Genomic DNA, 57,671 nt, shown 5'->3' on the forward strand with positions numbered 1-57,671 from the left:
AACTCGCCATTCGAGGACTTGAGTCTGCAGTTTCTGACACGACCGCGGTCGCTGGAATCGAAATATGCGGAGCAACTTTCTTCTCAGCAGCGACTCGAGCTTCGACGTAAGCGGAATTTACGAGCTTAATGAATTGAGGAGAAGCCTTGCGCGGCATTCCCTCGATGTTGTCATTTCGGATCGTTATAACGCCGAAGCTCTGTACGAGGCGCGAAGTGTTTGGATAGACGCCTACAATAAACTCGTCCTGCCCCTCGATCGCATTGAAGATTTCGCTGAGATCTTCTACTTCAATGCCCTTGCGTGGAATCTCATGCACGTATTGGTTGGAATTCATTTGAGGCAGATCTTGTCGACGCCGGCTGATGACGTCGCGGATGCGAAAAACGCTACCTGTTGAATCGTCGATAAAAAAGCTTCGCCACTTCGCTTCTAGTGCGGTAGCCGACGGAAGATCATCCTTTGCCGACGAAACCAGCCCATTGGCCGTTGGATGAAACACAACGCTCTTGGCGTCTGTCCGAATCTCTACCCAGCCGGCCCTCATTAGACGCGTCAACGCTTCGACCACCACTCGCCGAGGAAGGTGAGACTGTTTAGCAAGCTCACCTGCTGATCGTGGAGAATTGCAAACAGCCTGAAGGAGAAGATGCTCAACGACGCTCCACCGTCTTCCGCGCTCGATTTTAAATCGGCGCTTCCCTCGAAGTACGGGGAACACGATGTGAATAGTCAATGCGGTGGATGGCTCAGACTTTTGCAACTTCGATCACCTCGACTTCACCACGGGCCGATCCCTCAAAAATTGATTCGTAGAAGCTCTTGAAGAATCGCATCTCCTCCGACACCGTCGTCGAGCTGTCGATGACGTATCTATAGAATTGTAAGCTTCCAACGATTATGAGTTTCCACCGGGCTCGACTGAGCAGCACGTTCATGCGCTCACTTTTGGTGAGAAATCCGAGAGCCTTCAGGGGATTGGTATGCGTGTTGTTGCGGACCAGCGATATCACAACACAGTCCGCCTCACCCCCTTGGAATGAGTCAACAGTCCCGCAATACTCATCGTCCGCAATCGCCGGCTTGAAGCGCTTGATGCTTGCCAGATCGTCCGGAGCGCTCTCTCCCAGCATTTTTCGGAGCAGTTTCACTTGCTCTCTATATGGCGACAGCACCGCAAGTGACGGCCGCGCATCAGGGATCCCGGGCCGTAGGAGGCCCAACACACGCATCGCGGCCTTTGCCTCATCCAGGTTGCACCAGACCGGTCGAGTCTCAGCAAAATTCGTTCCAGCAGGAGCGGTGCGGGAGTAGGGCATATTGATGAAGGTGACAGGCTTACCTTGCATGACATTCCCCTCGAACCGAACCGCAGGGGTCCTCTCGAACTTTGCCGCTGCCGCGGGAAAAGTCGTCAGGCTGTCTTCATAGAAGCATTTCGAGACTATACGAGCGATCGCTGGATGCATGCGATGCTGTTCATTCAGTCGCCGGGCGATTGGTCTCAGCGTTGGGCGCTCAGCTATTCTCCTGAAGTCTCGTTCGACGAACGAGCCAAACAAGGTCAGAAACGCCAGCGCGTCCGCGCACGCCCGCCCGAGGCTATCAACCCCACCTTCAATTTCCTCTATGACGTCATCCAGAAGTGCGTCTCGCATATAACGCGAGATTAAATTAGAGGATGCGGCAACGGCCTTTTGAACATCAGAAGGCACCCTGAGGAGCTTTGAGATCCTGTCCGTATCGAAAGGCGGCAACTGCTTGTGATCGCCGATCATCAGCCGCCGATATGATAGCAAGAGCGGGGAAATCAGCTCGGTTCCGGTCGCCTTCCCGGCCTCTTCCACGATTGTCCAGTCGAAATAGCCGCGCTCTTCGATCAGTGTCTCGACGGCGCCGGAATTGGTGGTCGCGAATACAAGGTTTGCCGACCTGAGAATCATACTCTCAAGCGCACGACGGTCGGATGATGTCCTAGCTCTTCGGCGTTGACGGGTTTCTGAACTTAGCCGACCATTGGTCATTTCCCCGACGAGCGAGCGGACACGCTCCTGAACGGAGGAGGATCCCTCCGCAAGCAAAGTGCTTCCAGATAGATCGGAAATAAGCTTGTCGGCCTGCGCGTCTATTTCTACATCGCCCTTTGTCCTTGTTCCGTCCTGCGACCGAGCTCTAACGATCAACGGTCCGTCATCATCACCCTTGAACAACCCGTGAACCTCTTCCAGCAGGTGATCGATAGCGGAATTGCTTTGCGCAGAAAGAAGCAGCCGACTAGTAGGGTCTTCTCCAAATCGACGCCGAACTATTTCAGCGGTCAGAAAAGTTTTGCCAACGCCTGGCGGCCCTTGCAGCAAAAACATTGGAATCGTCGCCAGAATCTCTATCAACGCCTTCTGTTTCGAATCATCCAGCTCTTTGAACTCGACACTCGTCGTGTCCAGCGGATCTTGGCTGTTCTCGATCCTACCGCGAGGATCAGCCAACATCTCCAGAAGTTCCTTGTGTCGAAACAAGGCTGATAGCGCTTTGAGCCGACGCTTCAGTTGGACGATCGTCCCGGCAGTGGCAGATGGCGTGAGAAAAGCTCGCCCGGACACTTGCGGAGCCTGGAACCCTTCCAATGAGAACCACCCACCGGTTTCTTGGGAGGGCAGTTCGGCGATCCGCCAGTTCGTCGATCCTGTTCTTTCCCCAAGCTCGCCAGCCTCAAGCAATGCCCAGGCGCCTTCTTCCTTGAATTCATCCGATTCAAACATTCGCTTCAGTCGAATGGCCGGTGGCTCCAAGTTGAGTGCCTCGGAGAGCTGGAGCCGCTCTTCGTCCAGAATGTCCGACACAGAGATTCTATAAACCTCTCCGCCAGCCTCTGATGCTTTTGGCGGAAGTACCATCACAGGGAATATGTCGGCAGCAGCGTAGGCGAGCTCAAGCAGAAACAGCAGGCACATCGCCTGGTGGACCTGCTCCATCGGGGATTTGGAAGTCGCGATTTGTTGACCACGACGGATTAGGCTCTCCCAAGAGGAGACCTTGCCCCGCATGGTCGGGAAGAGTTTAGCGGCCTCTCGCCACTCCGAGAAATCAATCTGGGTTTGCGACAACTCGAGCGAAGTTTCAAGAAGCCACGAAAGAGGCGGCTCCGTTTCGGCGTCGTCGCAGGTTGCGAAGTCCCAAGTCTCGTCGTCAGAACCGGGCGTGCGATACGGGCGTAGCCGGTAGTTAAGATGCTGGCCGCAAAGGTAGTATGTTAGGACATCGCTAACTTCACTCTTACACGCTATGAAGCTGGTATTCTCGCTGATGTCATTGAAGACGAAGTCGATTTGTTCCGCGAATTCGGTCGTCTCAATCCGGAATTCACTCGCGGCACGGATTTTCCTTGTAAGCTTCGATGTTTCTCCGAGTCTGAGAGCAATATGAAATTTCGTATCTTTCCCTGCGGCCTCAGATCCATAATAGTTTATTATCTCTTCCACTTGTCCAAGAAGCTGTTCTCCATCCAACCTGTCGATGTGCAGTAATCCCAGCATTGTACGCAAGAGCCGGATTTCAGAGGCAGACGCATGGTCCACCACTGAGGACGGGACCATGTTCATGTCAGCGAGCCGTTCGGCTGGGATATCCAAGGTCTGCGCGATCACCAGCGCGAGGTCGTACCAGTCTCCGGCAAAAGACGACGCTGGCCGCCGACGAGGTGCTTCCCGCACGCCCTTCTTGCTGGTTGTCGTTGCGGCGATGCGCATTGACCATTCGAATCCGGTCAGTCGGAAGTCTGGCTCCGTAGTGAAATTCGAGATGATGGACCAGGGATCGACGTTCCTGTGGATCGCGCCCTGCGAATGCAGCAAGTCCAGTCCTCGGATAAGGCGACGAAAGTTTTGCCAAAGCGCCGCGCGCGCCTGCGGCATCCTGCTTGTCGCAAGTAGCTTCGGTAAGTTTTTCCGTTGGGTCGCCACTGCAAGAGGGATACCTTCGCCGGCATCCAGCACCAGATAGAAGCCGGAGCTATCCCTTCCATTTGCGATCATCCGCACGATCAAGTCGTTTGCCTCAGGCAGCGCACCCAGAGTGTGGAGTTGGCGGATTTCGCTTCTCCAAATTTCCTCGAGATCGCGCTCAATCCGGGTGGTTTGTGCCGGCCAGTATTTCACCAGGATGCTGCGCCCATCTTCATCAGTGCCGGGCCAAATTCCTGGTCGGCCTGTCAATGTATCTGGGGCGAGAAGGATATCCTCCGCCATGCGATAGCCGCTGAGGAAATTGGGTTTCTTGCTGCGCTTGGTGGCGTTCATAAGTCTCTTCTTCATCTCAAACATAGGTACAGTGCCACAAACAAAAGCTGACTAAATGCGCTCAGCCAGATTCTCCCCAACATAGTTGTGACGCAAGCTGGCAAGGTGGAGGAACGCTCGGGTCAAATGGCCCTGGCCAGCTTGACGAACGGGATGAAAGAAGACGGAGAAAGGTCCAAAGTAATTGCTGGCGCCAGCCTCGCCGAGGAGCTGAACCGGTCGAAACCGCCGCGTTACATCGACTCGGCAGTCCTGAACACAACGATATCGGTGCCCTTTTGGTCAACTAGGCTTCGGTGCTGCAATGCCCGCAAGTCAATATTGAGGACGGTTGGACGCCGTCCATCGACCACCATGCGGATTATCTGAGAGACCATCACTGCCGCCGCCGTCACACCGACGAATGGTGCACCGACCGCCACCTCAGCCAGGCGGGTCAAACCACATTCGTCGAGGTGTCCACGCTTCTGGAGATCCAAATAGGCGGGGGGTCTCTCGACGAGAGCCACTCCCTGAATGTTGCTGCCATCGGCCCACACCTCAGCCGCTGTAACAGGCGCTGGGAAGCTATGGGTTCGAATGAGGCGGAAGTCCTCGACCCCGCTGCCAAGGCCGGCCTCGAAGATTGTGGTGAAGCCTGCACCTTCCAGAAAGGAGCGGGCCTGCGGATTGTCGACACCACAGAGCGCCAACAGTGGCTCGTCATTTCCCACGCGCAGATCCCTGGCGAATCGACGCTCCACAAGTCTTGTCTGGAAGCCACGTCGTTCAGCCCAATTGGCGCAGATACGCGTCTTGAGCTGACCCTCGGCGCCGGGAAAGGTTAGCACTGAAGTACTTTCGGTCGAACCACCCGCCTCGTCCACATCCTGCAGGAAAAGTCGCACCTTAGACGCGTCCGCAAAGGGAAGCATGCCTATTGTCCAGAGGAATGCCTGCCCTTGATGCCCGAGGCCGATTAGCCAAAAATCGGATGGGAGCTTGGCCGGCGGCGGACCGCCGGCCCCCGCCGACCTCCAGTCCGCCGATGCGGACTGTTCCCACAACGACATCCCGACAGGACGATAGCCGGCTATTGCCTCGCCATCGAAGTGAGCAAACAGCTCGGCTACCGCCAAAGCCCCGGCAAGCACGCCTGACGGTGCGAACTCAACGGTTTCCGGCAGAGCGGCTGTGCCGAGCGGCACGACTGCCCCGCGCCAGCCGTCGAATGTGGTCCTGACTGCGAAGCCGCCACAATCGATCCCGGACGGTGTGCCGATGCTGACCAGCGGCACCCCGTCAGGGATATCGTCCACAATTGTGCCCATGAGGGCAACCACCGCGTCAGCAAGCGTGGCGCCAGCCGCTACCGGCAAAGTCAGGGACGCATGAAGCGCGCCCGATACTGTCACGCCGCCGAGGAAAGTTCGGCGTCCACAGTTGAGAGCCGTTAGCAGCGCGGCCTGATGAGTCGGGCTCGAGGCAGCCGCCTCCCCTATGAAGAGGTGCATGCGGAAGCTCTTCAACCGGTCCAGAGCCTCTTCAACGGTAGAAGCAGAGGCGCGATCAATATAAAGCTTGGCAGAGCGGTTCAATCCACCGATCACATTATCAGCCATGAGCCTTGCCTCCGATCATCAGCGTGGGGCGATAGAGTGAGGGACGAGGCCGCTCCCATCGAAAACCGCCAAGATAGCGGTAAAGGCCTATTTCCTTCAGGATAACCGGCTCGGCGGCGAAGTGCGGCAGGATCAACGCTACATGGCCAGGTTCGGCAATCATTGGATGGGTTCGGTCGGAATCACTCTGGCCAGCCCCGCCTGGGTGGGTGTGAACATCCGCGACGACGATCAAGTTGCGTTCGCGGCAGATACGCCAGAGTTCGGCCATACGGCCACCATCAATTTCGATGATGCCGGTGTCGAATGCTGCCGGATCGACCTCGTCATAGAAGACGATCGAGGTGACCCGGCGGGTCTTCCCTTTCGATCCCAGCAGGAAAGCCCCGCTTTCGCGGTGGCCGCGCCCGCGAACGCGCAGACCATGAAGCAAGTCGCGCCAGACTTCGGTCGGAATCGAAAGATCAGGCAGCCAACCTAACAGGCGGCTGATAAGCGAAAGAGGCGAGAAGCTCATGAAGAATCTCCACATAGTGAATGATGCCGCGGGCGGGTGGCCACTGAAGCTCGGGAAGCTGCGTCAGCCAGTGGTCGTGGCCCGGGAGTGCCAGACGGTCGCAGGGCAAGTAGAGCGCCCCGGAGTTCCAGCCGGGGTTGAAGACCGCGGCGAACCGTCCCGATCCTTTCGGCCACTTGTCGCCGGAAAGAGGAACGCCCGTCTCGATGTCGCAAGGCCGGCCGTTCGGAAGTTGGGCGGGGTATCCGTCCAGCAGGAATTTGAAGCCCCACTCCGTCCCATCTCGCGCCGAGATGGCGATGTCTGCGGTCGGCCAGTTGATGCGGAGAAGGCGCCACTTCCCTTTCGCCTGACCTATCTCGAAGTCCGAGCGTTCCACATGCGTGCGGAACGCTCGCTCGTCTGCGCCCATCAGCGCCTGCATCAGCCCTGCACCAGCTTCTTGCGCACCAGATCGAAGACCACCGCACAATTCTTGGAAGTCAGGCTGCCAAGATGTGTGCTGAGCGGCGGCTGGGTAGCTGTCCCGTGGAGCTGCAGCACGTGCTCCTCGGCCTCCTCACGACCGAGGCCAGCCCGCTCGATCGCCCAGCGAGTGATCTTGGCGATTGTGGACGACGGGGCGAAGTGGCGCTCGAACGTGTTCGGCCCGTAGTGGACCGACACGTGCACCTGACGGCAGCGATTGGCGTGGAAGATCGGGTTCTCATGGCCATGGAGTGGGTGATTGTGCTCCAGCGGCTCATCGCCGTCCTCTTTGAAGATCAGGAGTTCGGCCACATCAATGCCGCGTTCCTTCTCGAGGAAATGGAGGAGGTCGGCCACCACGGGGCTCTTGCCCAGTTCGATGCGGTCGACGGCTTCCGCCTCGACCGCCAGAAAGATAATGCTCTTCATTTTGATTTCAGGTCCCAATGGGGTCGGCGGGATGCCGCCCTCTAAGCATGGGATCGGGCGAACAACGCGAATGCGGAAAAGGTTCGGAGAAGTTTCTTCAGGCCCGCCATCGAGGCATGCGTGCGACCGGTGCTCTTATCTTCAACAGGGCGCCGCGCAGATGAAGAGAAAGGCGCAGCGCGGGCAGCGGAAATCGCTCGCGACAGGTTGATATGAGCCGCTGCGGATGCTGGTGATCGCGGTGGCGCAGTCGGCCATTCGAGCATTGAACTTGCGCTCGGTCTGATTGATGGCGAGCTCTTCGCCGGTCAAGAGGTAGTGGTTCTCGACCCTGGCTGCGGAGCCGAACGTCTCCTCCACGGCTTTCAGCAGCATCGTCGCCGAGAGCTTGTCAGAGTCGCCGCTTCTCTTGCGACCGGATCGAATGGTCCGGACGACGTCCTCGTCGCCTCTGCGCAGAATCCGGTCCGCACTCAAGCTGATCACCTCACCGCCTACCATTGTGGAAAGCTGCCCAGCCCGCATAGCAGCTCCGGCGGCAGAGCCGTGCAGCCGGTCGAGCATTGCGTGGGTAAGTCGCCGATAAGCCTGCCCGAACGGATGTTCCTCAAGTTCGGTCGCTGCCCAAGCCTCCTCGAACAGGGCGGCCGCCTGCGCGCGATCGTATTCGACGCCTGGATCAAGGCTCCGCACATAGGCGAGAACGCGTTGAACGCAGCCATGGGCGTCAAGATAGGCTCCGCCGCGGGCGAGACCTGAAAGCTCAAGCACGCGCTCATAAAAGAAGCGGCGCGGGCAGTCCGTATAACCCTCGATGTCGCGGGCCGTGAGTTCAGCAGGCGGGGGCGGCAACAAGATCGGCGGAAATGCTGCAGGTGGTCTCGTTCGCACTACCCCCGGAATCGAATGGCCTGCAGACGCAGGCACCCGGCTGAGGAAACCGGACGGGTTGGAGTTCTTGGCGCCGCGACTGCGCGGGCGATAGAGCCTGAGGTATGACTTCGCGCGAGACATAGCGACGAAGAAGATGCATTCCTCCTCGGCCTCATGGGCGTTTTCGTCCTCCTCTCCCAACATTCCCGCCGGGGGCGGACAAGCGGGCGAGCGGTTAGGTGCGGGAACCGCGCCGGCATAAAGGCCGGGCAAATGCACTGCGTCGAATTCGAGACCCTTGGACGCGTGGATGGTCATGAGCCGTACGCCGCCCAAGTCTTCAAGCTCCGGCGGCAGGTGCCTGAGATCGCGCTCATCGGCAAGAAGGATCAGATGTCTTACCCGATCGAGCGCACGCCTTATCGGAGTTCCTGAGCCATGCAGCGGCATTACTCGAAGCGCATCCAGGAGTTGGCGGACAGCAACCCTACGCAAATTGTCGGAGGGCGACGAACCGACAAGCATCGTACGGACATAGCCACTTGCATCGAAGAGATAGCGGCTCAACGCCAGCCAGGGCGTCGTGCCTCGGTCGGTGCCCTTCAAATCGCGTCCGAGAAGCAGCAGGCCGTCGCGCCCCTGCTGCGATAGCTCGGGAATCGACGCCACCTGGGACAGAAGGTCAACGACACGCGTTTCGGTGGTGCGCGCCTTGGCAAAGACCGCAAGGACGTCTTCAAGCGGCACGCGGTATTCGGGGAAGCCGGCGACGCGAACCAGGCCGGTGCCCGCTCTGTCCACGACGAGCGACAGCAGGGAGAGCAGGTCCTTCACCTCCGCCCGATCGAACAGCGGTCCAAGATAGAGCACTGGCACGCCGCGGGCCTCGAGCTCCTCGGCAAAGCGAGCGAGCGAGCCGTTGCTGCGGGCGAGGATAGTCTGGCAACGAAGCGGGACACCCGCAGCCTGCAGCTCTCTTATTGAGCCTGCCAGCACATCCATCTCGGCGGCAGGATCCGAGCAAGCGAACACCGCGGGAGGTTCGCCGCCGCTTCCTCTTGCAGCGCGTAGCCGCGCCGATCCGGCGAACCGGCTTACGCTCATTGTGCCGCCAAAGGTCGAATAGGCTTCGACGATCTCGTGGGTGGACCGATAGTTCTCCTCGAGCCCATCTTCCTCCCCGGTCGCATAGTCCCGCCTGAACCGTGCGACGTTCGCAGCAGATGCCCCCCGGAAGCGATAGATCGACTGGCGCGCATCGCCGACGACCCAGAGATTGCTGCCGTCGCCCGCGATTTCGCGCACAAGCATCGCGCTCGCGCGGTTCACGTCCTGGTACTCATCGACATGGACCTGGGTAAAGCGGCTGCGCATGAGATCGCGAAAATCGCGGTCCTCGCGCATCATCAGGGTGGGACGCATGATCAGGTCGCCGTAGTCGAGTGCGCCCTCCTTGCTGAGCTGATGCTGATAATGCTGGTAGACGACCGCGACTTCGCGCGCCTTTTCCGCTGCGTCGACGTCCTCATCGGTGACTGCGGCTCGTAGCATTTCCTCGGCGGCCCGCAGATATCTGTCTGGCCCCCACAGCTCATCTTTGGCACGCGAGATCGCGCGCAGGATGTCGCGAAGCGCAAGGGCCGGCTCATATAGGTTGAGATAGTGTCGGAGATCGAGCGCCGGAAGTGCTTCTTCCAGCATGGCCACGCTCTCGCTCGCATCGATAATCTTAGGATCGTCGCGGAGACCAAACAGCTTGTGGTGCTTTCGGAGCGTGTCCAACCCGAACGCATGGAAGGTGCCGGTCCAGATGTTGACCGCACTTGTACCCACTTCGTTCTGGACGCGCTCGGAAAGCTCGAGGGCCGCTTTGTTCGAGAAGGTGAGCGCCAGGATCTTCTCGGCCGGAACCCCGTCCTTCAGAAGGGACACGATACGCGCTGCCAGCGTTTTGGTCTTGCCGGTCCCTGGACCGGCTCGCACAAGAAACGCCGTCCCGCGATGGTCGACCGCCCGCTGCTGCGAGCCATTGCATGGCTGGGGAACCGCAGCCGCTCGGGCTGGCTCAGGCTGAAGCTCAGGCAGCAGGACCCCATCGGCAAGCTGCTGCAGTGTCGTCTCGTAGCGGACCTTGAGTTCGGTTGAAATGCGCGTAGCGTTGTGCCCCGCCTCGAAGAGACGGCGCGCTACTGACCGTGGCAGGACGAGTTCGCGGCCGAAGCTGTTCGCCTGCGCCTCGCGTCGTTCCTTGATGCCGTAGGTCTCGATGCGCTGGTTTGGGTCGCCGTTCGACTGAGACCGCAGATAGTAGCCGCGCTCCACGCCTTGATGCACTAGGTAATGGCCAATCTCATGGGCGATGACCTCGGCGAGCATGTCATCGGCAAGATCATCGCGAACGAGTATCTGTCGGAAGTCACGGTCCAGAAGGCCGTAGGCGCCTTCGAGTTCACGATAGTCAGGCGCATGCGGCCTCACCTCCAGGCCGAGATGCTTTACAGCGCCTCGCACGACCTCCATTGCCGAAAGAGACTCGGCGAGACCCGCGTCCTCCCTGAGCGCACGAGCTTGAGCACGAATAAGAGCGAACAGATCCACTCAGGCTCCTAAGTGCGCAAGCCAGAACTGCTTGTCCTCGGAGCTAAGACTCGAACCGCGGACCACGTCGGCAAAGCTCACCTTTGCTGGAGAACTCTTGCCCCTCGGAGCGAAGAAGTCTCCACTCCCCGCGGCCGCCAAGGCAGGTGAGGAGAGGTAGTTCCAAACTTGAGCCGGTCGCATATTCGTCGCGTCGGCGAGTGACGAGATGAGCTTACCTGGTATCGTTGATTCATCGACAAAGCCCCTCACCAGCTGACGCAGGATCGGCATGTCAATACGGCAGTCATTCGCTATGGTCTTCAAACTCTCGTGTGGGATGCTGGCGAACGGATTCACCGCATCGCCCTTCGCCACTTCCCAGAAACGCTCCAGCACCGCGGCATGGCCGGAAACCGTGCGTGTAACGGTAAGCATTTCGTCCGTCAGATCGCTGCCGTCTGACGCGAACCATTCGGCTGCGAATGCGAGTATTTCAGAATGGAAATCCGAATTTTCGTCCGCGATTTCGCGCACGCGATCTGCGCTCGCGCCGCGCTCGAGTTCCTCGTGCAAAATAGCGAGGATGTAGTCGAGCGCCAATGTTGCATTTTGATCCTTGTTCACGGCTTCACTCTTTCCCGTGCGCCCATTGTGCGCGCGTCCTTCGCTTCCCCGAGCGCCTTTCGGCGCGCGCTCGTGATCAGGTACCGAACATTCCGATCCGTGCAGTTCATCCGCTCTCCTGCCTCCTTCTCCGTGAGCCCGAGCTGGTGGACATAGTAGACGGCCAGACGCTCGTTCTCGGAAAGCCGGTCCCATATGTCAGCAAGCATCGATCTTGCTTCGGCCAGGGGCATCGCGCCACGCCCGATTCGACCGAAGGCATCTGCGGCTTCCTCCCCGGTTTGGTCCGAGCCGAATTCGACTAGATCCTCACGGGAGATCTCGGTTTTGGTGCGCATGCGCACCTGAGACATCGCGGTTAGATAAAGTCGCTCGGCACCCGTCTTGAAACTCATCTCGAAGATATCGAGACGATCCGCCGCGATGAGCTCCAAGACTTTATCCTTGACGATTTCATCGATGCGCTCGCGGTTCAGTTCTGACAAATTTCTCGTCATGCGCTCGCCCGATCGCTGAATCCGCGAGAAGAAGGCCACAACCAGCGAGTCGTACGCCGGAGTTGGCCGGTTCGGGCAAAAATTCCGCAGCAGATAAACGAGAGTCTGAGGCTTCAGATGGCCTTGGGCTGCGAGAGCGAACGCCTTCGGCAGCGGCCATTCGAGAACTGCCTTGAGCTCCTCCTCGACCTCTTTGGGCCGGACGTACGGCTCCCCCTTGATGTTTACTCCGGCGAGCGACTTCACCGCGCGCCCTCCTGCCATTCGTGTCATCGTGCCCCACTGATCGGTCGAACTGGATCAAAACGGAAAGGAAAATTGAGACCTACGACATAATCGAGTCGATCAAGGATTTTCCGCCATAATCATCGATGTTTTCGCCGCTTTGCTGCACGAACAGCCCCTTGAGCGAACGGCAGCTGCAAACAACCAATCGTGTTCGGACGGGAACACCCGTTCGCCTAGCTCTATTAAGTCCGAATCAGTTAAAGGTCCTGGCTAGACGCGAACCATACAATGCGCTGCCGCCGCGACATTTACGAAACGCTAGGACCGCTCCTCTGCCGTCCGATGGTCCAAGAGATACCCTCGCGCTGCACCGTTCCGGAGACCTCCTTACCGATATGTCGATCGAGCATTGGCCTCCACGGTACCAGCGTGAATTCGCGCGACTTCTGGATGACAGCATATTTGCCGCCGGCAAGCTCAACCGAACGACGCAACGTGCCCTGTAGTCGGTTTCCAGTCTGAGCTTCGGTATAGGGCAGATCGAGTTCGTCCGACAGTTGACCGGCAACGCGGGTCAGCTCACGGTGGCGCAGGATCGAAACCATGTTGGCGCGATACACAATCCGATCCTGTTCCTCATGGATGAGGCCTTGCGCGATCAGCCACTGCCGCCGCCGGGCCTGCGCCTCCAGAACCTCTCGCCCGAAGCCGGCGTTGCGCAAAATCTCCGGCGTATCGGAAACCAGCTCTTGGTCGATCCAGGTTGCGCCGTCGAAACCGACCTGCTTTTCCAGCGGCATCGATGAGAGTCTGTCGACGACAACAGGCTGAGCCCTTGCCCGATGACGCTCGTAATCCGACACACGGTCGAGATGATCGGGCGCGATGGCCCAGGTCCCGTCCGGCTCGCGCTCGACGCCACCTGTCGCGCGGCGGATTGCCTCGAGCCGCCGGACGTGCGTTTCAGCAAAGCGTTCGGTGGCGGACGGGTCATCCCGCAGATGGATGTCGATGTTGTAGCGTCCGCCATGCGCGGCGGCGATTTCGGCGACCGTACGGTCGCCTTGCCTGGGTTCAGTGTTCCTCGGCGTGACGCGCACGATGCAGCCATCGGGCATCGCTTCGGTAGTGGCTTCGGCTTTGCCGATGTCGATGTAATGGGTTCTGCCATCCACGGCATCGACGATAAGGTAATGCCGGTCGTTGATCTCGTCAGCCAGTCCGCGCGCAATAACACGGCCGACAACGGGTTGAGCTGGCGCGCCGGATCGATCGTCGACGACATAATCGGCGGCATTGCGCGCAAGCCCCTTGCCGGTCAGTTCGCGATGCATGGTCTTGATGATGTCCCCGCGCTCGCCGATGCGCCGAAGGGTCGCCTCGAGATCATTGTCGAGGTGCCAGTGGCCCGACCGGGCCTCTTCGACCAGACCCAGCCGCTCCAGCTTGCGCAGGCGGCCCTGGTGCAACGTCTGGCGAAACGCATCGCCGCTCGCCGGCGAGACCAGGCTGTCAGCATCGCGCATACGCAGCAGCTGCCGGTCGATGCTGGTGAAGCGTTCCTGCTCCATTTCCTGGCACAGGCGCTGTTCGATCTCGCGGTCGGTGCGGGGGCCGAGGTCGAGGCTGACCAGCTCGGCCGCCCGTTCGCGGAGTCCACTCGCAATGTACTCCCGCGCGATGACGAGATTGTCGCCGCAGTCGTCCTTGCCGCGCACGATGATGTGGGTGTGGGGATGGCCGGTGTTGAAATGGTCGACGGCAGCCCAGTCAAGCTTGGTGCCGAGGTCTTCTTCCATCTGCGCCATCAGGCGCCTCGCGAACGGCTTGAGGTCGTCGTACTCGATGCCGTCTTCGGGCGCGACGATGAAGCGGAACTGATGCCGGTCACCGTCGGCACGATCGATGAAGGCCTTGCCATCGACGTGGTCGCTGTCGGCACCATAGAGCCCGCCAGGCTCGCCTTCGCGGGTGACGCCGTCGCGCTGGAGATAGCGCAGGTGCGCACGCGCCCCGTCAACACCCTTGCCGGCCAGCTTCACAACCCGTGCCTTGACCATCACACGACGCTGACGGAAGGCAGCATATCGGTCGCGTGACTTGAGCAGCGCGGCGGCAGCCCCACCGCGCCCAACCCGGCTTCCCGTGAAACGGCCGCCGCGCTGGGGCCTGCCCCCGGCCCTGTTGATTGCTGCCCGGACCTGACCGGCGAAGCGTTTTCCTGCCTTCGAGCCCCGCGACCCGATTTTGCCAAGCTTCGGCCTGAACTCGTCGTCTGTCACGCCAGCCTCCCGGATAACCATAGAAAGATCAGTCGCGTATGCGCCCCACCCTCCTGGCGCCGCAGGCAGCCTCCTGGGAAAACGATGTGCAGACAAAGACTTCACCGCCTCTTGGAGCCGGTGCCTTTATCTTGCCTTACGCGCCCTGCCCTCCCCGACGCCCCCGCCTGCACATCACCTCTAATCCGGCTTCTTCCGCCCCGTGCCATTCGTCCCGAGCGGCACGAAGAGATCACCGTTGCTTTCACCGGGGCGCACGCCATCATGAAGGAAGAACAACGAGCTTCCGGAGGGAGCGTTTTGTCCTTTTGGAGCGGCCGATTCGTCTTTGAGTTCGTTCATGTCGGCGGCCGAAATCCCCGTTGCCTTCAGCTGTGTGAGGTAGGCAACGGTCTCCTTTGGCAGCGGCTTTCCACGCTTCAAATGGTCTTTGTAGCGCTCCGGTCCGGCGTTATAGGCGGCAAACAGGCCAGGGAATCCGAACCGGTCATACATGGCGCGCAGATAGCCGGTCCCGGCCAGAATATTGTCGCGCGGATCGTGCGGATCCGGTCCCAGACCGTATTCGACACGCATGTCCTGATAGGTGCCAGGCATCACCTGCATGAGGCCCATCGCGCCGGCGCGTGAAGTGATGGGGCGGCTGTCGAGCAGGGTCTTGCCGCTGCTTTCAGCATTCATGACGGCGTAAATCCAGGCTTTGGGAATGCGGAAGCGTCTGCTTGCTTCCGCTACGAACTCCTGCCATCGTTGAAGCTGCGGATCACGGGAGATGACGGCCGGCTCAGCGCCGGTCGAGGCGGAACAGGCGCATGGCGCAATGGCGATCATGCCGAGCATCAGGAGGGTCACTCGGTCCATAGCGGCACGAGCCTCCCGATGATATTTGCGGCCGGCACCGGCCCGAAATAGCGGCTGTCGAAGGATCGGTCCGCGTCGTCGCCGAGCAGGAAAAGCTCGTCGTCAGCGAGCTTGCGGCACCCGTTCCACCATGGCAGCGTACGGCCTTTGGCGTCGGTTGCGAGCCGGTGGGCGACGATCTCGCCGCCGATGATGATGGCGTCGTTGAAGGCGCAGACATGCTCGCTAGGCAGCGCGGCAAGGCGCTTCACCAGCGGCACGTTGCGAGGCAGATAGCCGCGTTCGGCGGCGAGACCGGCAACCGATTTTGGTGGCAAGACGAGCACGAGATCGCCTCGAGCCGGTGCTGCAAACCCGATGCGATAGAGGCCGACGGGCGCGCTCGCCGATGCGTTCCAGACCAGCCAGGGCGATGGCTTGACGACGTCGGCGAAGCCGATCAGACCCAGGCCAAACGCGGCAATGATGATCGTGTTGCGCGCCCGGATGCGCCGCAGGCGGCTGCCGATCAGACGAATGGAAGGGCGCCGGCTCATGAGCGGCCTCCCTCGCCGGCGGCGCTAGGACCGGCGTCGCCATCTTCGGGCGTAGCGTCCTGCGAGCGGCCTTTCGACCAGTCGTCAAGCTCGTCGATGTGGTAGCGGACATAGCGGCCGTGCTTGCGGAATTTCGGGCCGCCGCCCTTGAGCCGCATCTTTTCCAGCGTGCGCTGGGAGAGCCCGATATAGAAGGCGGCTTGGGCTGTGTTGAGAAACGGGCTGCCCTTCTTGGCGCGGGCCGCGCGTTCGTTTTCGTCGTCCATCATGGTCCTCGTTTCGCTTAAGGAGAAGCGAAGGCGAGGATGGGCGAGCGAGATCGTCTCGGGGACGGGCGAAGAGTCGGGGGAGAGTTTTCGCCGCCCCTTGGAGTGGCGAGCTTCGCAGGAGAAACCTGGAAAGTGCCCCGCGCCGATTGCGGCGCGAGGCACGAGTTCGGCCGTTCAGTCGGCCGGATTCCAGATGATGGCGTAGGTGTCGTCATCGTCCTGGCCGGCGGCGCGGCCGAGATTGGCGTAGAGCTTGCGCGGGCCGAACTCCGGGGCGGCGATCGACAGGCTCACATAGTCCTTGCCAGAGGTCTCGCCGGTACGGATCCAGCCGGCACCCACTTCGACCCCTTGCGTCAGCACCCGGAAGTCGGGATGGTTGTCGGCGCTCTTGGCCTGATTGGGCACGATGTCGATGTCGGCGCGGACGCTGAGCGTCTTGAGCTGGCCCTTGTAGCCGCCGTTTTCTTGGCTAGTGACGTAACCGATCGCGGTCATTTGAAGTCTCCTTTTGCTGTCGCCGGGGACCATTCCCCTGCGATGGCGGACCGTGATGGGCGCGTCGGGACCGCCCGAACCCGACAGGGCCACAGCGGCAGCGCAGGACCCGAGCGGGCAGCTTTTTTGAAGCGAAGCGGCGCGAGGAAGCCGCCGCAGGCGGCGGGGAAAAAAGCTGTTGGCGAGGGTTTCGGGCGGGCCGGATCCGCCCATAGGTCAACAAGCCAGCCGCAGGGGATGGTCTTTGAAGAGAGCACGGAGACGGTCGCGCGAACGGGTGACGCGACGAGCAGCAGGCAAGGCAGGGCGACGGCTTGCGCGCTCTGACGCATCCCGGATCGGCATAGTTGCCCATGCGCATGGCGCCTGAGCAAGCATGGCAGCGTGCTGCAGCGCTGCCGAATGGCGTCGAATTGGCGTCGGGTTTCCTCGCGCAATACGCGCTCGAAGACGTCAAATGTGCAGTCGGCACCGCCCGGAAAGGCCCCAAGCGGCGCCGTGCGGAACCGCCTTCAAGCTCGGGTGATGTGTGTCCAAGACCTGACAGCGAACACAAGACATGTCGGGTTCAATACAACCGGCCATCTCGAGCAAATGGCGGTTTTTCGAAGCCTAATCATGCGCTTATTGCGCGATGAGCGCGCTGGCACGGCCTTTGCAAATTGAGATGCGGCAACACTGAGTGAAGGCTGATTGCATGCAGACGCGCGAGACGAGCGATGTTCTCCTTTCCTTGAACCCGTGTGCCCCTCTCTTAGGGGGAAAACAAGCTCGCGCATAAGGTCGCGCAACCTTTGGCAATAGCTTTGGAGAGCAACATGGTATTGCAGATGGAGTCGCCGGCTCCTTCGATTAAAGTCGAGGACTGGCTGCGTGGCGAGCCCCTCGCAAACTTCCAGCCTGGCAAAGTGTACATCGTCGAATTTTGGGCAACTTGGTGCGGACCATGTGTGACGGCGATGCCCCATCTGGTGCAGCTGCAGGAGCAATACAGGGAGAGCGGAGTTGAGATCGTCGGAGTCGCGGCTTCTGAAGACGCTCCAACGGCCGATGAGGCCCGCACCAAGTTGGATGCGTGGTTGACCGAAAAGTGCTCGAATCTGAACTATCGGATCGCGTTCGACCACACTGGCGAAATGAACAAGCTTTGGAGGAAACCCAGCTTTTCTGTCGGGATTCCAGCCTCGTTCGTGGTCGACCGAGACGGCCACATCGCCTTTGTCGGTCATCCGATGCAACTCCATGAGGTTTTGCCGAAAGTGCTTAACGGCAGCTGGCGCGCCAGCGATGAAGCTAAAGCGGCCGATGCGGAGCGAATTGCCAGGCACCAACGCAAAGCGCGCGAACTGACGCTGACCAACCCGATATACGCCAAACTTCGGCCGGCGATGGAGGCCCAGGATTGGACGGCGGCGCTCTCGGCTGTCGAAGAGGGCGTCGCCTTGATGCCCGACAATATCGACTTGCGGGAGACTCAGGCGAATCTACTGCTTCACAAAATGCGCGACATGCAGACCGGCTTGCCGGTTATGCGCCAGTTGGTTCGCGACGCGATCCGCAAAAAGTTCGAGGCCGAGCATTGGACGGCTATGGCCCTGGACCAACTCTTCGATCCCGCGACGGACAACTCGCATCTCCCGCCTGCTGAGCGCTTTGAGATGGGCAAGGAGCTCTCCGAACAGATCCTGGCCCTGAATCCCCCGCAAGGCGACGGCCCCAAGTTCTGGTCTTACCCGGCGGTCGCTCGGTACTATCATGAGAGTGGCAACAAAGATCGCGCGATCGAGTTGGTCGAGCTGGCATTGAAGTCACTGGACGATCCTCAGATCTCGGACGGACTGAAACAGCGCCGTCTACCGGATTTGCTGCAGGCGCTGGCCAATTACAAGGGTGAGAAGGTTTGTTACGGCGCTCTCTGTGCGGCTCCGCAAAACAATTTCCCGAAGGTGCCAAAGCGCGCCCGGACGAGGACAAAACATAAAACCGAGGAGAAAACGTAAAGAGGAGTGATGGTCGGAATGATTACTGGCCAATCCATTTCTCCGGCGTGGCCGCTGCACGCAGGGTCCATGCAGCACCTGCCGTTTGCAGCAGGTTAGAGACTCCAACCTTGCGATGAAACGGCCGCATCGCGGCCAGCTGAAGTGCGGTGCGGAACTTCGTCCGCGTCGACGGCACGCAGAAGGTGGAGAAGGAGAATTTGACTTGAAGATGCACAAGAGGACTTCTTGAATGACCTTCCTTGACGTTTGCACCATAAGTTCGGCGCATCGCTGCCCCCTCTCCACCCTTCGCAAGCATCTCAAAACGACAGTTGTATTAACGGCGGCGCTGCTCGCCGCAGCGTCGGCGCGAAGTGAGGCGCGGCAGTATGTTGATGCTGACGGCAGCATGACCTCCGACCTGGAAGCCGCGCGCGCGAGCTGGCGCAATGACGTCGAATTCAACGGCAACGTCGGGCTCGGAGTCATCAACGCGGATGCCGCCTATGCCTTGGGCTTCACCGGCAAGGATGCGAATATCGGCTTCATCGACCAGCCGGTCTGGGCGGCGCATCCAGAGTTTGCCGGCCGGCTGACCTTTCTCCCCACCTCAGGCACGCGCGTCTATACAGACCCTTACATTCCGGTCGAAGCCGGCGATCCGTTTGTCGCCGACGGCCGGCAGTACATCGACGGCTCGGACACTGTTTCGGCGCACGGGACCCATGTGGCGGGCATCGCCGGCGCCAACAGGGACGGGACCGGCACGATGGGCGTGGCGTTCGACGCCAACCTTTTCGCCGCGAACAGCTACGACCCCGGACCCGAGGATGGTCGAGTGAAGGGCAATGACGGTGCCGTTTATGGCGCGGCCTGGCAGGTGATGATCGATGCCGGCGTCGATATCGTCACCGACAGCTGGGGCATCGGCCTATCGAGTTCGTCGTGGTCCTACGTGCAGGCCTATTCGCAGTTCCAGGAGATCGAGGCGATCCGCGGCACGCCCGATGGCGGCGCCTATGACGGCGCCATCAAGGCGGCACGCAGCGGCATCGTCGTCGAATTCTCGGCCGGCAACGACGGCGGGCGGCAGCCGGATGCGATGGCTGGGCTTGCCAGCTTCGTGCCCGACATCGAAAAACACTGGCTGACGACGATGAGCGTCGTCGCCGATGCGAAAAACCCGCAAGGCTATTCGAAGAGCAGCTCGTCCAGCATTTGCGGCTACGCGAAGTATTATTGCGTCGCCGCGCCAGGAACCCAGATCAACAGCAGCATTCCAGGGAGCGACATTGTCGGCCTTAAGCGGGGCGACATCGTCCACGAGTACCGTCTGCACGCGGCTTACCACAAGGTCGGCGGTACCTCGATGGCCGGTCCATTCGCCACCGGCGCTTTCGCCGTGATGAAAGAACGCTATCCCTACCTCGCCAATGGCGAGCTCAACGAGATTCTCAAGACGACGGCAACTGACTTCGGCGACGCCGGCGTCGACGACGTTTTCGGCTGGGGGCTCATCGATCTGGGGAAGGCGCTGAAAGGCCCCGGTCAGTTTCTGGGGCGCTTCGAGGCAAAGCTGCCCGGCTTTTATCGCGGCTCCGGCGAGGAGGTCTGGAGCAACGACATTTCGCAGGGCGGCCTGGATCAGCGCAAGGGCGAGGACCAGCAGACGATCGCCGATTGGGAAGCAAGGAAGATCGCCGAACGTTGGCAGAACGGGGTGAGAGAGGAGGCCATCCAGAAAATCAGGAACGACGTCGCGGCAGAAGTGACGCCCGACGCCTTCAGCGAGGCGATCAAGCTGGTGCGGGTTAGCTACGAAGCGGCCGACGCTGTGGCATGCGAAGGCGGCTCCGAAGAGGCCTTCAACGCGGCTGAGAAGGCCATGCATGCAAATCCGATCGCCGTCGCGCTATGGAACGCATTCGGTGCCATGGCACCCAACACGAGCATTCCGCAGACGGCGCAATTCGTCGACTTCACCGGTACTCCCGAAGGGAGCCTTGATACGATACGGGCAACGATCGCCGAGGAGCGGGTCGCTGGGGCAATTTCCGAGTTCAACGCCTATGAGGCACTCGTGCCCACACTCGCCGCCAAACGCACCGAGCCCAACAACTATTCGGGAGGCCTTACCAAATCCGGCATCGGTACACTGCGGCTAACCGGCCACAGCACTTATAGGGACGATACATTGATCAACGGCGGCCTACTTGCGGTGGACGGCTCGATCACCTCGAAAGTCGTCGCAAATATGGGCACGTTGGGAGGCATCGGCGCAGTGGGCGGCATTGAAGTAGCCGTCGGCGGCATCGTGTCGCCCGGTAACTCGATCGGCACGCTGACGTCGAACGGCAACGTGATCTTCGACAAGGGCAGTGCACTCCACATCGAGGTTGACGAAGACAACAGCGACCAGCTCGTCGTCGACGGCCCGGTCAGGCTGTCGGGGGGCGTGGTGACGGTCACCCCGCCAGCCGGCGCCGACCCAGAGGCGCTCATGGACCGGACCTATACCATTATCACCTCGACCGGCGGAGTCAGCGGCAAATTCGATGACGTGCAAGGAGATGCCTTCAGCGACACGACGCTGTTATACCTGCCGAACGAAGTTCGCCTCCATGTGACTCGCAATGCCACGGCTTGGTCGACTTCGCCCATACCGGAAACCAAAGGGTGACGGCCGCTATCGAAGCGGGGGCTCGGCAATACGATCCATCCAAGCGAACACGTTTCCGCTACGCACCAAACCCCCTCGGGAGAAATTCACGGCACGCTGAAAAGGGTATTGGCGCAAGACGGCAATTCCTCGGCCAGCGGCTATCGATCGGGTTGCATTCCGCCTTCGGCGGCGTTGCGGGACGCTATGCTCGGCGGTGTCGTCAACCGCCATACTGCCGCTGACGAGCTTGCGGCCATGTGCGCTTCTCGGCTGGCGCCCGGGCGCCCAAGGGGCGGCACTTGAGAGAACCGCCGCTCGGGCTTCACAGGCCTATTGCCAGGCGAACAACGCCTGAACTCTAGCCCACTGATCGGCGGTGCGGAAACCGTCGCGGGTCCTGTAGCTTTCGGCCGGGAATTTCATCCAGCGCGGCAGCCAGGCCTCGACTTGTCTGCGACCGTTTTCGCCCGCCAGGAAGTCGCGGATGATCTTCTTTTGCGTCTTTACCTTCTCGGCGACATTGCTGTCCGCGACATGCTTGCCGCCGACATCGGCGAGCATCGAATTGGCGATTTCCTTGTCGCGCAGCAGGTCGAAGAAGGCGTCATCGGGTTGCCAGTAAGCGCCCATGTCGACGCTCAGATGGTTGCCGAGCGCCTCGATGACGGCGCTGCCGGCCTCTAACGTCTCGGCCATGACGATGGCCAAAACGCGCATGACGTCATCGTCGGCGAGCGCCAAAAGCCGGGCGAAGACGCTGGCGGTAGCAAAGGCGTCGCCATTGCCGCCGGCGACCCTGCCATCCTCGTCCGGCACGGCGAGCAGGGCCAACACCTCACGCTGCTTTTCGGCGAATGCGGCTTCGGCCTTGCAGCCGGCAAGGCTGGCCGTCACCGACGCGCTGGCCGCGCGCTGCGGCTCGCGGCGCACCTGCCACAGGCCGGAACCGGTGATGGCATGCGCCACCATCAGGCGCAGCGCTACTGCCGGATGGTCGAGCATGGCCGTGCGCACGGCGGCGTGGCGGTGCAGATCGACATAGTTCTGCATCGGGCCGGTGAGTTCCGGACGCGACGGCTTGGCGAGCGTTTCAGCTTCGTCTGGCCCCTCGCCTTTATCGCGGGCGCGCCGGGCTTCCCTGCGCGAGAGCCAGCCCTCGTGACACTCAACCTCGCCGCGATGGGTCACCGCAATGAAGACCTTGCCGCCCTTTTTCTTCGGCGTCTTCTCGTAATCCCATGAGTGGAAATGCTGTCCCGGTTCCAGCACGACCACCTCGCACCAGCCGGCTTCCAGATAGGCGTCGCGTGTGGCGGCAATCGCTTCGTTCTGTTTTTGCCAGAACTGGTCGGCATCGGCGAAATAGCTGTCCTGGCCGAACAGATCGGAGACGGTCAGGCCGGGATAATCCTCGATGGCAAACAGCGCCACCTTGGTGGAGATCGACTGGCCACCGAACAGCCATTGCTTCAACTGAAGCCCAAGCGGCGCGTATTGTTCGGGATCGGCAAACAGCGCCAGCCAGTCTTTCTGCTGCGCCTTGGAGGCCATGGTGAGATAGCGCGCCGTCTCGGCGTCGATCTCGTCCCGCCGATAGGCCTCGCGGATCTTGGGCAAGAGGTCGCCAAGCGCCAGGATGCGTTTGATCATCAGCTCGGTGATGCCAAAGGTCGCGGCGATGTCGGGAACGGTGCGACCCTGGCTGATAAGCCGCGAAAACGTCTCCCATTGCGAGACTTCGTCGGGATCGAGGCGGGCGATGTTTTCGATCAGCGAGGCTTCGAGCGCATCGGCGTCGTCGCCGTCCTCCATGATGGCGCAGGGCAAGGGATCTTCCTCGCCGCGCTCGTCGGCGATCGATTTCGCGGCGAAATAGCGCCGCCTGCCGGCGACGATCTCGAAGCTTTCCGGCTCGCCATTGGGCCGCACCAGAAGTGGCACAAGAACGCCGCGCGCGCGGACGGAGGGCAGAATGTCGGAGATATCAGGCGCGCGTTTTCCGTGGCGCATGTTGGCAGCGGAAATCTTGAGCCTATCAAGCGGAATGTGGGCAAGCTGCATGGTTACTCTCCTTCGCTTTGGTTGGGGTTGTCCCCGCCGCGGAGGCCGCAGGTCGCGCGGCGGGACGGTTTTGCGCCTATCGACGCGCTAGTCCCGCCGTGTTTGGCGGAAGCTCGGAATGGGATTTTGAAAGGGCGTCTGCTGCCTGTCGCAGAAGCCGCTCGGCTTCGGTGATGTGGCCGGCGCAGCGCGCGGCCTCGGCATAGACGGAGAGCGCAAAGCTGGCGTGAAAATAGAGGTCGCGCTCGATGCCGAGGCCAAGCCGGCCCTTGACGCTTTCAAGCTCGGCAAGGCTGACGCTGCCGAGTTCGGGAAAGCCGAAGCCGAGGTCGCAAAGGCCGAAAAGCGTGTCGCCATCGGCATCGAGTTCGGCCAGAAGCCAGGTCGCCGGCCCGGTCGGATCGAACAGTTTCACGACCGGGACATGGTCGGTTTCGGTGTCGGCTGCGCCATTGGCGAGAAGCCGGGCGCGTAGGTGATCGGTGATCAGGATCATGGCAAGAGTTCCTCTTCAGAACGGGTCGAGTTGGTTGCGGGCGGCTTGGTGGAAGCGGCCGATATCGCGCGGCTTCTGCGCCGCGCGGGCGGATGCCGGGAATTTCGGTGTGTGGGGTTCGCGCGCGCTCATGCCGCGATCTCCTCTCGGTCCGCGCCTTCGGCCTCGCCGTTACAGCCAAGCAGGAAATCGGTGGCTTTGGAGGCTTGGCTGGCGGCGCGGAAGATGGCGCGGTTGTCCTCGCGCAGAACCTTCAGCCATGAGCCGATATAGTCGGCATGGCGCACGGTCGGTTCGATGCCGAGACTGCTGCAGACGAAGGCGGCAGTGATTTCGGCGACCAGTTCCTCGCGCGCGTAGCTCTTGGAGCCGAAAGAGCCGGAGAGGTCGCGAGCGAGCCGCGTCGGGTGGCCGGTCCAGTGGCCAAGCTCGTGAAAGCAGGTGCGGTAGTAGTCGATCTGCTGGAAGAAAGCGGGCTGCGGCGGCACCTGAATGGAGTCGCTGCTCGGCATGTAGAAAGCGCGATCGCCGCCGATCCTGAAATCCGCGCCGCTTCTGCGGATAAGAGCCTCGGCCTGCGGGACGATCTCGCGCTGAGGCAGCGGCTCGGCGGCGGCATGGAGATGTTCGGGCAGGTTATCGCACTGCGCGACATTGAAGACGGTAAAGCGCTTCAAAAAAGGAACGGCCTGCGGCTCGTCGCCATCGGCCTTGGCGCGTTCTTTTTCGTCTTTGGGAACAAAGCGGTCGGCATGCACGATGGTGGTGCCGCGCTCGCCCTTCCTGACATTGCCGCCAAGGCCGAGCGCCTGCCGGAAGGTCAGCCAGCTCTGGCTGGGGTAAGCGCGCTCGATCACCGCGCCCCACAGGATAAGGATATTGATCCCGGAATACCCGCGCCCGGTGGCGGCATTCCTCGGCAGGCCGAGGCCGGCCTTCGCGCTGCCCCATGGCTTGACCCATGGCACGGTGCCGCGCTCCAGCTCGGCAATGATGCGGTCGGTGATCTCCTGATAGAGGCTGGCGCCCGAGCGCCCGCCCTTGCCTGCGCCAGCCTCTCCGCTGGCGGAACGCTTGCTGTTTGCACGCATCGTTTTATCCTCCGCTCATCAATCGCGCGCCTTTCCCCGGAAGCGGGGTGGGCGGCGAAAAGCGACCGGAAAGGCCCGCCGTCGGAGGCGGACCGCATCCGAAGGACCGGAACGAAGAGGAGGACCCTGAGCGCCAAGCGAAGGGTTGCGGGATGCCGCGGCGGGCCTAGAAGGGAGTGCCGCCCACCCCGCGCCACCGGGAAAGGCCAAAAGACAGACCGCGCCGGCCGCCTGGCCGGCGACCGTCAGCAGCCGACAGGCTGCCCGCGCCAGGGGGCGAAGCCGAATGGCCGAGACCGCCTGAGCCTGGCCGAAGAAAAAGCGGGCTCGGTTCACGAGCACCAGGCGCGCGCCCCTCAGGCGCGCGGGCGCCCGCTGCGTCCGGAGGCTGGACAGAATCTCGCACGCATCAGCGTCAGGCGCCGCAGTTACGTCGAGAAACTCAATGACATCGAGACGCCGCTCTCGGATTATCCCATTTTGGGATATGCTGCGTTGGATCCAGCGCTCAACAGGCGAGGTTCGCAGCAGGCATGGATCGATCAACGGGAACAGATGAGTCTCGAAGCTCAACGCTGCGCGAGGAAGTCCCCTGGTCGGAGAACCTCACGAGCTACGACAGGGAGCATTTCACGATTTACCTGCGGATCCTGGACGCCTGCGCCGACAATGCCGGCGAAGAGGAGATGGCCGATCTCATTCTCGGCATCGACCCGGCGCTTGAACCGGTCCGCGCCCGCAAGGCTCTTCGCAGCCATATCGACCGGGCGAACTGGATGGTTACGACCGGCTAACTGTTCGCCGGCTGACGCGGAGCGCGGAGTGTCACGCTTTTCAAACAAGGAAGTCTCGATACCCTCATGAGCGCGCGGCCGCGAGAGATGGTGGCGGCGGGTGCCGGTCACGACTCCTTCGCGTGCTCTTTTGCTGCCAAATCGAGCGCCTGGCTCAGAGGCATCGCCTTAGAGAACAGAAAGCCCTGAGCGATTCTGCAGCCAAGCTTATGCAGGGTTTGGCGATCCGCCTCCGTCTCGACGCCCTCGGCCATGACCTCGATCCCGAGCGCCCTGCCAAGATCGATCACCGTTTTGACAAGCAGCCGGTCCTCTTGGGACCTGGCTAAGCCGCGAACGAAGCCCTGGTCTATTTTCACCTTGCGTATCCGGCTGTCCTTGAGCGACGCCAAGGTGGAAAAGCCGGTACCGAAGTCGTCGAGCGCGATGGAAATGCCGGCGTGTGAAAGCCGTGCGAGCTTTTCATCCACTCTGTCCGGGTCCACCGGGGATTCTTCGGTAATCTCGATTTCGAACATCGTTGCAGGCAGACCTTTTGCCGCCAGACCATCCAGAATCATGTCGTCGATATCGCCGGCTTCCAGTTCGCGCGGTGAAACATTCATCGCCACACGGACATCACGGCAGTCAGCCCTCACCAAACCGTCGATAAGAGCGCAACAGTCGGCGAAGACCGTTTGGGTCAGCAGCTGAAGCAGTCCGGTTTGGCGTGCGGCCGTGATGATTTCGGGTGGAGAGATGGAGCCATGAATCGGATGGGACCACCTTAGCAAGGCTTCAAAACCGACCACGGCCTCGGTGTCGAGTGTTACGATGGACTGGAACCAAGGCACCAGGCTTCTCGTCTTTATCGCCGAATGAAGGTCGCGTTCGATGGACTGGCGGCGTTGCAGTTCCCTGTCGAGTTCGGCATCGAACAGGCAAAATTCGTTCCTGCCACGACGCTTGGCCGTGTAAAGGGCGATATCGGCCCGCAACAACATTTCCGTCAGTCCCGGGCTTTCGGCCAAGTATATTCCGATAGATGCCCCGACCCGGACGGACGCGACCTCAGGATAGGGGCGGGTAACTTTGGCTATGATATTGGATGCGAGATTACTGGCAGAAAGCGAACTCCTGAGTGAGGGAAAAAACAGCACGAATTCATCGCCGCCGATGCGGGCGAGCGTTGAGCCTTCCGGTGCTTCCTGCTCTATGCGGCGGGCGATCCTGACAAGCAGTTCATCACCAGTCCTGTGGCCGTAGGTGTCGTTAACGGATTTGAACCCGTCCAGATCAATCAGCATGGCAACGAAGGGCCCGGCTGCAGTTTCGAACCGACCGATAGCGTGTTCGAGGCCACGCCTGTTAAGAAGGGCCGTCAGGTGGTCCTGCCTGGAATTGACCTCCATTTCGGCCGCAAGCCGCTCGGCCTCATGCCTGAGGCGGCTAGCATCGCGGAAGCGCGCTTGTCCGACAAACGCGGCTCGAACCAGGCCGCCCAGGAAGAGTAGAACGGTGAAAGCAAGAATATAGCCCTCAAGGTTGCCTTTCGCCAGCAAGCACCCCGCTGTGACGAGGAGCGGGGGTGTGATGAAGTTGGTCGCTGCCGCGGCGTATGAACTGCCATATGTAACCGCACCAGCTGCGATGCCGGCCAGAATAATCAGATGCAGCGGTGCGTGAGCTGTCGTGTATCCAACGGTCAGGACAGCAAGAAAGGACCAGGCAAACCCCGCCAGAAGAGCAAGGAGGCCAAACCAGCGAAGCCGCGGCGAAATCCGCGTTAGATCGCCCTGGCGTCTGGTGTCCTTCAGCTGATAACGGGCTAATGCGAGGCGGCCGACATTTATCGCATTGACGACCAGGAACCAGATCGCGGCGCCAGAGCCGTTGCCTGAAAGGGTCTGCACCGCCAGAATCAGGCCTGACAGAACAGTGCTTATGGGCATCGACACGAAGAGACCGGCCCTCAGGTCAGCAAGCTGATCCTGAAGGATTCCGGCCTCCAGCGTGTCTTCTTTCTTCAGGGCCATGGATGGGTTAGCTTGCTTCCGAGGATTTCGTCGCAGCGCAAGCCTATGCAGGCCCACTGAATGACGGGTTAACTATTCAGCGGGGTACAGCTTTTTGGAAACGTTCAGCCAAGAAATCACTGCCGAGGCCCGCTAGCCCGTCATAACAGCGTGTCAGGAGACGATTGGCGTAGGATTCGGTCGCTTAGGCCAGCCTTCTACCAACTCTCGCGAGCCAAACTCACCACGAGCGGCTCCATCTCCTCTGGCTATGGTCATCGCTGTAGCGGACCTCGGTGAGGCAGCATTGCGTTTGGCAATCCACCGGCGGTGCTCCTGCTGCTGGCGAGATTCATGTGGCCGAGAATGTGTACAAGACAACACGGCCCAGCTCACAAGTTGGCGGGATCGATGAGTTTTCGAGCGGCGTGCTTGGCGAAGTATCGTGCACCGCTCTGGGTCAGGTGAGCCGCATCATAGAAGATGGGGTGTTGCTTTTCATCTAGCACCACGCACTTATCTTGGTCGGGGCAAACTGATGAAAAGATGTCCAGATAGCGATTACCAAATTGCTGAGCCAGCATGTTGTTTATAAAGAGAGTGTCGGAAGCCTTGAACCGCGCAGCCAAGCTCCCGAGCCCGTCCAACTTCCCGTTCATGTTAACGAAATCGATGCTGCTCTTGAGGAGGTTCTTTCTACCTAGGACATATACGCGAGCTGGGCTGATTGACTCAATTTTGTCGGCGGCAGCACGCATGCGTTTCGCACCGTATCGTTCCCATAGGAACGCGACGATAACCACATCCGCCTTTTTGAGTGCGGGGCTGGAAAGGAGCGCGTTGCTTCTCTCTTTGCATTTCTCCTCAAGGGAAGGGTCTGACGTGGTGTAGATATTTTCTTGGTCCCAATACTGCTGATCATCGGCATATGGAATGTTGCAGCCATAGTTGAACGTATAGGTGACTATGTCGACGTTTCGCTCGTGGTTTCCTTCCAACAGGATGTTCGTAAAATCAGCGGACTGGCTGTCCCCCACGATGAGGATATGTTTTCTGCCAGGCTTAAAGGTGTTGCTGCTCAGGCGGATGTCATTCGCCCATACGTATTTCATGAGAACATCCATGTCGTAGCTGTTTACTCCGCGAAGCGCTTCTGGCAATCGCCAAGTCCAGCCTTTTGTAGCCCAGCTATGCAATGACGGTGCAACAATCAGGGCGGTGGCCGAAGTGCAGATCGTCACCAGCCGCCGGCCCTGCAAGGCATGGGAGTATCTTAGTGGACGCTCGATGAACCCATGAAGCAAATAGCCAAGCAGTATAGATAGAGCGATGGCGGCGACACCCTGGAACGTGTCGAGGTCGCGCCCGGTTGCATGGAGCCAGAAGACGACAATGGGCCAGTGCACGAGATAGATCGAATAGCTTGCCCGGCCAATCAATAGCGCCGGTGCGGTTTTAAGCGGCAAGGCAGCGACGGCGTTGCGCCCGCCGTAGATCATCATCGCGGTCCCTAGAGTGGGAAGTGCCGCATGCCATCCTGGAAACGACGTACCGGCATCGAACTGAAGAATGGCGTAAAGGATTGCCAAGCCACCGGTGGTGTAAGCAATGTCGGAAGACAGACGCCCTGGCGTCTTGGCCCACACAAGGGCGGCTCCGCAGGCAAACTCAAATATGCGAAACGGTGTAAGGAAGAACGCGGCCGTTAAATCAAAGCGCATAGCCAAAAGGCACGCCGTGAAACTGATGAGACCAAACGCGGCCACGGCCATAAGGGCCAGTCGGCCCATCCGCACCGAGGCAGAGATGATTACTGGCCAGATCAAATAGAATTGTTCTTCGACCCCAAGCGACCAAGTGTGCAAGAGTGGCTTGGTCGTTGCGGCTGCATCGAAATAGCCGCTTTGCATCCAGAAATAGACATTCGACAGCGACAGGATCGCCATCGCGGCAGAGCCGGAAAAGCTGCGAAAGTCCTCTGGGCCTTGGATGAATGCGGCACAAACGAATGTGACAAAGATCGTGGAAAATAGTGCTGGAAATAGCCGGCGTGCGCGCCGGGCGTAAAAGTCGGAAAAGCTGAATGTTCCGGCGCGCACCCGTTCAACAACTATCTTTGTAATCAAATAGCCACTGATCACGAAGAAGACGTCGACGCCGACATAGCCACCGGAAAGGGTTGAGAACCCTGCGTGGAATAGGACAACAGCAGAAACCGCAAAGGCACGAAGGCCGTCAATATCCGGCCGGTAGTCGAATCGATTCATTCGCTCCTCTAAGCACGGCCTCGGCTGTAACATCAAGGCATTCGCCATGGCCGACATCCTGCGCGCCCGTATCTTTGCGATCGCCTGCGGCTACGAGGATGCCAACGATCTCGACCGGGCTGCGCACCGACCCGGCCTTCAGGCTCGCCTGCGGACGATTCTGTGTTCGCAGCCGACATGCTCGCGACTGGAGAACCTGCCCAAGCTCAAGACGGCATTCAGCTCGGCGATGTGCTGGTCGACCTGTGGCTGTTGACCCGATGCCGCGCGCCCGAGACGGTGGCGCTCGACATCCACGATAAGCTCTAATTTCGAGGGGTTCAGCGTATCAATGCGACCGTAGCGGTGATCGACGCGTCGGCTCGGAAACCCGTGGTCATCATGACTTCGGGTGGTACGCCTGCCTCGTATAGCATTGCCGGCTGATTGTCGAAGTCTTGCCCAGCCATGCCTTGAACCGGATCCCATTTCGAGGCCTTGCAACGCAAGACCATGGAAGCGGCATTGGCAGGGGCAGAATTATCTGGTCGTCGCTCAGGAGATGAAGACGCGCGCTTAGACGGCGAGATAGAAAAGGAGCCCGGGGCGAGATCGCGTCCTCAGATTTGTCGACGGTATCGTGACTGTGGTCTCACCGCCTAAGCATGGCCGAAATGCCATGGCGAACAAATGGAAGATATTGGGCAAAGCGAAGTCCCGCATGTCTTGCAATCCGTGCCGCCGGGTGCTCGCCTGAGTACAGTCCGACAAGTATGTTCGTAGCATGATAGAGCGGTGCCGCTGACCGGCGAAGCCAGCTTTCGTACTTCTGGAGCGTGTCCGGATCGGCAATGTCGCGACGTTCGCGACATGCTGCCAGAATTTGATCGGCGAGTTGCTTCTGGCCGCTCAGGCCGATGTTGAAGCCATGCGCAGTCACCGGGTGCATGCCAATGGCAGCGTCGCCGATGAGTGCGGCGCTCGGAGCCCAGAATTTGTGCGCCCACGTCGTGACCAGCGGATAGCTATGGCGGGTGCTTGCCAAACTCATTTTTCCGAGGCGTTCTCGACACCGGTTTGTCAATTCCCTCAGGAACAAATCGTCGTCGAAAGCAAGCAGTCTATCGGCGTCGTTTAAAGGCAAAGTGAGAAGCAGCGACGACACACCTTCCGTGAGCGGCAACATCGCTATCGTCTGATGGTGATCGAACCATTCGACTGCGATCTGGTGATGGAGGCGCTCGTGCCTCACCCGGCAAATCAGCATCGCCTTGCCGAGCCGATTGATATCGGCGCCGATGCCGAGCAGGTTGCGCGTGGCGGACAACCGCGAATCCGCTGCAACGAGAAGCCGAGCGGTCAGTCGCCTGCCATCGGAGAGCGTTATGACTGCTCCTTTGTGGCTGTTTGTTGCATCAACGACCGAATGGCCGCATATCAGCTGGGCATGATCCTGCAAGCGGATGGTCTTGAACAGGGCATCGCGGATGCGACAATTTGGGACCAGAAATCCGAGTGGTTCCTCAGATCCTCTGGGAGGATCGAAATACACAGCGAAAGGGCTCGATCCGTTGAGCACGCGCGCGCCTTGCAGCGGTGATTTTTCCGAAGCGGGGATGGCATCCCAGGCGCCGACCTCGCGAAGGATTCTGATCGAGGCGTAGGTCAGCGCGATCTCGCGACCGTCGAAAGCCGGATTCGCCAGCCGTTCCAAGGGCTGCTGTTCAACAACTGCCACCTTCAGTTCGCTCTGCCCCAGCGACGCGGCGAAGGAAAGTCCGACCGGCCCGCCTCCGACGACAACGATGTCGAAACTGTCGTCGTAGCCGACCATCAGCGTTGCCGCCATCGAGTCGGCTATCTGCGTGAGATGCTGGTGGAGTTGAGCCACAAACTGTGGACCGATTGCGCTGGGTTCCAGTGCCCGCCGCGTCGCCTCGGCTGACTTTTGGCTTTGGCCATTCTTCGTGTCGGGTCTTGATCCAGACCGGTCGCCGAGGTGTTCGGCGGCGCGATTCATTGAAGGAGCCGACCACTCCTTGAAAAAACCCAAAAACCGCCAAGACGCTGATGGTGACGACTAAACTGTCCGTTAGACATGCGTTCTCCCTTGAAAGGCTGTCGACGAAACCACGCCGATGAGGAGATAACCTTGATCTGGATCAGCCAGACACGACAAATCCGGGCGACGCAGTCCTTCGACGACAGGGGCTTTTCACAAATCTACGTCAAGCGCAGCTTAGCTAAGCTGCGATGGAGCCTCAGCAGGTTGTTCGGCACAGCGATCTGGGTCAGCGTTCCGGTCGATGAGGATCCGCTCAGCGGCCCCGTGAAGATCCTCATATTGACCACTCCTCAAGGCCCACAGAAAGCCGGACAGCCCCAGAGCGCCAAGGAACAGAGCTGCTGGTATGAGATAGACGAGCGTCGTCATGACGGCTGCACCGATGCGTGAATACCCGAACGCGATGCCGAGGGAGCCCCCATCACCTCGGCGAGCACAAAACCCTGCAGGCGCAACGCATTTCCGATGACAAGCAGCGACGAAGCAGACATCGCTATCGCGGCGATCAACGGCGTGACATGCCCCAGAATAGCGATCGGCACCGCGATGGTGTTGTAGACGATCGCGATGGCGATGTTCTGCCGGATCACCCGCCCGGCTTTCCGCGAGGCGTCCAGGGCCAGGGGTACTGCCAAAAGGCTTTCGCGCAGGAAGACGAAATCGGCTGCGTTGCGGCCGATGTCGGCTGCGGTGGCCGGAGCGATCGAGACATGCGCCGCGCCCAGCGCTGGCGTGTCGTTGAGGCCATCGCCGACCATCAAGACCTTGTGTCCGTCTTTCGACAGCGCTTTGATGCGTTCGACCTTGCCGGAGGGAAGCAGCGCCGGAACAAAGCCGTCGATATCCAACATTTCCGCGACCTCGCCGCAGGCGTTTTCGGTATCGCCCGACAGCATTTCCACCGATACCTGTTGATCGTTCAACTTCACTATGGCCGCCCTGGCATCGGCACGCAGCGCGTCCTCGAAATCGAAGGTCGCCACAATGAACCCGTCTTTGGTCAGGACCGTTCCGCTATAGCCATGTTTGCCTTCACCGCCGGTCCGGGCCTTCCATCCAGCCCATCCGCGGCGACCCAGCCGCCAGGTGCTTCCGGCGTCAGCAGCTTCGATTCCAAAGCCCGGGTGCTCGGTAACGGCATCGAATTTATGGTGTTCGCCAAGCGCGGCAAAGCCGGCTATAGCCTTTGAAAACGGATGGCGGGAATGCGCGGCCATGTCTGCGGCGATTGCCAGCATGCCTGGATCGATCGAGGCCGCATTGACGAGCCGGGGCTGTCCGAGCGTAAGCGTTCCGGTTTTGTCGAACACCGCGGTATCGATCGTTGCCAGGCGCTCCATGGCCGAACCGTCCTTGACCATGATGCCGTTCTCGAACAGGCGTCGAGCGGCCACCACCTGAACGATCGGCACGGCGAGGCCGAGCGCGCACGGGCACGTGATGATCAGAACGGCAATGGCGATGGTTATCGCCCGGTGCCAGTCGCCAGACGCCGCCATCCAGCCAAGGAAGGTCGCGAAGGCGGTGAGATGAACCACCGGGGCGTAGAGCGCTGAAACGCGATCGGCGATCCGGCGATAATGCGCGCGACCGCCCTCAGCGGCTTCCATCAGGCGAACCATTTCCGCGAGGAACGAATCCTTAGCGGCGGCTGTCGCCTTGATCGTCAGCGAGCCGGTAAGATTGAGGACACCGGCCTGCACGGTTTCGCCCGGCGCCACGTTTCGGGGTGTGCTCTCGCCGGAGACCAGTGAACAGTCGAGATCCGAAGAGCCTCGAATGATCTTGCCGTCGACGGGAATCCTTTCGCCCGCCGCGATCAGCAGCTGCATGCCGGGTTCTATCTCGCCAACCGGCAGGTAGTCGCGCGTACCATCGTCGCGCAGTACTAAAGCGCCGCGCGCCGCCAGCCGTGACAGGCCGTTCACCGCGGTCCGGGCTCGTTCCCGCATCACGTGGTCGAGCGTGCGGCCGATCAGCAGGAAAAACAGCAGCGATACCGACGCGTCGAAGTATGCGTGGTCGCCATGGTTGATAGTTTCACAGAGGCTCATGGTGTAAGCAAGCGAGACCCCAACCGCAATCGGCACGTCCATGTTCATGCGACCGTGGCGCAACGCGTTCCAGGCCGAGCGGAAATAGATGCCACCGGCGAAGGCGAGCGCGGGGATGGCGATCAGCGCCGAGACCCAATGGAACAGATCGCGGGTCGCACCTTCGGCACCGGACCAGACCGAGACCGAAAGCAGCATGATGTTGCCTGCGGCAAAGCCGGCAACCGCGACGGCCCGGATCAGCTCGGAAAGCGTCTTGTCCTTCTCGCCGGTCTCTGGGTCGAACAGATGCGCTTCGTACCCAAGCCGTCCAAGCGCGGCGACAAACGGCGGAACCTCATTTCCGCGCCACCGGATCGCGACGCGTTTCGTCGACAGGTTGACGCGCGCGCCCTCGACGCGATCGAGCTTTGCAAGTGCTGTCTCGATCGTCTGGATGCAGCCCGCGCAATGAACCGTCGGTACTGAAAGATCAGTCTGGCGAAGGTCGTCGCCAAGCGAGCGACTCGCCAATTTGATCTCCTGGTTCGACGGCTGGACGGATGTGGCCCTGTCCAGAGCCAGCGCCATTTCGGCGCCCGGCGCACAGCAGCTCATTGCAGCGCTCCTTGGGAGATCATGATCCGACGGACGTCGCGATAGGGTTGCGCAAGGCCGGCATCGGCGTCGATTTCGACGATCCAGACGCCATCCCTCGGCGTGTGTTGCGCGGCAAATTCCTGGCCCACAGCAGAGGCCAGTGTGATGGACTTGTCCTCTGCCTCGTAGGCGGGATGGCGAAACAGCACCTTGACGCCTTGCAACGGAACCGGCTTGCCGTCGGCATCGCTGAGGTTGTAGCGGACTTCACCCCCCGCGATCGTCAATTTGCCCGTCCAGCCAAGTGCAGCCTGTACACGACCTTCCTCAGCCTTTTGGTTGAACTGCTGGCTCGCCACGTAGGTGTTTTCGACGACAAGGCCGGTCCAGCTGGTGTTGGCGAGTGTCGCCATGGTCAGATTGACGCCTATGACCACACCAAAAAAGGCAAGAATAGTAAGCAACATATGCTTGCCGGTGAATTCGCGGGGCTCTCGCGTATCAATGCTCATCTGGCGGTCTCCGGTGCGTTGAAGGTGGCTGTGTATTCGTCAGATTCGAAGCTCGCCATGTCCTCGACGCGGAACTTGAAGGTTTGCGCTGTGTCCTCCACCTGGTTCGCCGGCTGGCGCACGAAAACCTTCAGCATTTTCAGCCGGTCGGGTTCGACCGGGATGGCGAAGGAACGGGCCGCAGGCAGGTCGATGCCGACGACGCTCATTTCGGCTCCCTGCATGCCCTGCATGGTGACGACGATCGTCCTTGGCTCGGGGACCATGTTGAGCAGCTTGACGGTATAGCCGTTGCGGATGGAGCCGTCGGACAGCGTGACGAACTGCGGGTTGCGGTCGTGCAGAACGTTGACCTCGAGTCGGTCGCGCGTCAGCAGCGAATAGAGCAGCGCAAGCCCGACCGCCGACCACGCGCCCATGTAGGCGAAGGTCCGCGGCCGAAAGATCTTGCGAATGTGGAAATGCGCCAACCTGTCGGAGAACGTGCCGTCGGCAGTGAGCAGCAGCGAAGGCTTCACCGCGCCGGAACCACCCCCGGTCGCCACCGCCATATTGGCGTTGTAATCGGACAGCGTCGCATAGGAGATCAGCCCGCGCTTCTTGCCGAGCTTGTCCATGACGCCGTCGCAGGCATCGATGCAGAGCGCGCAGGTGATGCATTCGAGCTGCTGGCCGTAGCGAATGTCGATCCCCATCGGGCAGACCGCGACACAGGCATTGCAGTCGACGCAGTCTCCGACCGGCTGCCCCGCGGCCTGGACCCTCTTGGCGTGCCGCGACCGAGGTTCGCCGCGCCAGTCATTGTAGGTCACGGTGAGCGAATTTTCGTCCAGCATGGCTGCCTGGATGCGCGGCCACGGGCACATGTAGGTGCAGACCTGCTCGCGCATCAGCCCACCGAATGTGTAGGTCGTCGCCGTCAGCACGGCGATGGTGACGTAGGCGACCGGCGCGGCGGTGCCGGTGAACACCTCTCGAAGCAGAGTTGGCGCATCGGCGAAATAGAAAATCCAGGCGCCGCCGGTTGCCGCCGCAATGACCAGCCAGATGGTGTGCTTCGATACGCGCAGCACGAGCTTATGCGTGGTCCAGGGGCCGGCGTCGAGCTTCATGCGGGCGTTGCGATCTCCCTCGATCGCGCGCTCGACAACCAGAAACAAATCGACCCATACGGTCTGCGGGCAGGTATAGCCGCACCAGGCGCGGCCGACAGTGGAGGTGATCAGGAAAAGGCCGATGCCAGCCATCATCAGCAGGCTGGCGACGTAGTAGAATTCCTGCGGCCAGATCTCGATGAAGAAAAAGTAGAAACGGCGGTTGGCAAGATCGAGCAGCACGGCCTGGTCCGGGGCAAACGGCCCCCGGTCCCATCGCAGCCAAGGCGTCAGATAGTAGATGCCCAGGGTGATCGCCATCACCAGCCATTTGAAGCGGCGGAAACTGCCCGAGGCGCGCTTCGGAAAGATCTTCTTGCGTGGGGCATAGAGCGGCTGACGGGTCTTGGTGGAGTTGACCGCTTCGGCTTCAAGCCGTTCTACCGTTTTATCCAGCACGTGCATCTCCAGTCGCGCGCAGCCGATGACATTGCCGTTCAACCGAACTCGTCTGCTTCGGCTGACGTCCGGAATGCTACGTTGAGCAAGCTTTGCCGCGGGCAGCGCCGCGTTGATGCAGGTCAATCGCCGCATGCCGGAATGGTGTCGAGACCCGGCTCGCGCCGGGCCTCGTCGCTTGGCGGGGAGGGCCGAGAATAGGCTTCCGTTCCTATTCTCCGCCGCCAAGCGAATGGATGTAGACGGCGAGTTCCTTGACCTTGGTCTCGCCGAGACGCCCGATCCAGGCCGGCATGACGCCGTGCTTCGGCGCGCGAACCTGCGCGGCAATGGCCGTCTCGCCCGGTCCATAGAGCCAGATCGCGTCGGTCAGGTCGGGTGCGCCGAGTTCCTTGTTGCCTTTTGCATTCTCACCATGACAGGCGGCACAATTCTCGGCGAAAACATTGGCGCCGGGTTCGATCAGACTTGCGTCCCGGACCAAGCCGGACAGGCTGGCAACGTAGGTGCTGACCTGCGCGATCTGATCTGCCGTGATGATGTCACCAAAAGCCGGCATTTCCGACACGCGCGTATCCGGGTCGGATGCGAAGCGGATGCCGTGCGTGATCGTCTGCTGGATCTGTTCGGCCTTGCCGCCCCACAGCCAGTCGTCGTCATTGAGGTTTGGAAAGCCCTTGGACCCTTGCGCGCCGGAGCCATGGCACTGCACGCAATTGACCCTGAATGCCGCACCGCCGGCAGCGACAGCGAACTCGCGCAATGCGTCGTCGGCAGCAATCTCCGAGACGGTTTTCGATTCCACCGCCGCGACATATTTGGCCTTGGCGGCTTCGGCGGCTGCCAGTTCATTCTTGACATGGTTGCGGCTCGAATAGCCGAGCACACCTCTGGTCGCGGAAGTAAGCATTGGCCATGCCGGATAGGCGATGGTGTAGCCGATCGCCCAGACAATGGTGATGTAAAAGGTCGTGACCCACCAGCGCGGAAGTGGGTTGTTGAGCTCTCGGATGCCATCCCACTCATGGCCGGTCGTTGAGATGCCCGAGACCTCGTCGATCTGCTCGCTGCTCATGATCAATCGTCCTTGAGAGGAATTCGAGCGGCTTCGTCAGCTTGCCTGCGGCCGCCAGGGCGAAGCGCGAAGGCAACGCATCCGACGAAGAAGAGCGCCATGGCGAGCAGGCCCCAACTGTCGGCGAATTCCCGCATCAAATTGTAGTCCACGATCACACTCCTCAGCGGTAGCCGGCGGCTTCGTCGTAGGTCTTGAAATCGACCAACGTGCCGAGCATCTGCAGGTAAGCGACCAAGGCGTCCATCTCGGTGACCTGTTGGGGGTTGCCGTCGAAGTCGCCGACCTTGGCCTTCGGATAGCGGCCTTCCAGACCGGACGTGTCGGCATTGGGATCGGCCTGTGTCATCAGGTCGGCATTGGCGTTGGCGATCATGTCGTCGGTGTAGGGGACACCGACACGCCCGTTCGCGACCAGATGCGTCGAGAAATCCTTCACCTCGATCGGCGTGTCCTTCAGGAACGCATAGCTTGGCATGATCGATTCCGGCACCACCGAACGCGGATCGGCGAGGTGCTGCACATGCCACGCGTTGGAGTAGCGATCGCCGACGCGCGCGAGATCGGGGCCGGTTCGTTTCGAGCCCCACTGGAACGGGTGATCGTACATAGACTCCGCCGCCAGGCTGTAGTGACCGTAGCGCTCGACCTCGTCGCGGAACGGCCTGATCATCTGGCTGTGGCAGAGGTAGCAACCCTCACGCACATAGATGTTGCGCCCTGCAAGTTCGAGCGGCGAATAGGGCCGCATGCCTTCGACCTTCTCGATCGTATTGTCGAGATAGAAGAGCGGCGCGATCTCGACGATGCCGCCGACGGTCACCACAAGAAGGGAGCCAACGAGAAGAAGCGTGGCGTTTTTCTCGATGACGGCGTGTTTGTCGATCAAGCCCATTTTCTGGATCCTGATCGCGCACGCTGGAGGGCGGGGATGGAGCCCGGCATCGGATCCTCCTCGCGTTGGTAGCCAAAGATGGTCATGGCGATGTTCCAGGCCATGATAAGAGCGCCGGACAGATACATCGCGCCGCCGATGGCACGCATGATGTAGTAGGGATGCATGGCGGCGACGGTTTCGGCGAAGGAGTAGACCAGGAAGCCCTGCTCGTCGTACTCGCGCCACATCAGGCCTTGCATGATGCCGGAGACCCACATCACCGCCGCGTAGACGACGATACCGAGCGTCGCCAGCCAGAAGTGCCAGGTAACCAGCCGCAGCGAGTAGAGCCGGTCGCGGTTCCAGAGCTTCGGTACCATGTAGTAGATCGCGCCGAAGGAGATCATGCCGACCCAACCGAGCGCGCCGGAGTGCACGTGACCGATGGTCCAGTCTGTATAGTGCGACAGCGAGTTGACCGTCTTGATCGCCATCATCGGGCCTTCGAAGGTCGACATGCCGTAGAAGGCGATGGCCATCACCATCATGCGGATGATCGGATCGGTGCGCAGCTTGTCCCATGCGCCGGACAGCGTCATCACGCCGTTGATCATGCCGCCCCAGGAGGGCATCCAGAGCATAATCGAAAACACCATGCCGAGCGTCTGCGCCCAGTCGGGCAGAGCGGTGTAGTGGAGATGGTGCGGACCAGCCCAGATGTAGAGGAAGATCAGCGCCCAGAAGTGGATGATCGAAAGGCGGTAGGAATAAACTGGGCGGTTCGCCTGCTTGGGCACGAAATAATACATCATTCCGAGGAAGCCGGCGGTCAGGAAGAAGCCGACGGCATTATGGCCGTACCACCATTGCGTCAGGGCGTCCTGGGCGCCGGAGAATGCGGAGTAGCTCTTCGAGCCTAGCAGAGAGACGGGCATCGACAGGTTGTTGATCACATGCAGCATCGCGATGGTCACGATGAAGGACAGATAGAACCAGTTGGCGACGTAAATGTGCGGTTCTTTGCGCTTCAGGATGGTGCCGAGGAACAACAGGAGATAGGCGACCCAAACGATGGTCAGCCAGAGGTCCACATACCACTCGGGTTCGGCGTATTCGCGGCTCTCGGTGATGCCGAGCAGGTAGCCGGTCGCAGCCATGACGATGAAAAGCTGATAGCCCCAGAACACGAACCAGGCGAGATTGCCGCCGAACAACCGGGCACGGCACGTGCGCTGCACGACATACATGGATGTGCAAAGAAGTGCGTTGCCGCCAAAGGCGAAAACCACACCGGACGTATGAAGGGGACGCAAGCGGCCAAAATTGAACCAGGGCTGAATATTGAGGTCCGGATAGGCGAGCTGCAGAGCGATGAGCACGCCGACGAGCATGCCGACGACGCCCCAGAAGACAGTCGCGATCGCTCCGTAGCGGATTGGACCATCCATGTAAGCGGCGGGGTCGATCGGAACTACTGGCTTGAACTCCGTGTTGCGCAACAGGATCGCAGTGAAGCCCCCCAAGACGAAGAACAAAACCCACATATGCTGGCGAAAAGGTTCATCTACGCCGAAACCGGCAGCCACCAGGGCCGCAAAAGCAAACAGGCTTAGAAGGACGATCTCTGTGCCGAATTTCATCGCAAGTCCCGATCTCCAATTCCGGCGGACCCAAATCCGCAGCGCATTAATTGCGCAGCCGCCGCCTGCTCGCCCTGATCCATGTCAGGGCCACACGATTTTGCTTCGGGCAGATCGAGTTCGGTGCGATCAGAAGGTGGCGATTGAACGAGGAAACGCAGCACAGGCCGCCCGCTCATGGACAAGTCCGGCGTCCCAGGGCGGGGCCGGAGCGGAGGCGTTCCGGGCGATGTAATGAAGCGTCCAATCGGAAAAGCTGCGGCTCTGCGACGCGCTGGAAAGTATTGCCGATGCCTTGCCAAGCGTCGATCGCTTGAAATGCCTTGGCATAGCCCGCGCGATCGTTCGCTGCTTCGTGACTTCAACGGTTCGAGGAGACGGTCATTTTCCCCGTGGATGAGGCGCACTTGACCTCAGCCGAGGCCAATCTTGCCTCTACCCGCCGGTTGCGCGCCGAGCATGTCGAGGATCAATGCTTCGGCGACGAGGTGGCCGAAACGCTCGTGGCGATCGGTCATGGTGATCCGATAGAGCCTGCGGAAGTTGTCGGGTTCATGCTACGCGGCTTCTTCGAAGGCTTGCGGCGACACATCGCGTTCGAACGCGAGCAAGCGGATCGGAATAAGCGACGTAGGCCCGGCGCTTAGGTCTCATTCCAAGGGCGGTTACCGCGCGCCTCGGCCGCCGCAGCGCTGCTCCAGCCGGCTCATACTGTCCACGGTCACATGGCGGTTGTTCTCGATCCGGATCACGCGGTCAGCCCGCAATCGCGTCAGCTGGCGGCTCACGGTCTCGTTCGTAAGTCCAAGGAAATCAGAGATGTCGGCACGCGTCAGCGGCAGATCGAAGCACACCGACCTGGCCGCCGGGTCAACATTGGGGTCGATATTCCGGGCGATCATAAGGAGAAAGCTCGCCACCTTCTCTGGTGCGGTCTTGCGCCCCAGCGTCACCATCCATTCGCGTGCCTCGTCGAGCTCGTTCAGCGTCTGCTTGAGCAGGCGATGCTCAAGTTCCGGTGTTTCCTTCATCATCCGTTCGATGGCCGCTCTCGGAAACGAGCACAGCGTGACAGCGGTTGCCGCTTCCGCATTGATCGCGCTTTTCACCTTGAAGGGCCGTCCCAGAAAATCAGGTGCGAACTGGAGGCCCACGATCTGCTGGCGGCCGTCCGAAAGGCTCTTCGTCAGCTTCACCACGCCTGAAAGCACGTTTGAATAGCTCTCGACGGCCTCGGCGTCACCTATCAGTTCGACCCCCGGCTCGATCTTGTGCCGCGACGAAGTCTTGGCGAGCCGCGCCAAATGGTCTGGATCGAGCGCACCGCAGACGCCACGGTGCCGTGCCTCGCAAGGTAGGCAAAGAACGGGAATGCCGGAACTGTGAATATCCTGCCGTACTGTCATTCGATCGCTCTACCGATCCCAAGTGCCGGCAGGATAGCAATCGACGGTAGAAAAATCCTTGCGGCAGTTTGTCCGTGCTGGAGGCTGACCGAAATCAGGGCTTTGGCTGTTCGACGCGTCCAGAGTTCCGGCGACGCAAACACGGTGGACCACGACATGCGACCGGAATTAGCTGCCAGACTTGGCGAGAACGTCCCCCGCTACACCAGCTACCCGACCGCGCCGCATTTCCATCCGGGCGTCGACGCGGCTGTCCAGAAAGGCTGGTTGGAGGCGCTCGAAGGCGGTGACGAGATATCGCTTTACCTGCATATTCCTTATTGCGACAGGCTCTGCTGGTTCTGTGCGTGCCATACCAAGCAGACGCGCCACTATGAGCCGGTGACCGCTTATCTGGGCTCGCTACGCGCGGAGATCGCCAAGGTTGCCGCCCTTATCAGCGGGAAGGTCTTCGTCTGCGCAATCCACTTCGGCGGCGGCTCGCCGACAATGCTGAAGCCTGAGGATATGGTGGCTCTAGGCGCGTTCTTGCGGGACAGCTTCGATTTTGTTCCGAATACGAAAATCAGCATCGAGATCGATCCGAACGATATGGACGAAGCACGCCTTGATGCGCTTGCCGAAATCGGCATGACGCGGGCGAGCCTCGGCGTGCAGGATTTCGATCCGAAAGTGCAAAAGGCGATCAACCGCGAACAAAGCTTTTTGCAGACCAAGGCAGTCGTCGACGGAGTTCGTTCCCGCGGCGTCGAGTCCGTCAATCTGGATCTGCTCTACGGCCTGCCGCATCAAACCAGGGAGAGCCTGTGTTCCACCGTAGCGCAGACGCTGACCCTGGAACCGGACAGGATGGCGCTGTTCGGCTACGCTCACGTGCCCTGGTTCAAGAAACATCAGACGATGATCGACGAGGCATGGCTCCCCGGTCCCACGGAGCGGTTCGCGCAATCGCAACTCGCCGCGCGGGCGATTTTGGACAAGGGATATGAAGCAATAGGCCTCGACCATTTCGCCAAGCCGGGCGATGCGCTGGCGGTGGCGGCCTGCACAGGGGCCCTGCATCGCAACTTCCAAGGCTACACAGAGGATCGCTGCGAGACGCTGATCGGTGTCGGTCCTTCGTCCATCAGCCGGTTTCGCCAGGGCTACCTGCAGAACAATCCTTCGACCGCTGAGTACGGACGTATGGTCGCCAATGGCGGTCTGGCCGCCGTCCGCGGCATCGCCTTTTCTGACGACGATCGCGTCCGTGGCTGGATCATCGAGCGGCTGATGTGCGATTTCGCCTTCTCGGCGATCGACCTGGTGGAGAGCTTCGGGGAAGCCGGCCGAAAGCTCCTTATTCAGGCAAGCTCAATCGCTCTTCGGGATCCTGCTCGACTGCTTGAACTCCAAGGCGACAGTTTCGTCGTGCTGGCGGAAAGCCGTCCCTTCGTGAGGAGCATTGCGGCGAAGTTCGACAAATATCTCGAGAGTGGAACGGCCAGGCACTCGGTGGCAGTCTGAGCACCGCAGAGGAACGGTCCCGGTTTTCAGTCGATCGTGAACCGATGCGCTACGTTTTCATCGGCTACCGTCGCATTGCGGACCAGATACGAAGGTCTTGGGCCATAGGCGTCCGGTCGTGCCTTCCGGCGTCGTCCACCCCTCGGCCCGTGCGAGGAGCCGGATCGGGGCATTCTCGGCGCTTCGGTGGATTCCGACGGCTCGCGGTATGAGCTGATCCAGATTCCCGCCGGAGGAAGCATGCAATCTTGACCTCGACCAAACCCGCATGACGATCGTCGACGGCCGCGAAGTGTTCGCCAAGGCCGTGGAGATGATGACTGCCTGCTCGCAGGACGCGCTCGCCGCGGCCGGGATGCGGTCGCGGGATATCGATCGGTTCGTTCCGCACAAGGCTAACGCCCGAATTTTCGATGCCGTGGGGAGGAACCTCGGCATTGCCGATCACGCGATCGTCAAGACGATCGCCGAATACGGCAACTCTTCCGCCGCGACGATCCCTCTCTCGCTGTCGCCGGCCCACTAGACGGAGCCGTTTCGGCCGGGCGGAGAAAATTCTTCTGGCGGCAGCAGGCGCGGGTCTGAGCGGCGGTGCACTCGTCGTTGGAATCTAGCGGCGGCAACCGGCTGCGTAGAGTTGACCTTGTATGATGGGAAGGGCGCAGGCATTCGCGCGTAGACAGCGAGAATCGCTAAGCTTAGAGAACCCCAGGGTGGGGTGGCCCGAGACATAAGATATGGGAGGCGTCAATGGTCAGCCTAAGCCGGGCTCAGCTCTATGATTTGGTCTGGGCCAAGCCGATGACACAGATCGCCCGTGAACTCGGAGTTCGCGATCAGCATATCGCGCGGGCTTGCGATGTCTACAACATTGCACGGCCGCGAAACGGTCACTGGCAAAAGATTGAGCACGGCAAAGCAGTCCAAACGAAAGCGCTTAGCACCGACAGGTTCGGGGCAGATGAGATTGTCGTCATCGGCCAAGCTCCCGGTGAACACCTGCCGGAGTCAAAGCTGCTGGGGGTACCCCACGCAGATCAACTTGGCGGATCGACAGACGCACGCTCAGGCTGATGTGCCAACTTAAGGCTCAGCTCCAGCCTCTTCGCCGTCGATTGAGGGCAGGCTATGATGACAGGCAACAAGCGACTGATGAAGGCGAGCGATATCCCCGCCTTCGTTGTGACGCTGATCAAGGCTTGCTGCGATATCTGTGCTGTCGGCGATACTCGCTATGTGCTTGGCGACGTCGAAGAAACGCTGGCGGCGCACGATGAGCTGGAGTGCATAGGCGAAGCGTTTGAAGACCGCGATTCTTTGATACGAGAGAGCGTTGCCTACCTGCGTTCCATCGGTCGGTACCTCGATCCCGGTTCGCCGCCGACGCATTGGTCCGAAAACGAAAAATGGCACACTAGGGAACACGGGGGTGGGTTCATCCTCGGGACAAAACCGCGCCTGCCCCGCCAACGCGCGGACCGATCGACAATAGCGGTCACGGCGCTTTCCGGCTTGTCCCAACATGGCGAATTGGACATGCAGCCAGTGAGCCGGCCGTGTTAACTTCGCCGTGTTGCCGGGATCGAGTCAAAGATGCCGGAATGCGGCCGATTACCAGGCAAGTTCCGCAACTACCTCCAATTGGGAATTGCTCGTTGCACCCAGTAACCGTGACCAGGTGAATGCTTGGTCGAAGGCATCAAGCCATGCAGTGCGAAAATTCTAATCCGCCCGTTTCAACAACGCTCGCGCCATTTCGAAACAAGGTGTTTCGCTCGATCTGGACGGCCACGCAAATATCCAGTCTTGGTTGGCTTGTGCAAACGGTTGCCATCAGTTGGCTGATGGCAACCATTCTAGCGTCCGATCTGATGGTCGCGCTCGTGCAGGCCGACAACTCTCAATAACCAAGTTTGTCGCTGGGTCGTGCGTCTCACGGCGGCGCGGCCCACCGAACGGTTCCCGGGGTCATGTAGACACCGCGCCACGCGCCGCGCCGGTGGCGCGCAGGTATAGTCCTCGGGCTGGCCGGCATGGAGGCGCATATCCGCCCCGGTGGGGTCGATGTCGCTTATCTAGTCGACGACCACCTCAGCCGCGTCGTCCGCAAGCAAAAATGTCAGGTTCATTACAACCGCCATCCGGCACTGTGGGAGGTTTTTCCAAGCAATCAGGCGCTTACTGTGCGCTGAGCGCGCTGGCACGGCTTTTGCACTCTTGATGGTGACTGCACGCAATGGGGCAAGACGAGCAATGCTCTCTCCCCCGAACCCGTGTGCCGTCTCTGAGCGGGAACAAGCTCGCGCAGAAAGCAAGCTTTGGAGATCAACATGGTGGCATTGCGGATCGGGTCCCCGGCTCCTTCGATCAAAGTCGAGAACTGGCTGCGTGGCGAGCCCCTCACCAGCTTTCAGACCGGCAAAGTGTACATCGTCGAATTTTGGGCAACTTGGTGCGGTCCATGTGTGGACGGGATGCCCCATCTGATGCAGCTGCAGGAGAAATACAAGGAGAGCGGAGTTGAGATCGTTGGAGTCGCGGCTTCTGAAGACGCTCCAACGGCCCACGAGGCCCGAAGCAAGTTGGACGCGTGGTTGACCGAAAAGTTCTCGAATCTGAACTATCGGATCGCGTTCGACTCCACAGGCGAAATGGACAAGCTTTGGATGGAGCCCAGCTTTTCTTTCGCGATTCCGACCTCGTTCGTGGTCGACCGGGACGGCCACATCGCCTTTATCGGTCATCCGATGCAACTCGATGAGGTTTTGCCGAAAGTGCTTAACGGCAGCTGGCGCGCCAGCGATAAAGCAAAATCCGCCGATACGGAGCGGATCGCGGAAGGCGAAGCCATAGCGCGCGAACAAGCGCTGAAGAAGCCGATCAATGACAGATATTGGGCGGCGGTGGAGAAAAAGGATTGGAAGACGGCGCTCTCGGCGATCGAAGAGGGCATCGCCTTGTTGCCGGACAAGCTCGGTTTCCGCCGGTCTCATGTGAATCTGTTGCTTCACAAAATGCGCGACATGCAAGCCGGCTTGCCCGTCATGCGCCAATTCGTTCGCGACGCGATTAACAGAAACTCTGAGAATTGGATGGTTGCGGCGCTAGACGAACTCTTCTTTCCGAACTTTGACCATTCGCACTTTCCGTCTGCTGAGCGCTTAGCGATGGGAAAACAGCTGTCCGAACACATCCTGGCACTGAATCCCCCGGAAAGCGACCAATGTAAGCTCCTGCCTTATCCGTTGGCAGCCCTGTACTATCACGAGAGCGGCAACAAAGATCGGGCGATCGAGCTGATCGAGCTGGCACTGAAGTCGCAGGGCGGTCCGGAGCTTATCCGGGACGAAGATGAACAGCACGAAATATCGCATTTGCTGCAGTTCCTGGCCTACTTCAAGGGTGAGAAGGTTTGTTACGGCACTCTATGTGCGGCTCCAAACAATGGCCGATTCGACAGCTGGTATACCGTTTGCGGCTGACCGCCAGGTTTTATGTGAGGGGCAGAATTGGCCGGGCGGACAGCTTTTGATGCGAACGGCGCAAACCGCGCCCGGCTTGTGAAATCGCCTGGCCCGATCTTTTGGGCCTATGTCCGAGGGACGGCGGCCTGCTACGATATGCGCCTTCGGCTAGGCAGGCTATGAGCTGAGCTACGGGTTTGCCCGCTTCGAACCGTTCGCCAGTCTGGCGCAGGGTGCCTCTCGGACCTCCACCACCCTGAGGCTTCATGCCGGTAGCGAATTCGATCTTGGCGGCATGGCCATCAACGCACAAGGGATGGCTTGGCTGGCGGCGTGCCTTTGGCGATGTGGTGCCGCGCCCACGCATGCCTTCGCCGACGGTCCAACGGGGAAGGCCTGTCGCACAATCGATACAGGACTTCAATGCCGGAACACCGGCGCCATCCTCAACAACTCCATAAATGAGGTGTCGGGCTCACAGCTTGGCAGCTTGGTCCAGGCAATTCCGGCCGCCGTCATCCCAATGAGGTGACCTCGACCAGAGCCTCGGCCTTGAATGGCATGATGGAGGTGCATGGGATGGCGGCCAACGTCATTTTCGTCAATCCGAACGGATTTCTTGCGACCGCTGTGGCTTTATCAACACGCCAAGGGCCACGCTGTCGACAGGCGGCGCGAGCTTGGCGCCGGCGGCGTCCACGTCAACCTGTACGATCACCCAGGGGGCGAACGCCCATGACGATCATCGTCGCGCTGGCCGCGATCTGAAGCACGCGTCCGGCGCGCTTCGTGCCTATCCCTTTGGCCGGCTGAATAGATCCCGAGCTGTGCGATCGCGTTCGGCCAGGTTGAAGAAAGCGCGCTGAATGCGGGACTGCCACGCTACCGATAGAACGGCGTGGTCCGCCGACTACGGCGTTGCCGGCCACGTAAGAGTGTTGGTCCGGCGCGAGAGGCAGCACGCATGGCCAGAGAACGCGCATTGCACCGGCCGCCACCACTGTCAAAATGCCGAAGTTGGTGATCCGGCAGGGTTATCAACGCTTAGCTTTTTCCCGCTCTTTGGCGATTAAGCGTTTCAGCGTGGGAACCTCGGGCACCTTTGCAATCACTTCGTCGCCGAGCACCAACGCCGGCGTGCCGGTGATGTACAGCTCGGTGGCGAGCGCGCGATTGCGCTCGAGGGCGTTTGGGATGGCCGGATCATCCATGTCCCGCTTGAGCTGCTCAACATCGAGGCCCACCTGTCGTGCGATAGTCAAGATGGAGAATCCGCTGAGCCGGCCGCGAGCAGCCATAAGGGCGTGATGGAACGGCTCATATTTTCCCTGTTTGCGGGAGGCGAGCGCCGCCACTGCGGCGAATTTTGAGCCCGGTCCCTTGCCCGGATACTCTTTGTAGACAACCTTCAGATTGGGATCGTCCTTGAGGGCTTGCTGGATGATAAGGTCTGCCGTCCGGCAGTCTGGGCAGTTGTAGTCAAAAAACACCACCAGAGGGACGTCGCCATTCGGGTTGCCAGCAGTTGGCGCAGCGGGGTCGTTGAGGAGTGCGTCGCGCCGCTCCGGAATGAGCTTCCGCCAATCCGCGGCAAGCCGACGATGGTTTTCGAGCTGGCGCAGGTAGTCTGTGGCAACTGGATGATATCGCGCCGCCAGCCCAGAAAGAAGCAGGGCTAGGACTAAAAGAGCGACAAGGCTGGCTCTTTGTTCAGGCATGGCTCAGGCTCCAATCAACAGTGAACGGCGGGGCAGCAACGGCTGGCTTTGATGTGAAGGGGTCATCGCTCTATTGTCTTGCCCCGCCGTTCCCGGACTACGGGAGGTAAAGGGGGCTCGTGCTATCCGAAGGGGTGCAAGCTGGCGGTTGCGGTATGACGGCGGCGCCCAATCAGCCGAACCATCCGTGAGCGGCGCTGTGTGCGCGCGAACCGCCCAGCCGTATCGCCGTTCGCCGAGCGGCTTCAGGCGGCCGAGTGCGATGGCTGAGCATGACTGCAGCACAAACCTGCACGTAAAGCTGCTGATACGAGGGCTTGCGGGGCGCGGGACTCGCGCTGCGGTTTGCGGGATCACAATATTCAACATACTTGTCTCCTGACCGGATCGAGGTGGATTCCTCCCTCCCGCGCATCTCCCGTCGCTGCGCTCCGGTCGAACGTTGCACCACCAGGGTCGTCGCAAGCTCCGTGCCAATTGCTGGCGAATCCGTGCACACGCAACTTAACCTACGGCGGAAGCAGCCGCGTCGCAGGAACTGGGGCGGAATCCCCGCCGCCCTGCCCAGTCCGCTCATTCAGCGGTTGGCGGCGCAAACTGCGACTGGACCTTGGCCCACTGATCGGCCGTGCGGAGGCCGCCGTGATTGGAGTAGCATTCGACCGGGAATTTCATCCAGCGCGGCAGCCAGGTCCCGAGTTTCTGGCGACCGTTCTCGCCCGACAGGAAGTCGCGGACGACGGTCTTCTGCGTCTTGACCTTCTCGGCGAAATTGCCGTCCGCGCGACACGCTCGACTGCAACGTTGGCCAGCATGCGTCCGCAAGTTCCTTGTCGCGCAGGAGATCGAAGAAGACATCGTCCGGCTGCCACAATGCGCCCATGCCGACATTCAGATGGTTACCGACCGCCTGGACCACGGCGCATCCGGCCTCCAGCGTCTCGCCATGACGATGGTGAGCGCGCGCACCACATCGTCGTCGGAGAGCTCCAAAGGCGGGCGAAGATAGGCGCCGTGTCATAGTCCCGCCATTGCCGCCGGCCTCGCGCCCTCCTCATCCGGCGCCCCCGAACAAGGCCAAACCTCGCGCCGTTTTTCGGCTCGAGCTCCCGGGTCAAGTTTGAACGTCTCGTTCACGACGATCTGGCGTGCGGCGACTTTAACGGCGTGGGGCCTAGCATCGGATGCGTCAGACGACGTCATGCGGCGTGTCGCAGGCGCTCTCATGGTCTTGGCCCTTCGGGACCGTGCCGATGGCCATGCCTTCTGGCGGCGCGAAGCGCGTGATCCCGTGTCCAAAGGCTGACAGCGGCAGACAAGATGTCAGGTTCACTACAACCGACATCTGGGCACTGTGGAGGTTTTCAAGGCAAATGGCGCTTACTGGGCGCTGAGGTGTTGGCACGGCCTTTGCAAATTGAGAGGTGGCAACACGGATCGAGGGTGACTGCACGCAAATCCGCAAGAGAAGCGATGCGTTCCTCCCCTGAACCCGTGTGCCCCCTCTAAGAGGGAAACAAGAGCATAAAGTCGCGCAAGCCTTAGCAGCAGCGTTGGGGAGCAACATGGAATTGCAGATGAACTGGACGGCACCTTCAATCAGTCGACAACTGGCTGCGTGGCGAGCCCCTCACGAACTTCCAGCCGAGCAAAGTGCTCATTGTCTGGCAGCGGCCAAACGATGCCCGCTGCGACCCGTATAGTCCGGCGCGCCACAAATGACGGAAGTCGACCGGCCGCGTTGCGACAATAGCCCCAAGTTGCGCTCCTGGCGCGCGAACGCTGGGCTTGCCGCCGCACCGCTCGGATCAGCTGCGCCGGATGCGAGCCGTCGACGCCAGCTCTGCGGTTTTCGAAAAGAATCAACGGGTCGATCCCTCAAAGCCACCGTCGGCTGACTTGAGTCCAAGCGCGGTGCCACGTTAGACCGCGATCTCGAAGGTCAATTGCTTGACCGCGTCAGCCAAGCGGGCGTCCAATATCGTGGATGGAGTTCGCGGCGGATCGTTCGAAGCGGTTGCGTCTAACCACGCTGCCCCAGTGCCGCGCTCAAGCCTGAACAGGCTGGCATTATGTGTTTCATCTTTCCTCGCCCTTGGCTGATTGGAGTGGGTCAGCTCACGCGAAGGTCATAAGTTCCGGGTCGGATGGGAAATCGGTCAGGCAAGGCTGAACACGCCCGAAAATACCGGAAGCTTATGACGCTTGATCAGGACGTGGAAACGAGCGTGAGCGTCAAGCAGTTCGTCCAGATCGAAACAGAAGGGGATAGCCAGTTGCTTTGTCACGAACGGAGTGAACACAGTTGGCGCGGGCACGACGGCAAGCTCGGCAAGAGCTTTCAGCCCCGCGATCGTACTATCGGATGGTTCTATTCCCGTCAGGAGGCAACTGCCGGCACGGAAAGGACCGAAAACGTCGACCGCATCAGCGAAAATAGGCAAATAGTCGCTGAAGACATACGTGCCTTTGAAGCCGCGGATATATTTTCGTCGCACCTCGGCGCCGACTATCTCGACTCCGGTATTAAACCGTGTGACGCCTGCTTCCCGAAGTTGAGTAAGATATTCTATCCGTCGTACTCGGTCGTTCCTGACGCTCGGAGGAACCACCTGGGATAAATAAATGTCGTGTGCGTAGCCTGCTTCACGCAGTCGTCGTGCGAGTGCCGAGTGCCGTTCCAGTTCTGTTGCTTCGTCCTTGATGCTCCCTGTGCAGAGCCAGACAATGTCATACAGACTGTTGAAGTTATGACCGTTACGCTCAATATAGGAGAGGCACTCTTGGAAGTTGGATTGGTAGTCTGTGCTACCCCCGCCTTGTATGGCCATTACCTCCCATTCGTTCTCCTTAAAGCAATAATCACAAGAATAGCAGCAATAAACATGATGATCAAAAACGAAGCTGCGAGCGCCATTTTTGCGTGTCATGCCGAAATTGTACATACCGGTCGGCGCTCTGTCTGGGTCAATAAATTGACGGCAGGGTACGTGCTCGGTCACACCATTGATTGTCGCGATCAGCGCCTCGCCGTCGAACATGAAGGGCGAATCGGAGTTCACTCTCGCGGTGATTTTCTTTCGGAATACTCCGTTGGACAATTCAATCTCGATGCGGGGGATCACTTGCCCCAAGATCGGGAACCGGATTTCTGTCGTGAGAAGCTGGACCCCATCGCGAAGTACGCCGAGGCGCATAACCTCCTCAATGCGAAGGTTATGCTTGTTTTCCAGCGCAATGCCAAATCGGGTCAATCGCTTGCTTTGAACACTCATGGTCCTCTCCCAATCCATCCTATCGACCAAAGACGCGCGGCACCGCCCTCCCCTGAAAAATGGATCGGCAGATCCCTGAGTCCGATAAAAACAGTTGCTTTGCGGACTTTCCCTGGGGTCGGGAACCGGTGCTTCGGTCGATCGGCTAAATCTCTCCCATTCGCGCAGGACACCGCAAGAACTGTGCCAGCTGCAGGAGGCGCCGGGGATCGCGATACGAGATACTGTTTAATGGTAGCGTCGCGCCAACCTTTGAGTGGGCGCAGGGGTTGTCGGTCGCGGACCTGCATGCGGTGATGGAGCTCTCGCGCCAGGTCACCAATGGTCTTGTGATTTGTGCCGTAGCGTTTGGCCCGCGTCCTCAGGCCGTCTTGACCATGCTGTTGGTGCCCCACGTCCGAAGTTGGGTATCCGAATGAACCACACCGTCGACGTCCCGCATATGTCTTGTGGCCGTATCCGAGCATCCAAAAGTGCGCCCTCAGGTAGCAACCGCGACCAGTGACCCTGTCACTCCGCTTTACGGTTGAGTGCCTTTCAAATGGTCTCGTCTTGACTTTCAAATAGTCACGTTGATAATTTCTATCAGTCACCACTGTAATTTCAATCGGTCAGGAGATCAGAAGGATGGCTGATTACCCCCGCTTCGTTGAGAAACGCATCAAGGATGCGCTTTCAGACACTCGTGTCGTCTTGGTTGCTGGCCCTCGCCAATCCGGGAAAACGACCCTTGTGAGAAGGATGGCGGGCGTTGACGTCGCGTATCTTACTTTGGACAACGCGACTACGCTTGAGGCGGCGCAACAGGACCCCGTCGGATTCGTAAGGGGCATTGACCGAGCAGTAATCGACGAAATCCAGCGTGCTCCAGAACTTCTGCTCGCGATCAAGGAAAGCGTGGATGCCGATCAGCGTGCGGGACGCTTTCTTCTTACGGGTTCCGCCAATTTGATGACGCTTCCCCGTGTCGCGGATTCGCTCGCTGGACGTATGGAGATCGTTCGGTTGCTGCCTCTGGCACAGAGCGAAATTCATGAAAATAAACCGAGCTTTCTCGAAAACCTGTTTCAAAACAAAATAGCCGCAGTTAAAAATCTAGTCCTCGGCGGAGATCTCGTCGGCGCTGTTCTTGCAGGAGGCTACCCAGAGGCGTTACGGCGCCCATCATGGTCACGGCGGCAGGACTGGTATGCGGACTACATAGCGGCGATCGTCCAGCGGGACGTTCGCGACATAGCTCAGATTGATCAAATCAGCCAAATGCCCAGGCTCCTCCGCGTGCTTGCCGAACATTCTGGGCAGCTAGTGAACTATTCTGCCATCGGCAACTCGCTCGCAATGAATCACGTCACGACACGGAAATATGTGGACATCTTCGAAAGCCTTTTTCTGGTTCGAACCTTGCAACCTTGGTTCAGCAACAAACTCAAGCGGCTTACGAAAACTCCGAAAATCCACTTCCTGGATTCCGGCCTCCTCGCCGCGCTCCGGGATTTATCGCCTGATCACATCAGGAGTGACCGCGGAAAGTTCGGAGCATTGCTGGAAACTTTCGTATTCGCCGAAATTCTCAAGCTTGCAAGTTGGGCTGACGACCGTTTCGAGTTCTCTCAATCCCGGGACAAGCAGCAGAACGAGGTCGATATCGTCATAGAGGACAGGAGAGGTCGAGTGACAGGGATTGAGATAAAGGCAGCAGCCACAGTTACAAGCTCAGATTTCAAGGGATTGAGAATGCTGGCAGAAGCATGCGGAGATCGTTTTGTCTCTGGAGTGGTGCTGTACGACCACGATAAGATTGTCCCATTCGGAGAGCGCCTCCATGCGGCACCGCTTTCGGTACTTTGGGGGTAGAGCAGGTACGGTGCCGGGTGGCTGTTGCTACAGAATTCCGGAAGATCGCGAATGGGCTTATGACGAAGCTATACGCGCGGGTGTCGACCACGAGTACGCGAAGCGGCTCCTCGATCCGATCTACCCGTCAGAGCCAGAGGTCTACTCCGAGCGCAAGCCGCGGACCGTTCTGGAGAAGCAGCGGACGGCATTCGTCTTCGACGCGTATTGAAACGTCCCCAGCCGCCTTGACCTGTTCCCCCTATTTGCGCCGGCGGGAAAACTGACCGAGACTCATCCGCCATTCGGTAGCAACAGCCACCAAGGACCGCCTTCGACGCTGGGCTATCGCAATTGCGATGGTGAAATCCGATCAGATGCATTTCTATGTGCGCCTGCAACGGAGAGAGGCCGATGATGAGAACAACCAAAGGAAGCTGTCTGTGCGGAGGCATTGCCTACGAGGTACATGGCGACTTGCGATCGTCGCCTGCCACTGCAATCAGTGCCTGAAAGCATCTGGTCATTACGTTGCAGCGACTCAGGCTGAACTCAAGGATGTCGTCATCAAAGGCCACACGCTGAAATGGTTTCAGTCCTCTGAAACGGCCAAGCTAGGCTTTTGCTCGAACTGCGGCAGCAACCTGTTTTGGCATGGTTTCGGAAGCCATTTGGGCCGGCACCATCGACGGCCCAACCAAACTAAGGATGGAGAGCCAGTTGTACCCTGAATCGGCTGGCGACTACTATGATCTCCCCGATATTCCCGTAGTGGAACAATCGTCCCTCAGAGAATGAACATATGGTCATGCTGTCAGGGCTAGACTAGGACCGCAGTTCGCGATGCGGCGGTCGGTCAGGTCTGGTGGCGCCTTTCTCGAGATGACAACCAAGACCCATGCGCAGCTCGAAAGCGTACGACACGAATCCCCAAAGACACGGCCTTTGGTAAAATATCGATGGACTGCCTGGTCGTCACGAATCGAAGAGATCTTACAAGCGCCTCTGTCGTCGTGACGCTCCCATGCGCAATCTGGCCATCGCGCATCCCTGAATTCTGACCGCAAGGATGCCCCATCAAAATCGGATCAAAATCGGCTGGCCACGCTCTTGGTGCCGGTACCAGAAGTCCGCAAGTACCCCGGCAGCGCCGTCAATGTGGGCCGACCCGGCCGAAGATCCGCAGACGCAGTTCCAGTGCAACGAAAGACGCAGGCTAGACGGCCCTCTTGTTGCCCCAGAGCAGAACGTGCAACTGCGGCAGCACGCGGGCTTCGAACCACCTGTCGCGGGTTACCTTTTCAACCAGCCACTCCATGCGTTTCATTATTCCATCCAGATCGACAGACGCGTCTTCGTTGCCAGCACGGGGCGGCGTGTGATTGCCGGGTTGCAGGTAGACCGGAAGGTGCGGAAATCGCTCCGCGGCGCCTTTCGCGTAGGCGTAGTCGCTCTCGTCGAAAACAACGAGCTTGAGCACGATTTGCGGCTTTTCCTGCGCCGCATCGACACACGCCTCGAGAGCGGCCCAATTGGTCCTCATTTCGCTTGAGGGCGGCTTTGGGCTGAGAATCAGCACGTCAAGGTCGGCAAACCAGTCCCTGACCACGGAACCTTGGGTTTCCAGCGCAAAACGGTAACCTTCACCATGGCCTCGCTCGATGAGCGGACCGAGCGGCTGGATGGCCGGATTGCCGCCTGACAGCGACACCATCACCGGGCGGCCGCCGGAAAGCGCAACCACGTTTTGCCACACCGCGCTTATGGACATCATCTCCCATTCATGGCGGAATTCATTGTCCACCGCATGCAGGCTGTCGCACCAGGAACAGCGATAGTCACACCCGCCGGTTCTGATGAAGACCGTCGGCAAACCGATGAGCACGCCCTCGCCCTGGATCGTTGGCCCGAAAATCTCGCTGACGCGAATTGCGAGATGCGTATCGGTCACGGGCGGTACTCCGCCCAGGTTTTCGGTGTTTCGCTCACCCGCACGGCCGAGGTTTCGGGTAGGCGTGCCTTGCACCATTCATAAAAATGTCTGGCCAGATATTCCGCCGTGACTTGCTCTTGTCCCAGCACGTCGTTGAGATGTCGATGGTCGAAGCTCTCGTCAATATAGCGTTTGAACGGCGCTAAATCATGATAGTCGCGCACGAAGCCATGCTCGTTCAGTTCCTTCGCCGAAAGATCCACTTCAACGATGTAGTTATGCCCGTGCAGGCGCGCACACTGGTGGTCGGGCGGCAAGGACGTGAGCTGATGCGAGGCCGAGAAATGGAATTCCTTGGTGATGCGGAACATTACGCGCTTCTCCTCCGCAGCGCGTGGAGCCAGAAGTTGGAGTCCTCGTAATCGGTGGGGTCCGGGTGCCCAGAGAGATGAAACGCCTCGCGCCGCTCGACGCAGGTCCCGCACCTCCCGCAGTGACGCTCGGCGCCCTTGTAGCAGGACCAAGTCTGTGCAAATGGCGTGCCGTATGTTGCTCCATCCCTAACAATGTCCGCCTTCGTGAGATTCACATAAGGCGCATAAAGGCGAATCTTCGCGTAGCCGTCGAGCGCGTGGTCTTGCATCATCTGGAAAGCGTCGATGAAGGCCGGACGGCAGTCGGGATAAATGAAATGATCCCCACCATGCACGGCAGTCGCCACCGCTTCGACCTTGTGCGCGGCGGCAAGCCCGAAGGCGGTGGCCAACATGATGGCGTTCCGGTTCGGCACCACCGTCACCTTCATCGTGTCTTCGGCGTAGTGCCCGTCCGGCACATCCACACTGTCTGTCAGCGCGGAGCCGGAAAGGCCGCGACCGATTTCGCGGATGTCGATGATGCGATGCGGGACGTTCAGACGCTCAGCGCAAAGGGCGGCGAAGCCCAATTCCTTCCGGTGCCGTTGGCCGTAATCGAAAGATAGGAGGCCGGCGAGCTCGTACTGCGCTGCCACCTTGTGAGCAAGAGTAACGGAGTCCAATCCGCCGGAGCAGACGACGAGTGTCTTCATCATTGGGTCCTTGTTTTAACCGGGTAGGCTGCGACCGGAGATTTCTCTGCGCTCCCAGTACTTCAGGAAATCCATTTTGTGAAGTGAACGGGGGACGAGTTTGATGCGCTGACGCGCCGCTGTGTGCAAGGCGCCCTGAGGCGGTGAGCCTGCAAGGAACACGGACTAGCGAAACGGCACGCTTCAGTGGATGTTCAAAGGCGAGCCTACCAGAATATGCTCTGAAGGAGGTCCGGATCTTCGGAAAACAAGGTTCTCGACGCTTCGATCAAGCGCCCGGCGGCCCCTAGCTTCGACGACGCCACCGCGAAGTTTTAACAAGACGGCCCGAGAATGGGCTTGCCGCAAAGAACGGACTTACCAGGTGGGATACGCCGAAATGCAGATGTCTGGAATGATCACGACATCAATTGTCGCGGCAACTTGGCTGGCCGGCTCTTCGGGTTCCGTTGATCCCGCGCATTCCGCTTCAGGATCGGTTCGAACCGGAGCACGCACCGGTCAATGGCCGACCGGCAAACCCTAAATGACCGGTCGTGACCGACATCTGTGAACAAGCCGTGTGCGTCGGTTGCAATCACCCCTGTGTTGCGCGCAGTTACCTTATGGCAGTGGATGAACTGGATTTGATGGTTTTCCAGATGGCGATCGAAAGCGTCCGCTCGCTCTCCTTAAGCTTCGCTGAAAAAGCCGCGGAGATAGCCACCAGGAGCCGCGGTATCCTGCTTTTCGACGTGCGGGTCGACGGCGACGCGGAGGTCCAGCGGGTCGCAGCCATCCGATATCAGGGCGACCAGACCGGCGTGCTTGCGTTGGACAGACAGGGCCTTGTTACCCACCATTGCATCGTCAATGGTAGCTTCTCACATTTCATTGCGCCATTGGAGAACTGGAACAGCATGCCTCTGTCGATGCAGGCCAAGATCGATGCCAACGGCCATGCCAGTCTCTTCCTAGGGGCCTTGCGAAATGCCGGACATATGCTGGGCAGCTAGAATTTGGCTACAATCATTTGTGGATTTTTGCATGCGGGATCGCAGCCGGCATTGCTGGCACGATTGTCGTAAACGGCTTCGGCGATCGCGGCAAAGCAATGGCCGCGATGGCGATCAAAGCGTAGGCCTTGCACCGATGCTCGATCGTGTAGAGGCGAGGTCTGCGCCTAGCATTGAGAAACATGCACGGAGATTGCGCAAAGCGCAAATGCATCAGGTATTTGATGGCACGA

General features: G+C 60.0%; 48 protein-coding genes and 2 pseudogenes. 14 read left to right on the forward strand and 36 right to left on the reverse strand.

Going from position 1 to position 57,671, the window contains the following annotated elements; translation table 11 throughout:
* The 14 genes from AU465_RS04010 to AU465_RS04075 all read right to left on the reverse strand — a co-directional run.
* The coding region (locus tag AU465_RS04010) for a hypothetical protein (protein ID WP_192244263.1) at positions 1-547 on the reverse strand (547 nt) is incomplete at its 3' end.
* 202 nt (positions 548-749) lie between these two features.
* Complete coding sequence (locus AU465_RS04015) at positions 750-4,295, reverse strand: AAA domain-containing protein (protein ID WP_192244265.1); 3,546 nt, start codon at positions 4,293-4,295, stop codon at positions 750-752.
* 233 nt (positions 4,296-4,528) lie between these two features.
* Positions 4,529-5,896, reverse strand: a complete 1,368-nt coding sequence (locus AU465_RS04020) for a BilD N-terminal domain-containing protein (protein WP_192244267.1) — start codon at positions 5,894-5,896, stop codon at positions 4,529-4,531.
* Positions 5,889-6,413 (reverse strand): MPN domain-containing protein, encoded by a 525-nt coding sequence (locus AU465_RS04025; RefSeq protein WP_192244269.1) that lies wholly within the window; start codon positions 6,411-6,413, stop codon positions 5,889-5,891. Before AU465_RS04025 ends, AU465_RS04020 begins: the two co-directional genes overlap by 8 nt.
* Positions 6,361-6,837, reverse strand: a complete 477-nt coding sequence (locus AU465_RS04030) for a DUF7665 family protein (protein ID WP_192244271.1) — start codon at positions 6,835-6,837, stop codon at positions 6,361-6,363. Before AU465_RS04030 ends, AU465_RS04025 begins: the two co-directional genes overlap by 53 nt.
* The gene (locus tag AU465_RS04035) at positions 6,837-7,310 is read right to left on the reverse strand and encodes a hypothetical protein (RefSeq protein ID WP_192244273.1); all 474 of its coding nucleotides are present in this window, start codon (positions 7,308-7,310) and stop codon (positions 6,837-6,839) included. The genes AU465_RS04030 and AU465_RS04035 overlap by 1 nt, the downstream gene beginning before the upstream one ends.
* 141 nt (positions 7,311-7,451) lie before the next feature.
* Positions 7,452-10,781: an ATP-dependent helicase gene (locus AU465_RS04040; RefSeq protein ID WP_192244275.1), complete on the reverse strand. Its 3,330-nt coding sequence runs from the start codon at positions 10,779-10,781 to the stop codon at positions 7,452-7,454.
* Complete coding sequence (locus tag AU465_RS04045) at positions 10,782-11,387, reverse strand: hypothetical protein (protein WP_192244277.1); 606 nt, start codon at positions 11,385-11,387, stop codon at positions 10,782-10,784.
* Positions 11,384-12,130: an RNA polymerase sigma factor gene (locus tag AU465_RS37360; RefSeq protein ID WP_192244279.1), complete on the reverse strand. Its 747-nt coding sequence runs from the start codon at positions 12,128-12,130 to the stop codon at positions 11,384-11,386. Before AU465_RS37360 ends, AU465_RS04045 begins: the two co-directional genes overlap by 4 nt.
* 290 nt (positions 12,131-12,420) lie before the next feature.
* A complete protein-coding gene (gene rlxS / locus AU465_RS04055; RefSeq protein WP_192244281.1) occupies positions 12,421-14,394 on the reverse strand; it encodes a relaxase/mobilization nuclease RlxS in 1,974 nt (657 codons plus the stop codon).
* Between the two features lie 180 nt (positions 14,395-14,574).
* Entirely contained in the window at positions 14,575-15,255 is a 681-nt protein-coding gene (locus tag AU465_RS04060; protein WP_192244283.1) for a lytic transglycosylase domain-containing protein, read from the reverse strand.
* On the reverse strand, positions 15,243-15,791 hold the full coding sequence (locus AU465_RS04065) for a S26 family signal peptidase (RefSeq protein ID WP_192244285.1): 549 nt from the start codon (positions 15,789-15,791) through the stop codon (positions 15,243-15,245). Before AU465_RS04065 ends, AU465_RS04060 begins: the two co-directional genes overlap by 13 nt.
* Complete coding sequence (locus tag AU465_RS04070) at positions 15,788-16,057, reverse strand: helix-turn-helix transcriptional regulator (RefSeq protein WP_192244287.1); 270 nt, start codon at positions 16,055-16,057, stop codon at positions 15,788-15,790. Before AU465_RS04070 ends, AU465_RS04065 begins: the two co-directional genes overlap by 4 nt.
* Positions 16,058-16,234: 177 nt before the next feature.
* Positions 16,235-16,558, reverse strand: coding sequence for a DUF736 domain-containing protein (locus AU465_RS04075; RefSeq protein WP_192244289.1), 324 nt, complete (start codon positions 16,556-16,558; stop codon positions 16,235-16,237).
* A gap of 818 nt (positions 16,559-17,376) precedes the next feature.
* Between AU465_RS04075 and AU465_RS04080 the strand changes: the two genes are divergently transcribed.
* A complete protein-coding gene (locus tag AU465_RS04080; protein ID WP_192244291.1) occupies positions 17,377-18,558 on the forward strand; it encodes a TlpA disulfide reductase family protein in 1,182 nt (393 codons plus the stop codon).
* Positions 18,559-18,580: 22 nt separating this feature from the next.
* Here AU465_RS04080 and AU465_RS04085 read toward each other — a convergent pair whose 3' ends face one another.
* Positions 18,581-18,829: a hypothetical protein gene (locus tag AU465_RS04085; protein WP_192244292.1), complete on the reverse strand. Its 249-nt coding sequence runs from the start codon at positions 18,827-18,829 to the stop codon at positions 18,581-18,583.
* A gap of 120 nt (positions 18,830-18,949) precedes the next feature.
* Between AU465_RS04085 and AU465_RS04090 the strand changes: the two genes are divergently transcribed.
* Positions 18,950-21,220, forward strand: coding sequence for a S8 family peptidase (locus AU465_RS04090; RefSeq protein ID WP_192244293.1), 2,271 nt, complete (start codon positions 18,950-18,952; stop codon positions 21,218-21,220).
* Between the two features lie 312 nt (positions 21,221-21,532).
* Here the strand turns inward: AU465_RS04090 and AU465_RS04095 are convergent, their stop codons facing one another.
* From AU465_RS04095 to AU465_RS04105, 3 genes are all read right to left on the reverse strand, one after another.
* Positions 21,533-23,263: a ParB/RepB/Spo0J family partition protein gene (locus AU465_RS04095; RefSeq protein ID WP_192244294.1), complete on the reverse strand. Its 1,731-nt coding sequence runs from the start codon at positions 23,261-23,263 to the stop codon at positions 21,533-21,535.
* 76 nt (positions 23,264-23,339) lie between these two features.
* On the reverse strand, positions 23,340-23,759 hold the full coding sequence (locus AU465_RS04100; RefSeq protein WP_192180377.1) for a DUF2958 domain-containing protein: 420 nt from the start codon (positions 23,757-23,759) through the stop codon (positions 23,340-23,342).
* Between the two features lie 128 nt (positions 23,760-23,887).
* On the reverse strand, positions 23,888-24,850 hold the full coding sequence (locus tag AU465_RS04105) for an ArdC family protein (protein ID WP_192244295.1): 963 nt from the start codon (positions 24,848-24,850) through the stop codon (positions 23,888-23,890).
* Between the two features lie 533 nt (positions 24,851-25,383).
* Here AU465_RS04105 and AU465_RS04110 point away from each other — a divergent pair.
* A complete protein-coding gene (locus AU465_RS04110) occupies positions 25,384-25,644 on the forward strand; it encodes a hypothetical protein (RefSeq protein WP_192244296.1) in 261 nt (86 codons plus the stop codon).
* 107 nt (positions 25,645-25,751) lie between these two features.
* Here AU465_RS04110 and AU465_RS04115 read toward each other — a convergent pair whose 3' ends face one another.
* Together AU465_RS04115 and AU465_RS04120 are read right to left on the reverse strand one after the other, a co-directional pair.
* Positions 25,752-27,659, reverse strand: coding sequence for a putative bifunctional diguanylate cyclase/phosphodiesterase (locus AU465_RS04115; RefSeq protein ID WP_192244297.1), 1,908 nt, complete (start codon positions 27,657-27,659; stop codon positions 25,752-25,754).
* Positions 27,660-28,030: 371 nt separating this feature from the next.
* Complete coding sequence (locus tag AU465_RS04120) at positions 28,031-29,905, reverse strand: acyltransferase family protein (RefSeq protein ID WP_192244298.1); 1,875 nt, start codon at positions 29,903-29,905, stop codon at positions 28,031-28,033.
* A 46-nt stretch (positions 29,906-29,951) separates the two neighbouring features.
* Between AU465_RS04120 and AU465_RS04125 the strand changes: the two genes are divergently transcribed.
* Positions 29,952-30,161: a transposase gene (locus AU465_RS04125; protein WP_192244299.1), complete on the forward strand. Its 210-nt coding sequence runs from the start codon at positions 29,952-29,954 to the stop codon at positions 30,159-30,161.
* A gap of 375 nt (positions 30,162-30,536) precedes the next feature.
* Here the strand turns inward: AU465_RS04125 and ubiM are convergent, their stop codons facing one another.
* From ubiM to AU465_RS04180, 10 genes are all read right to left on the reverse strand, one after another.
* On the reverse strand, positions 30,537-31,718 hold the full coding sequence (gene ubiM, locus AU465_RS04130; RefSeq protein ID WP_192244391.1) for a 5-demethoxyubiquinol-8 5-hydroxylase UbiM: 1,182 nt from the start codon (positions 31,716-31,718) through the stop codon (positions 30,537-30,539).
* 405 nt (positions 31,719-32,123) lie between these two features.
* Positions 32,124-32,318 carry a cbb3-type cytochrome oxidase assembly protein CcoS gene (gene ccoS / locus AU465_RS04135; RefSeq protein ID WP_192244300.1) on the reverse strand — a complete coding sequence of 65 codons (195 nt, stop codon included), beginning with the start codon at positions 32,316-32,318 and terminating at the stop codon, positions 32,124-32,126.
* Positions 32,315-34,600: a cation-translocating P-type ATPase gene (locus AU465_RS04140; protein WP_192244301.1), complete on the reverse strand. Its 2,286-nt coding sequence runs from the start codon at positions 34,598-34,600 to the stop codon at positions 32,315-32,317. The genes ccoS and AU465_RS04140 overlap by 4 nt, the downstream gene beginning before the upstream one ends.
* The gene (locus tag AU465_RS04145; RefSeq protein ID WP_192244302.1) at positions 34,597-35,094 is read right to left on the reverse strand and encodes a FixH family protein; all 498 of its coding nucleotides are present in this window, start codon (positions 35,092-35,094) and stop codon (positions 34,597-34,599) included. The genes AU465_RS04140 and AU465_RS04145 overlap by 4 nt, the downstream gene beginning before the upstream one ends.
* Positions 35,091-36,653, reverse strand: coding sequence for a cytochrome c oxidase accessory protein CcoG (gene ccoG / locus AU465_RS04150; protein WP_192244394.1), 1,563 nt, complete (start codon positions 36,651-36,653; stop codon positions 35,091-35,093). Before ccoG ends, AU465_RS04145 begins: the two co-directional genes overlap by 4 nt.
* A 205-nt stretch (positions 36,654-36,858) precedes the next feature.
* The gene (gene ccoP, locus AU465_RS04155; RefSeq protein ID WP_192244303.1) at positions 36,859-37,722 is read right to left on the reverse strand and encodes a cytochrome-c oxidase, cbb3-type subunit III; all 864 of its coding nucleotides are present in this window, start codon (positions 37,720-37,722) and stop codon (positions 36,859-36,861) included.
* 2 nt (positions 37,723-37,724) lie between these two features.
* Positions 37,725-37,874 (reverse strand): cbb3-type cytochrome c oxidase subunit 3, encoded by a 150-nt coding sequence (locus AU465_RS04160; RefSeq protein ID WP_095496049.1) that lies wholly within the window; start codon positions 37,872-37,874, stop codon positions 37,725-37,727.
* An 11-nt stretch (positions 37,875-37,885) separates the two neighbouring features.
* The gene (gene ccoO / locus AU465_RS04165) at positions 37,886-38,617 is read right to left on the reverse strand and encodes a cytochrome-c oxidase, cbb3-type subunit II (protein WP_192244304.1); all 732 of its coding nucleotides are present in this window, start codon (positions 38,615-38,617) and stop codon (positions 37,886-37,888) included.
* A complete protein-coding gene (ccoN, locus tag AU465_RS04170; protein ID WP_192244305.1) occupies positions 38,608-40,239 on the reverse strand; it encodes a cytochrome-c oxidase, cbb3-type subunit I in 1,632 nt (543 codons plus the stop codon). Before ccoN ends, ccoO begins: the two co-directional genes overlap by 10 nt.
* A 665-nt stretch (positions 40,240-40,904) precedes the next feature.
* Positions 40,905-41,645, reverse strand: coding sequence for a Crp/Fnr family transcriptional regulator (locus AU465_RS04180; protein ID WP_192244307.1), 741 nt, complete (start codon positions 41,643-41,645; stop codon positions 40,905-40,907).
* A gap of 156 nt (positions 41,646-41,801) precedes the next feature.
* On the opposite strand from AU465_RS04180, the gene hemN reads away from it, so the two are divergent.
* The 7 genes and pseudogenes from hemN (at position 41,802) to AU465_RS37650 (ending at position 47,383) form a co-directional block, all read left to right on the forward strand.
* Positions 41,802-43,151: an oxygen-independent coproporphyrinogen III oxidase gene (gene hemN, locus AU465_RS04185; RefSeq protein ID WP_192244309.1), complete on the forward strand. Its 1,350-nt coding sequence runs from the start codon at positions 41,802-41,804 to the stop codon at positions 43,149-43,151.
* A 141-nt stretch (positions 43,152-43,292) separates the two neighbouring features.
* Positions 43,293-43,765 (forward strand): annotated as a pseudogene (bioZ, locus tag AU465_RS04190) (3-oxopimeloyl-[acyl-carrier-protein] synthase BioZ); the annotation flags it as partial.
* A 136-nt stretch (positions 43,766-43,901) separates the two neighbouring features.
* Entirely contained in the window at positions 43,902-44,225 is a 324-nt protein-coding gene (locus tag AU465_RS04195) for a hypothetical protein (RefSeq protein WP_192244311.1), read from the forward strand.
* 57 nt (positions 44,226-44,282) lie between these two features.
* Positions 44,283-44,714: a Y4lK-related protein gene (locus AU465_RS37370; RefSeq protein ID WP_312891189.1), complete on the forward strand. Its 432-nt coding sequence runs from the start codon at positions 44,283-44,285 to the stop codon at positions 44,712-44,714.
* Between the two features lie 143 nt (positions 44,715-44,857).
* Positions 44,858-45,043 (forward strand): annotated as a pseudogene (locus AU465_RS04205) (MFS transporter); the annotation flags it as partial.
* A gap of 438 nt (positions 45,044-45,481) precedes the next feature.
* Positions 45,482-46,633 carry a TlpA disulfide reductase family protein gene (locus AU465_RS04210; RefSeq protein ID WP_192244312.1) on the forward strand — a complete coding sequence of 384 codons (1,152 nt, stop codon included), beginning with the start codon at positions 45,482-45,484 and terminating at the stop codon, positions 46,631-46,633.
* 546 nt (positions 46,634-47,179) lie between these two features.
* Positions 47,180-47,383: a hypothetical protein gene (locus tag AU465_RS37650; protein ID WP_376774814.1), complete on the forward strand. Its 204-nt coding sequence runs from the start codon at positions 47,180-47,182 to the stop codon at positions 47,381-47,383.
* A gap of 269 nt (positions 47,384-47,652) precedes the next feature.
* On the opposite strand, the gene AU465_RS04220 is transcribed toward AU465_RS37650, so the two are convergent.
* The 3 genes from AU465_RS04220 to AU465_RS04230 all read right to left on the reverse strand — a co-directional run bounded on the left by AU465_RS04220 (position 47,653) and on the right by AU465_RS04230 (position 51,608).
* Positions 47,653-48,333 (reverse strand): DsbA family protein, encoded by a 681-nt coding sequence (locus AU465_RS04220; protein ID WP_192244316.1) that lies wholly within the window; start codon positions 48,331-48,333, stop codon positions 47,653-47,655.
* 573 nt (positions 48,334-48,906) lie between these two features.
* Positions 48,907-49,158, reverse strand: coding sequence for a hypothetical protein (locus AU465_RS04225; RefSeq protein WP_192244318.1), 252 nt, complete (start codon positions 49,156-49,158; stop codon positions 48,907-48,909).
* Positions 49,159-50,492: 1,334 nt separating this feature from the next.
* Complete coding sequence (locus AU465_RS04230) at positions 50,493-51,608, reverse strand: hypothetical protein (RefSeq protein ID WP_192244320.1); 1,116 nt, start codon at positions 51,606-51,608, stop codon at positions 50,493-50,495.
* Between the two features lie 627 nt (positions 51,609-52,235).
* Between AU465_RS04230 and AU465_RS04235 the strand changes: the two genes are divergently transcribed.
* Both AU465_RS04235 and AU465_RS37655 read left to right on the forward strand, forming a co-directional pair.
* Positions 52,236-53,462 (forward strand): ATP-binding protein, encoded by a 1,227-nt coding sequence (locus tag AU465_RS04235; RefSeq protein WP_192244322.1) that lies wholly within the window; start codon positions 52,236-52,238, stop codon positions 53,460-53,462.
* 356 nt (positions 53,463-53,818) lie between these two features.
* Complete coding sequence (locus AU465_RS37655; RefSeq protein ID WP_376774815.1) at positions 53,819-54,172, forward strand: GFA family protein; 354 nt, start codon at positions 53,819-53,821, stop codon at positions 54,170-54,172.
* A gap of 485 nt (positions 54,173-54,657) precedes the next feature.
* Here the strand turns inward: AU465_RS37655 and queE are convergent, their stop codons facing one another.
* From queE to queC, 3 genes are read right to left on the reverse strand one after another with little or no spacing between them, the layout of a single operon-like run.
* Positions 54,658-55,392, reverse strand: a complete 735-nt coding sequence (queE, locus tag AU465_RS04245; protein ID WP_312891190.1) for a 7-carboxy-7-deazaguanine synthase QueE — start codon at positions 55,390-55,392, stop codon at positions 54,658-54,660.
* The gene (queD, locus tag AU465_RS04250) at positions 55,389-55,745 is read right to left on the reverse strand and encodes a 6-carboxytetrahydropterin synthase QueD (RefSeq protein WP_192244326.1); all 357 of its coding nucleotides are present in this window, start codon (positions 55,743-55,745) and stop codon (positions 55,389-55,391) included. The genes queE and queD overlap by 4 nt, the downstream gene beginning before the upstream one ends.
* Positions 55,745-56,443 (reverse strand): 7-cyano-7-deazaguanine synthase QueC, encoded by a 699-nt coding sequence (gene queC / locus AU465_RS04255; protein WP_192244328.1) that lies wholly within the window; start codon positions 56,441-56,443, stop codon positions 55,745-55,747. Before queC ends, queD begins: the two co-directional genes overlap by 1 nt.
* 605 nt (positions 56,444-57,048) lie before the next feature.
* Between queC and AU465_RS04260 the strand changes: the two genes are divergently transcribed.
* Complete coding sequence (locus tag AU465_RS04260) at positions 57,049-57,438, forward strand: hypothetical protein (protein ID WP_192244396.1); 390 nt, start codon at positions 57,049-57,051, stop codon at positions 57,436-57,438.
* Positions 57,439-57,671: the final 233 nt, after the last annotated feature.

The organism is Mesorhizobium silamurunense (assembly GCF_014843905.1).
In the GTDB taxonomy this organism is placed as follows: domain Bacteria; phylum Pseudomonadota; class Alphaproteobacteria; order Rhizobiales; family Rhizobiaceae; genus Mesorhizobium; species Mesorhizobium silamurunense.

Coding starts and splice junctions, on each gene's coding strand:
- AU465_RS04015 (WP_192244265.1), bottom strand. CDS start 4,295: ATGAACGCCACCAAGCGCAGCAAGAAACCCAATTTCCTCAGCGGCTAT.
- AU465_RS04020 (WP_192244267.1), bottom strand. CDS start 5,896: ATGGCTGATAATGTGATCGGTGGATTGAACCGCTCTGCCAAGCTTTAT.
- AU465_RS04025 (WP_192244269.1), bottom strand. CDS start 6,413: ATGAGCTTCTCGCCTCTTTCGCTTATCAGCCGCCTGTTAGGTTGGCTG.
- AU465_RS04030 (WP_192244271.1), bottom strand. CDS start 6,837: ATGCAGGCGCTGATGGGCGCAGACGAGCGAGCGTTCCGCACGCATGTG.
- AU465_RS04035 (WP_192244273.1), bottom strand. CDS start 7,310: ATGAAGAGCATTATCTTTCTGGCGGTCGAGGCGGAAGCCGTCGACCGC.
- AU465_RS04060 (WP_192244283.1), bottom strand. CDS start 15,255: ATGGACCGAGTGACCCTCCTGATGCTCGGCATGATCGCCATTGCGCCA.
- AU465_RS04065 (WP_192244285.1), bottom strand. CDS start 15,791: ATGAGCCGGCGCCCTTCCATTCGTCTGATCGGCAGCCGCCTGCGGCGC.
- AU465_RS04070 (WP_192244287.1), bottom strand. CDS start 16,057: ATGGACGACGAAAACGAACGCGCGGCCCGCGCCAAGAAGGGCAGCCCG.
- AU465_RS04075 (WP_192244289.1), bottom strand. CDS start 16,558: ATGACCGCGATCGGTTACGTCACTAGCCAAGAAAACGGCGGCTACAAG.
- AU465_RS04080 (WP_192244291.1), top strand. CDS start 17,377: ATGGTATTGCAGATGGAGTCGCCGGCTCCTTCGATTAAAGTCGAGGAC.
- AU465_RS04085 (WP_192244292.1), bottom strand. CDS start 18,829: ATGCGCCGAACTTATGGTGCAAACGTCAAGGAAGGTCATTCAAGAAGT.
- AU465_RS04090 (WP_192244293.1), top strand. CDS start 18,950: ATGACCTCCGACCTGGAAGCCGCGCGCGCGAGCTGGCGCAATGACGTC.
- AU465_RS04095 (WP_192244294.1), bottom strand. CDS start 23,263: ATGCAGCTTGCCCACATTCCGCTTGATAGGCTCAAGATTTCCGCTGCC.
- AU465_RS04100 (WP_192180377.1), bottom strand. CDS start 23,759: ATGATCCTGATCACCGATCACCTACGCGCCCGGCTTCTCGCCAATGGC.
- AU465_RS04105 (WP_192244295.1), bottom strand. CDS start 24,850: ATGCGTGCAAACAGCAAGCGTTCCGCCAGCGGAGAGGCTGGCGCAGGC.
- AU465_RS04110 (WP_192244296.1), top strand. CDS start 25,384: ATGGATCGATCAACGGGAACAGATGAGTCTCGAAGCTCAACGCTGCGC.
- AU465_RS04115 (WP_192244297.1), bottom strand. CDS start 27,659: ATGGCCCTGAAGAAAGAAGACACGCTGGAGGCCGGAATCCTTCAGGAT.
- AU465_RS04120 (WP_192244298.1), bottom strand. CDS start 29,905: ATGAATCGATTCGACTACCGGCCGGATATTGACGGCCTTCGTGCCTTT.
- AU465_RS04125 (WP_192244299.1), top strand. CDS start 29,952: ATGGCCGACATCCTGCGCGCCCGTATCTTTGCGATCGCCTGCGGCTAC.
- ubiM (WP_192244391.1), bottom strand. CDS start 31,718: ATGGTCGGCTACGACGACAGTTTCGACATCGTTGTCGTCGGAGGCGGG.
- ccoS (WP_192244300.1), bottom strand. CDS start 32,318: ATGACGACGCTCGTCTATCTCATACCAGCAGCTCTGTTCCTTGGCGCT.
- AU465_RS04140 (WP_192244301.1), bottom strand. CDS start 34,600: ATGAGCTGCTGTGCGCCGGGCGCCGAAATGGCGCTGGCTCTGGACAGG.
- AU465_RS04145 (WP_192244302.1), bottom strand. CDS start 35,094: ATGAGCATTGATACGCGAGAGCCCCGCGAATTCACCGGCAAGCATATG.
- ccoG (WP_192244394.1), bottom strand. CDS start 36,653: ATGCACGTGCTGGATAAAACGGTAGAACGGCTTGAAGCCGAAGCGGTC.
- ccoP (WP_192244303.1), bottom strand. CDS start 37,722: ATGAGCAGCGAGCAGATCGACGAGGTCTCGGGCATCTCAACGACCGGC.
- ccoO (WP_192244304.1), bottom strand. CDS start 38,617: ATGGGCTTGATCGACAAACACGCCGTCATCGAGAAAAACGCCACGCTT.
- ccoN (WP_192244305.1), bottom strand. CDS start 40,239: ATGAAATTCGGCACAGAGATCGTCCTTCTAAGCCTGTTTGCTTTTGCG.
- AU465_RS04180 (WP_192244307.1), bottom strand. CDS start 41,645: ATGACAGTACGGCAGGATATTCACAGTTCCGGCATTCCCGTTCTTTGC.
- hemN (WP_192244309.1), top strand. CDS start 41,802: ATGCGACCGGAATTAGCTGCCAGACTTGGCGAGAACGTCCCCCGCTAC.
- AU465_RS04195 (WP_192244311.1), top strand. CDS start 43,902: ATGGTCAGCCTAAGCCGGGCTCAGCTCTATGATTTGGTCTGGGCCAAG.
- AU465_RS37370 (WP_312891189.1), top strand. CDS start 44,283: ATGACAGGCAACAAGCGACTGATGAAGGCGAGCGATATCCCCGCCTTC.
- AU465_RS04210 (WP_192244312.1), top strand. CDS start 45,482: ATGGTGGCATTGCGGATCGGGTCCCCGGCTCCTTCGATCAAAGTCGAG.
- AU465_RS37650 (WP_376774814.1), top strand. CDS start 47,180: ATGGAGGTGCATGGGATGGCGGCCAACGTCATTTTCGTCAATCCGAAC.
- AU465_RS04220 (WP_192244316.1), bottom strand. CDS start 48,333: ATGCCTGAACAAAGAGCCAGCCTTGTCGCTCTTTTAGTCCTAGCCCTG.
- AU465_RS04230 (WP_192244320.1), bottom strand. CDS start 51,608: ATGAGTGTTCAAAGCAAGCGATTGACCCGATTTGGCATTGCGCTGGAA.
- AU465_RS04235 (WP_192244322.1), top strand. CDS start 52,236: ATGGCTGATTACCCCCGCTTCGTTGAGAAACGCATCAAGGATGCGCTT.
- AU465_RS37655 (WP_376774815.1), top strand. CDS start 53,819: ATGCATTTCTATGTGCGCCTGCAACGGAGAGAGGCCGATGATGAGAAC.
- queD (WP_192244326.1), bottom strand. CDS start 55,745: ATGTTCCGCATCACCAAGGAATTCCATTTCTCGGCCTCGCATCAGCTC.
- queC (WP_192244328.1), bottom strand. CDS start 56,443: ATGAAGACACTCGTCGTCTGCTCCGGCGGATTGGACTCCGTTACTCTT.
- AU465_RS04260 (WP_192244396.1), top strand. CDS start 57,049: ATGGCAGTGGATGAACTGGATTTGATGGTTTTCCAGATGGCGATCGAA.